Consider the following 56,514-nt stretch of genomic DNA (forward strand, 5'->3'; position numbering starts at 1 on the left):
CGGCAGTTGAATCACATCGGTCTGGCCTGCCTGCAAAGTAGCCATTGCGGCTTCTGGTGTGGCATGTCCGGCTACGGGTTGTGGGCGCAGGCCCAGCATATCCAGCGCCAGAACGGTGGTGAGTTCCGGCCCGGTGAGTTTGGAAACAGCAACACGCGTAAGCTGCCCGCTCAGCCGTGCGCGGAAAGACTGATGCAGGCTGATGCGCCCCACGGCAACGCTAGGTTGTGCCACCAGAAACACAGGGGCCCAGCGCCGGTAATCAAAATGAATACGCGGCCCACCCAGCATGGCGGAAAGAATAGCCGTGCCGGGTACTATCAAACCAACAGGGCCGGGGGCAGATTGCTGTTGGGTATCAAACAGATTGGCCCCGGTTATGCCATCCCACCCGGTTGTAGGGGTAAGTTGCAAAGGGGGGCTAAGGTGCAGTTCTTCTTCAAGTGCTGGTGCCAGCAGGCTGGCCCAGCGCCCACATTCGGAAGAAGACGTGCCCCCAATAATAAGTGCAGATCCGCCATCTGCACTGGTGGCAAGAGAATCCTCCGCACGTGCTGTATGCGCACCTGCCATAATGGCAGCAGCACCACCAAGCAGAGTGTTCAGGAACACACGACGCGAAAGCTGCCGTTCAGGCATCACAAAAAGCCGGGGCTTATCAGCATGGGGCAAGCGCGGGAGATCCTCTTTCTGTTTCCGCCCCATATTAAGCGCATATGAGGCAAGAATCACGCGTGTTTTATTACGGCCATTTTACTTCGGGTGGCATGCTCATCAGAATGGCTTCGGTATGGCCACCGGTTTTTAGGCCAAACAATGTGCCTCTGTCGTGCAGCAGATTAAATTCCACATAACGGCCACGGCGGATAAGCTGGGCTTCGCGCTGTTCTGGCGTCCACGGTTCCATCATGCGGCTGCGGATAATTTCGGGGTAGGATTTTAGAAAAGCCAGCCCGACATCTTTTGTAAAGGCAAAGTCTTCCTGCACATCACCACTGTTCAGCCGGTCGTAAAAAATACCGCCCAGACCACGGGGTTCGTTACGGTGGGGCAGATAGAAATACTTGTCACACCATGCTTTGAAGCGTGGATAATATTCTGGATCATGCGCATTGCAGGCCTGCGCAAAGGCGGCATGAAAGCGTGCGGCATCATCCTGCGCTTCTGCACTTTCGGGGAACATGGGGGTAATATCCCCACCACCGCCAAACCAGCCTTTGGTGGTGATAATCATACGGGTGTTAAAATGCGCGGCAGGTACTAACGGGCTGCACATATGCGCCACCAAGCTAATACCCGTGGCAAAAAAATGCGGGTCTTCTGCCGCACCGGGAATGGTGGCGGCAAATTCCGGTGTAAAAGTGCCCTGCACGGTGGAAACGTTTACGCCCACTTTTTCAAAAACACGGCCATGCATCACGCTCATCACACCGCCGCCGCCGGGGCTGCCATCTTCGTTCAGGCGGTTCCAGTTTTTGCGCTCAAAACGGCCTGCGGCTTCATGGCCGGGCAGAACAGGGCTGTTCTGTTTTACGGCGTCATCCTCAATGGCTTCAAAAGCAGCGCAAATTTTGTCACGCAGGCTTTCAAACCATTGGCGGGCTGGTTCTCTAAGGGCTTGGTGGGCAGAAACATCAGCGGTGTCGGTGGGCGTCATTGAACTGTCTTTTCCTCATCGTCCTTGCCTGAAGCTGCCATCTGCTTACAGGCTTTCAAGGGGTGCGCTTTTAGGCGCGTCATTGCAAGATGAACCCGAACATCGTTAAACCAACAGCAGCTCTGCGCAGGGCAGAAGCATGTACCCTATAAGTGGCGTAAGGGGAGAAAAGGGCAAGATGGCAGCAACACCGGCCCGCCATACGGAGCAGGCAGAAAAGGAAGCACATTCCTTTTTACAGCAGGCGGGTGCGTATGCACGGCATTATGGCCGCCTGCCTTTGCCCGCAGATCTGAACTGGTGGTGGACCATTGGCGCCATGCTGGTGGCTGTTCTGGTGCTCATGCTGTTATCGGGGCTAACCCTTACACTGGCTTACACACCAGATGCCTCGCTTGCGTTCGGGTCAGTCGAGGCCATTGAGCGGCGTATGCCCTCTGGCTGGCTGCTACGCGCCATGCATATGACAGGGGCCTCGTTTTTTATGGCGGCCCTGTATGCGCATTTATTGCGTGGGCTGTATTACCGCACCTATCTGCCACCTCGGCGCAGCGTGTGGTTAAGCGGTTGTGGCTTGCTGGTGTTGGTGATGGTTACAGCCTTTGCAGGCTATGTGCTGCCTTGGGGGCAGATGTCTTACTGGGGCGCAGATGTGGCCGCCAAGGCTGTAGGGGCTGTGCCATTTGTGGGGCAGGGGCTGGAACAGGTTTTTCTGGGCGGTGAAAGCCCGGGCACACCTACATTGCACCGTATGCTCACTCTGCATTTTCTGCTGGCGTTTGTGATTATCGGGCTGGTTTTGGTGCATGTTGCTGTTGTGCATGCAAAGGGCAGTTCCAGCCCTTCTGTGCAACCCGAAATACGCCGGAAATATCTGCCCTTTTACCCGTATTTTACCACGCGGGATATTCTGGCCGTATTGGTTATGTCCTTGGGTTTTGTGGCCGTGATGTGCTTTTGGCCGGGGCTGATAACAGAGCCAGCCAATTATCGCCCAGCCAACCCATTGCACACACCTGCGGATATTGAACCTGAATGGTATTTTCTGCCGTTTTACGGAATGTTGCAGGTTGTGCCTTCCAAATTCTGGGGGCTGCTTGTTTCCGGCGGTGCAGTGGCTGTGCTGTTTGCTGTGCCGTGGCTGGATAAAGGTAGGCGCATAGCAAATAGTGGCTTGGCACGGCTGGCAGATGCCGGGGCGCTGTTGGCCTGCGTAGGGGCTGCGGTTACTGCCGCCGCAGCAGGCGTGCATCATGCTCAAGGTGGGTGGCTTTTGGCCGGGCAGGCTGCCTGTTTAGTTTATTACCTGTATTTTCTGGTTTTTCTGCCCTTACGTACCCGTTTTGAGGGGAAAGAGGCATGATAGTGCAGAAAATACGCCCCACATTTTGGCTACGCGGCGGAGGGATGCTGCTTTTGGGCGCTATGATGCTGGGGGCAGATATTGCGCAGCCCGCACAAGCACAACCCGTTAAAGCGCCAGAGCAGAACTGGTCTTTCAAAGGGCCGTTGGGGCATTTTGACCTGCCATCTGTTCAGCGTGGATACGCTGTGTTTGCGGGAATATGTGCCTCCTGTCATAGTTTGTCGGAGGTGCGTTTTTCCGATCTCACAGATATGGGGCTGACGCTGGAAGAAGTGGGCGCCGTGGCCGCCACATGGCAGGTGGCAGACGGGCTGGATGCAGAAGGGCGGCTGAAGCACCGTAATGCTCGGCCAGATGATGCACTTTCTTCCTCCTATTCCGGGCCGGAGGCTGCGCGTGCGGCCAATGGGGGTGTGGTGCCGCCTGATCTTTCGCGCATAGTGCAGGTTTACCCCGGTGGAGCAGACAGGCTGTTTGCACTGCTCACCGGCTATAAGCCCGATGCAGTGCGTGTGCCGGGTAAAGGGTTTGCCAATTCCTTCGCTATTGGCCATTACACCGCCATGCCGCCGCCTTTGCGTGAGGGCGCGGTAAAATATGCAGATAACATCCCCGCAACCGTTACGCAGCAAGCGCGGGATGTTACCACTTTTCTTGCGTGGGTTTCTGCACCGCATCAGGATACCCGCCGCCGTGTTGGCATAGGTGCAGGTTTGTATCTGTGCTTTCTTGCCGTGTTGTTTGTGATTTTAAACCGGAGACTCTGGTCGCATGTCAGAAAATGAAACTGTGGAACCCGTTATTGGCCTGATAGGCGGGTCTGGCCTGTATGATATTGACGGGTTGGAAGAAAAGGAATGGCGCACGGTAGAAACGCCTTGGGGCCTGCCTTCTGACCAGCTTCTTTTCGGGCGGCTGGATGGCGTGCGCTGCGTGTTTCTGCCGCGCCACGGCCGTGGGCATCCCATTCCGCCTTCACGCCTGAACTATCGGGCCAATATTGCCGCCATGAAAATTTCTGGCGTAACAGACATTGTCTCGCTTTCTGCTGTTGGGTCTTTGAAAGAAGAACTGCCACCGGGGCATTTTGTGGTGATCGATCAATTTATTGATCGTACCATTGCACGCACCAAAAGCTTTTTTGATACAGGCTGTGTTGCGCATATTTCTATGGCAGATCCGCTGTGCAACCGCGTGGGCGATGTGCTGAAGGCGCAGGCAGACAAGCTGGGTATTACCGCTGTGCGTGGCGGCACCTATCTGGTTATGGAAGGCCCGCAGTTTTCAACTCGTGCAGAAAGCGAGCTGTACCGGAGCTGGGGTTGCTCCGTTATTGGTATGACCAACATGCCAGAAGCCAGCTTGGCGCGTGAAGCTGAAATCTGTTACGCCACGGTGGCTATGGTGACAGATTATGACTGCTGGCACACGGAGCATGACAACGTGACAGTAGATAGCGTTGTAAAAACCATGCAGGCGAACTCAGCCAATGCCAAGGCGCTGATTAAAGCTGTTATTCCTGCTTTGGGTGGCAAGCGCCATAGCTGTAGCGCAGGCTGTGACCATGCACTGGAACACGCTATTATGACGGCACCTTCTGTGCGTGACCCGGAACTGGTAGCAAAGCTGAAAAGCATTGCCGGCCGCGTTCTGTAAAAATATAAAAACAGGGCATGGAGTATTTGTTTTTGATGCTTCATGCCTTGGGTTTTTAAGGTGTTAGCAAAACCGGCCTTAAAAACAGAAAGAATACGATACATGGTAAAATCAGCCCGCACGTCTGCCCCTTTGCTTATCATGTGCCTGCTTGTGGGTGGTGTGCATGCAGCGCAGGCACATCGGGCTGTAAGGTCTTGCAAACCGGCTGATTTATCTGTGCATTTTGAGGACGGGCAGGGGGCGTTTGATGGCATGTCCCATAGCGGGGCGTGGGTTGTTCTTGCCAACCGCAGTGCCACGCGCTGTGCTGTTCCTGCATTGCCGGATGTGCAGCTTGAAGATGCACAGGATCATGTTCTGGCAATAGGCAAGCCAGTGCCCCTTTCCCCCCACCAACAGCCAAGCCAGAAAATACTCAAGCCCCATGTACTGTGGCGGGCCAGCATGTATTGGGTTTCTGGCAATGTGTATGATGGGGGGCAATGTGTTTCCCCCAATCGTGCTGTATTGACGTTTCCTTTGGGGGATGTGCGCGTTGATTTTCCTGCACGCACTTTATGCGGGCCAGCCCAAACACCGCTTACGTTTGAGCAGGGGCTATTACAGCCGGTACCGCGTTAACAGCGCAAAGCGTATTTAAAACCAAATGCTATGAGTAATGCAGTGGCATCAGGGGTGTACTGTTTTTTATTACAGCCTGTTCACCTTTTCCGTTTTCTCCTTTAGGACGCTTCCAAACCTTTAACCGGAGAGCCGGATCGTTATGCCGCATGTTTTCCTTCCTGTGCTGGCGTTTGCTGCTGCATGGGGTGTTCTTGTTTTAACACCGGGCACAGAAACGGCCCTTATTATCCGGCTGAGCATCAGTGTAGGGCGCACAACCGCCATTGGTGCGGTATTGGGCATTGCTGCGGGCCTGACCCTGTGGGGCATTGGCACGGCATTTGGGTTAAGCGCGCTTATTGCGGCATCTCACACATTGTATCTGGTGCTGGAATGGGCCTGCGCTGGCTATCTGCTCTCTCTAGCGTTTCGGTTGGCGGTCAATGTCCTGCGCTCCACACCAGAGACGGAAACAGATTCCGAAAATCAGGCCCCCAAGGCATTTTGGTCGGGCTTTCAGCGTGGGATGTTCACCACAATTCTAAACCCGCTTGTTGGGGTGTTTGATCTTACAGCCTTTCCACAATTTATTCCCCCAGAAGTAAATGCCGTAACATATGCGCTGCTGTTAACCGTAGTGCAGGCTGCATTAACTCTGACATGGTATTTTACACTGGCTTTTACAGCACTTTTCTTCAGCCGCTTTCTTGCCAACCCGGTTGTTATTCGTGTTCTGGATGGGTTAACAGCTTTGGTTTTTGTTATCTTTGCCATTCGGCTTGTTATAAGCGGCTGAAGAGGTGCAGTTAGGAAAACTTGCGGAGCTTCTGCATGTTTTTCTGAAAGCGGGATTCCTTATTTTTCTGTTGCATGGCAATGAAATGCCGGAACGCAAAAGACATAAGGGCACACCCAATAACAAACCCCACAAGGGTAAACATAACCAAGGCAGATGTGCTGTACACAGCCCATGATCGGGTATCGGGCAGGGCATCCCATACCGGTTTCAGCCAGCTTATACTGTGCGGATCATGCACCGGTATGTTGGCACGCAGCATGGCATCTTTAATAATCACCATTAAGGTTACGGGTAATGAAAGTGCCATTAAAAATGCACCAGATGCCCATATCAAAATGTATCTTCGTTCCTCTGTGCACATTTCTTGTTTTCCCCTTACATGTTCTTGAGATCATGCAATTGTGCATAAGTAACGCCGCAGCTCTGCTTGAAGTTGCGTGCTACGGAGGGGAAGGGAGGTTTCGGGTTTCTGTTAGAAAGGCGTATTTTCTGAGTATCTACTGGAAAATACTTGAAAAATTTCTGTTTGCAGTGCGGCTAACTTAGAAAACTAAAATAAAAATGGCGGATGGCCTGCATGCAGCAGACCGTCCGCCGTGGTTTTTAGAGCTGCGTGAACAGGCTTTTTTCTGGCAGACGAGACTTGGGTAGTTTGGCGTTGAAATCTGCATCGGAATGATAGCCGAGCGAGACAATAACAGCCGGGGCAAGCCCTTTTTCTTTCAGGCCCAGTTCCTTATCCAGAATGGCAGCATCAAACCCTTCCATGGGGGTTGCATCCACTCCAAGAAGTGCGGCTGAAAGCAGCAGAAAACCTTGTGCAATATATGTCTGCTTTTGTGCCCAGGTTGCTACATCGCCCATTTGTTCATGCAGCCCCACAAAACCATTGCGTCCCTTGGTAATGGAAACTTTGGTGGCTTCATCCGCAAAGCGGCCGTCTTTCTGTTCCTGCTCGGTAATGCTTTCCAGATATGCGGGCGGCAGGCTTGTGCGAGAGCTCAGCACAATAACATGCGATGCATCCATAACGCGGGGCGCGTTAAACGCAAACATGCCGCTGGTGGCCTTGGCAATGCGGGCTTTGCCTTCATCATTGTCAGCAACAAAAAAGTGCCACGGCTGAGAGTTTACGGAAGATGGGCTGTAGCGCAGTGCTTCTTGTAACTGAGCAAAAATATCTGCCGGAATTTTACGGGTTTTATCGTAAGCTTTGGTGGTGTGCCGGTGGGTAAGAGTTTCAAGAAGCGTCACGGCTGTTCTCCTCAGCTTTATACAATGAGTGATGGCAAGCGTAACTTCGTACCCTCAAAAGGTCACGGTGCATTACGTTAATGGATGCTATGCCAAGATATATGAGACACAGGCAGTTATGGCAGCATGGTGCGTGCAACGCGGCAGGCGGCCAGATCCCACACTGCGCACCCAACGGATTTAAAGAACACCGGGCGCGTTGAGTCTGCGGGTGTCTCCAGCGCTTCTGCCAGAGCGTGCACAGTGCTCCAGTTTACACCTGCTTGCAGAATATCACCGGCTTCGGTTGGGGCGCCAATCGGGTCATCTACATAAAGCTGGCTGGCCTGTACAATCTGTGGTGCAATTTCTGCCATATCGGGGCGGTAAGCGCCTACACCAATAACAAGGCAGTGCGGGTCGGCTTTGCCATCATAAATGGGCGTAGTGCTGGCTGTGGTGGTGATAACAACGTTAAACGGTATTTCTTTGAGGGCTTCTGGGCGCAGTGTCAGAAGGTTTGTTGCATGCTGCTTACAAAAATGTTCCGCCCGTTCTGGGCTACGGCCACGGATTGCAACCTCAATGCCCGGATATAGGGCTGAGAGCGCCTCTACATGGGCAATGGCTTGGGTGCCTGTGCCAACAATCAACACCCTTTTTACAGCGCCACGGGCAAATGTGCGCATACCCAGCATGCTCATGGCGGATGTGCGGCGCATTGTTACGGTGGGACCATCAAGATTGAAAAGGAAGCGCCCATTATGCGCATCGGCGCATGTAATCATGCCCTGTATGGTGGGAAGATGCTGCACGGCATTTTTGCCAAAAATTGTGAGTATCTTTGTGGCAATCAAATCTTCCGCCACGGTTGGCATGCACATCAGCGTGCCATTGCCATCCTGCGTGGGAACAACCGTGCGCGGCGGGCATGTAATGCCACCATTTGCGTAATCACGCACCGTGCGGGCCAGCATGTTCACCAATGCAGGAAATGGTAAAAGTGCCTGCGTTTCTGGCGCACCGTAATATTGCATGTAAGGCGTGTTCCATGGTTCAGTTTAGTGGGCGTGGCGCTTATTGCACTGCGAAGTACAATAAGCGTCAAGGGCTGGAACCGCCGATTTTTATTGTGGTGTAAGGCAAACACTTTAGAAAATTGCTGAATAATGCCCGGTCTTGTTGTGCGTGGCATTCTTATCGCAAAAGCAGATTGGTGATGGTATCAGTCAGTTTGTTGAATGGAGGCTGAAGCAGCGTTGCGGCATTAAAGCGCCCCTGTTTGTAAATGCCGCGGGCATGTGTAAGGGCCATAAAGCCTTCTTTTCCGTGATAGGCTCCAATGCCACTTTCTCCCACACCGCCAAATGGCAGGGCATCTTGCACGTAATGCAGCAATGTGCCGTTTATGGTCACATTTCCTGAAACCGTGCGTTGCAGAAGCCTGTTTTGTTCAGCGTGTTTTTCTCCGAAGTAATACAAAGCCAAAGGTCTGGGGCGTGCATTGATAAAAGCAATGGCTTCATCAAGATTTTTGTAGGTCAGCACAGGTAACACGGGTCCGAAAATTTCTTCCTGCATGACCGCCATTTCAGGTTTAGCGTTGAGTATCAGAACAGGCGCAAGCACATGGTCGGTTGCGGAATCGCTTCCCATTCGGATAACCCGCGCGCCTTGTTCTTCCGCATCACGGATCAGACCGCTGAGCCGTGTATAATGATGCTGGTTAAGGATGGCTGTATAATCGGGAGATCCCACATAACTGCCGGGATGCAGCTTTTTCACGGCTGCCTGATAGGCTTCGGCAAAAGCCTGCTGTTGGCTTTCATGCACCAGCACATAATCTGGAGCGATGCAGGTTTGCCCAGCATTGGTGAGTTTGCCAAATGCCACGCGGCCTGCCACCCGCTGCATGGAAAAACCGGGCTCGATCACGACGGGAGATTTGCCGCCGAGTTCAAGGGTGACGGGAGTGAGATTACGCGCTGCGGCTTCAGCCACTTTTTTTCCAACTGCCGTGCTGCCGGTGAACAGGATATGATCAAAGGGCAGGGCCGAGAACGCGGCACCCACTTCGCCATCTCCCGTCACAACAGATACCTGATCAGGCGGAAAGACAGCCTGCACGATCTCGCCAATCACTGCCGATGTAGCCGGTGTGAATTCCGATGGTTTCAGCATGGCGCGGTTGCCCGCCGCAATGGCTGTAGCCAGTGGCGTAAGAGCGAGGGAAACCGGGTAGTTCCACGGTGCGATAATGCCTACAACCCCGATAGGTTGGCGCATCACCCATGCCTTTCCGCACTGGAAATAGGCCGCTATATGCCGACATTCCGGCTTCATCCAGTGCCCGACATGCCGGATCATATAATTGATCGACTGCACAAGCGGGATGAGTTCCACAATGGCGCTTTCCCGTTCCGAGCGCTGGCCAAAATCGGTTTTCAGAGCACGCACGATGTCAATGCGTCGCTTGAGGATTTCAGCTTTAAGGCGGCGCAGATCAGCACGCCGCTGTTTTAAACTGGGCGGCCCGGCGCGTAGGAACGTGGCGCGTTGGTGATCGAGAATGTCACGCAGATTGGCAGAAGTAACATCAGGCATTGTGCGCTCCATGTTTACAGGAGAAACTTATACAGGCAGGGTATGAGCCATAATACTTTGGTGTCAATGAAAGTTTCTTCTGTAAACATGAGCCTCACGAATGAGTGAAACTACAAACCGCCCTTATCATCATGGTGATTTACGCCATGCCCTGATCGACACAGCACTTGCCATGCTGGCAGCAGACCAGAACTGGACCTTCACTTTGCGGGAAGTGGCACGGCGCACGGGTGTTAGCCACGCGGCCCCTTACAAGCATTTCCGGGATAAGGAGGCGCTTTTGCGTGAACTGGCACGCATCGGCTTTGTTCAGCTTGGGCAGAGCATGGCGCAGGCCATGTCAGCAGATACGTTTTCTGTAAGAGAGAAATTCGTTGCCGCTGCACAGGCTTGTATTGATTTTGCCATCCATAACCCCGGTCTTTACCGCCTGATGTTCAGTTCCGATGCGGATAAAACGATAGATTCCCAATTGCATGATGCCGCTATGAACACCTTCGGGCTTCTTCTGCGGCTTTTGGAAGAGGGACAGCGGGATGGCAGTTTCCGACCCATTGCCATGAGTGCGCAGGCAGCAGCAAGTTGGGCACAGGTGCATGGTCTGGCCATGCTGGCAATCAATCATCAATTACTTGAGGAAAAGGTGGGGGTAGCCCCAATTCCTGCCGCGCTGGAGGTGTTGCTGGATGGTATGTGCTGCGGAGTAAGTAACCAGCAGAAGCCATAGTCCCCTTACGCCGTTTTTATGAGTCCGCATCGTTACATGCTGCAAGTTTCCAAAAATTTGCAGTCTGCATCGTGATATTTGCTTTAGAAACCAGTAGGGTTGTCTTGCCTTGCTCGGAATCTTGCGTGTTGTATTGAAAGAAACTTATGGGCGGATAAGGTGTTTATACAATCACAGGCAAAGGAAGGGTATGGTGCAGCGCATAATTGCCGGAGTGGTGCTTATTGGCCTTCTGTCTTTGAGTGCCAATATTGTGTGTGCTCAGGATACTGGCCAGAATCAGCCAGAAAAACCGCCCACCACCTATTACTGGCACAACTGGGCGGATCATAATGGTGTAAGCCATATGACGAAGTGCCCACTTCATCATTACAGCCTCAAGACAATGAACAAGCCTGCGGCTCCTCAGTGGTCAGACGTGCTTTCCAAAGGAGAGGTGCAAATTATTTCAACAGTGCAGCCGGACCATTGGAACGGCGCATGGCATACCGATCCTAAGGTGCAGTGGATTATTCCACTGAAAGGCACATGGTTTGTTCAGGCAATGGATGGCACACGTGTTGAAATGGGGCCCGGAGATATATCTTTAGGCGAAGATCAAAGAACACTTCCTGATGCGCAGGGGCATAAAGGACACTTGGGCGGGAATGTAACGTCTGGCCCGGTAACGCTGATGGTAATTCAATTGGCAGAAGCGCCTACAGTGGATGAGGCATGTCGCTTCAAATAAAACATCACGGCGTATAGAACACATTTTGGATTTGCGACGTCCGCTGATGGAGGCATGGGCTGCGGAGTGTCGTGAATGATCGTCAGCACCATTCAGTATATCGTTTTTGCGGTGTTACTGGTGTTATCGGTGTTACCGCACATTAAGACCTGCCGAGTGTTATGTTTCCGACTGGATCGCCCGGCGCAAAGATCGTCACTTGCGATGATGCCGTTTCGGTTCGCACGATAGGAGGGTGATACCATCTGTGGCTTCAAAATCGTCCGGATGCGCCGTGAGAGGCATGGACACGACATCGTCGCTCCGATGGTCGGCATAGACGAACGTCAAATAGTAAGACTGAGCCTTGGTCCAGGGATCGCCATTAAACATCTTGTCCTATTCCAGCAGGTCGCGCCGCAGTGCCGATCCGCCGCCACTGCGGGTCCAGACCGCCGACACGCAGGTCGAAACACGCTCGACGCGCACGATCAACCGCCCATTGAGAAACGCTTTTCCATCAAGCTCCTCGTTGAACATCGTGTTGCCGTTGTAAGACTGCTCCTCCAAAGATTCCGGTTTGGCACCCGCGTGTGCGGTGCCGCCGATACAGATGGCACAAATCAGGCTCAGGAGAGCACGGATCATCAATATCGTCCTTCCAGCAGAAGCATGGCCTCTCGTCGTACCGTCTCCGGACCAAGCCACGCAAGACCTTGCCTTTCGAACGCACCTGCTCCTCGATTATTCTGGCGGCCTTGCGTTTGTTGCCGCTGTTGATAGCAGCACGGATACCCTGCCAACATCTTCCCGGATTATAGACGAACGAGACGAGGGCGTTGAACTCATTTTGTGTCAGGTAGACATGGATGCCCCGACGAACGATCGCCTCATAGCTCGGAAGATTGACCTGTAGAAGACGACTTTGCTGATCGTTCGTCAGAGTGACGAGATTTCTGTTATCCTGGACGAACTTCCCAGCCGCTTCACTGCTGCAGCGAGCATGTAATAATCCAAGAAAAAGTACGAGATAAGCGGCATACTTTCTCATGTAAGACTAAATGGAACTGTGTCTTGAACTTCAAGAGTTCAAACGTCCACTATGGTGGCGAACGACCCGCCCCTACATACTCGGGTCAATCTCTCTTCCCATCTGCACCTCAGGATCGTTTTCAAAGGCATGCAGAACGGCTGACCAGAATGCCCGTAGGGTGGGAAAGCTGCCCCAGTTGGGTGGTTCTTCAACATCCGCCGTTGGGTCTATGCCGAGCACAACCCAACTGACGCGCTCAATATCTTCGTCACTATAGGTCAGGAAATTCCTTAATTCGTTGACTGTCTGCTGTTTGAACGGCAGATCACGAGTTTGTGGTGCATCCTGAACAACTTCACGTAACGTATCACCGAAGATATCGGCGTCTTCACCGAATGGGCCGCCACCAAGACTTTTTATACGCGGGAACATGTCAAGAATATCATCATTGGTACAGTTTAACAGTTTGGACATAATATATCATCCCATTGTATTCTTTTTTGACAATTGTAACTTGAATGCGTCGCGCAGCCTTACGTTGCCGATTGGCATTCTCGATTACGACAGCTCCCTTTCCCGAGGAATACCCTTCGACATAGACTGTGCTTCCATTTGCGGCGTTTTTGAGCCAGGTATCAATTTTAGAGGCGTTATCCCTGAGCACTTTGTGAATAGCACGTTCGGCCTCTTCCTTCGAAGTAAAGAATGAAACGACAGGGCGTTTTTCCTTCGTAAACCGGCGTTCGATATATTCCTCGGTTGGATCGACGTGCTTCAGCAAGACATGCCCTTCTGCCTTGCGATTATGTGGGGGTGCCTCATGGCGGTTGAGATTGAGCCGCTTCTGTCGATGGGGTGAGAGAAGGTTCTGGTTGGTGGGTAGTCTTGGCGGTTGAGGAGACGGCGAAGGCCGGTGGAAGTGCTCCGGGGCGATATCGGCATGCCGGAAGGTTAGTCGGCTTACGTCCGCTGAAGCCACGCGAATGGCCCGAGTGGCTGCGAAAGACTCTGCTGCATGCAGTAGGCCGCCCGGGATCAGGGCGTCCGCAGCCGCACCTGCCAGATTGGCAACAGCGGGGGGCGCATGCGCCTTCAGGGCCGCGGCGCGGACCGCACGTTCGGTCCGGGTTTGCGGTGGCGTGGCGGTGTTCCATGCACGCTGTCCGGCGGTCATCATGTCAACGCCGTGGGCTGCGAGCGCAATGCCACCTAATTTGCTAAGCAACGGTTCAGGGGCGGCCAGCAGGCTCGTGGCCCCGGCCATTTCCGCGGCCCCGAAGCCGATCGAGGCCAGACCTTCGGCCCGGTTGATGGTTTGCTGGCTCGGCAGGTAACGTCTGACGATGCTGACGAGCTGATGTTCGCTCATGACAAAAGTCAGGGCGGGATGCTGGTTGGTATTTGGCATGGCGTGTGCTGAAAGGAAGACACAAAAAAAACCCGCCGGTGAGGGCGGGCTTTACGTGTCGCATGGGTTATCCCAACTGTGCTGTAATGGCTATCAAGGAAATCACCGTTACGTGCCAGCAGGAAGATGCTGACAAGGGCAAGATGTTTGTCATTATCCGCAGTGTATTTAATAATTATATTTCTCTCATGCAACAAATAAAATACTGATTTTGTAAGTGTCTATGGTGATTGTTTTAAGAAGGGGAACGCTCAACAAGCGACCGCTATACTTCTTGTTTCTATTGAATATTTTTAAGGAAAATGGTGGAGGGAGTTGGATTCGAACCAACGTAGGCGTACGCCAGCGGATTTACAGTCCGCCCCCTTTAGCCACTCGGGCATCCCTCCGATTTGTTGAGCCGTGATCTAAAGGGTTGGAGAAGTGTTGTCAATGCTTTGAAGGACATTCTTTTTCTTTTTATGGTTTTGCTCTGTTTCAGGCCGTGGCAGGGCTTGACAGCCGAAGGGGATAGAGGAAAGCTGCCCCCACTTTTTGATCCACGATCCTGAACTGAAACAAGGAGAGAATACGCGTGAGCAGACCTCAAACAGTCAAGCGGCACACACCGCGATCTTTGGCGGCGCTGGATGCTCCCATCGTGTCTCTTACCGCTTATACGGCCCCCATGGCCCGCTTGCTGGATGCACACTGTGATCTGCTGCTGGTGGGGGATTCTGTGGGCATGGTGGTGTACGGCATGGAGTCTACCTTGGCCGTTACGCCGGAAATGATGATAGCGCATGGTCAGGCTGTTGTGCGTGGCAGCCAGCGGGCCTGTGTGGCGGTGGACATGCCTTTTGGCAGTTATCAGGAAAGCCCGCAGCAGGCGTTCCGGGTGGCGGCGCAGATTATGGCGCAAACTGGCGCCGGGTGCGTAAAGCTGGAAGGTGGGCAGGAAATGGCCGAGACTATTCAGTTTTTGGTGCAGCGCGGTATTCCGGTTGTGGGGCATATCGGGCTAAAACCGCAGGCCGTGCATGCGCATGGTGGCTTCCGCACCGTTGGCCGTGGGGATGAAGCCGAACAGATTTTGGCGGATGCGCGTGCCGTGCAAAACGCAGGTGCGTGGGCGGTGGTGATTGAAAGCACAATGGAGCCACTTTCCCGCAAGATTAGCGAGATATTGCATATCCCCACCATTGGCATTGGGGCTTCTCCCGCATGTGGCGGGCAGGTGTTGGTAACCGAAGATATGCTGGGGTTGTTCCCGGACTTCACGCCCAGGTTTGTGAGAAAATTTGCTGATCTGGGCAAGGAAGTTGAGCAGGCAGCTGCTGCATATGCGCAGGCCGTGCGCAACCGCAGCTTTCCCGGACCGGCTGAATGTGTGGGAATGCCAGAGAAAAAATAAGTTTCTCACCGTGTTCCGGGCATCTGAGGGAGAGCCCGGAACACGTGAGTAATCTTGCGTTACTGATAACGCGCCAGCCACCACCCGTAAGAAGGTGGCAGAACTTTTCCCGCATCTTTCACGTGCAAAGTGCGTGCGGCTTCATACGGCCAGTGTGGGTTGGCAAGGAAAGGGCGGCCCAGCGTTGCCAGATCCAGCGCACCTGTGCGGATCAGCGCATCAGCCTGTCGACCTTCGCTAATGTACCATGAAGTTGTAACAGGCAGCGCAGCTTCCTGTTTTACGCGCTGGGCATACGGGGCCATAAACCCGGCACCCCATGGAATATTGGCGGTGGGGGTGGAAAACCCGATGCTGACATCCAGAAAATCCAGCCCCACATCTTTCATTTTCTGAACAAGGGCAATGGATTCCGCTAGTGTCTGTTCATCCTGCCCGTCAAATTCAATAACGCCAAAGCGGGCAGAAAGAGGCAGGTTTTCAGGCCATACGGCACGCACGGCTTCCAGCGTTTCCAGCAAAAAGCGGCCACGGTTTTCAGCAGATCCACCATACTGATCCGTGCGTTTGTTGGAATGGGTGGACCAGAAACTTTGTGCCAGATAACCGTGGGCAAAATGCAGCATCAGCCATTTAAAACCGGCATCTCGGGCACGTTCTGCGGCACGCACAAAATCGGCTTTTACACGGGCAATGTCATCCAATGTCATTTCCGTGGGCACGCGGGGCAGGTTAGCCCCAAATGCTACGGGAGAGGGCGCAATGGGTTGCCATCCTGCCGGGTCTGATTCCGGAATATGGTCATCACCTTCCCACGGCACGTGTGCGCTGGCTTTGCGGCCTGCATGGGCAAGCTGGATGCCGGGCACTGCGCCTGCTTTGCTTATAGCCGCTGTAATGGGGGCAAAGGCAGCAGCCTGCTCATCATTCCATAAACCAAGGCAGCCGGGGGTAATGCGCCCTTCGGGGGAAACGGCTGTGGCTTCCACCACAACAAGCGCTGCACCGCCACGGGCCAGTGTGGGGTAATGCACGCTGTGCCAATCATTCGGCACGCCTTCTTGCGCTGTGTATTGGCACATGGGGCCAACCACAATACGGTTGCGTAAGGTAATATCTTTAAGGGTATAAGTATCAAACAGTGTCGGCATGCGTAGTCTCCGTTACGGATCAGGTCTGCACGACCATTAGTTCGACTATAATCGAACTAATCCTGTAGGCAAGAGTTAAGGGCTCAAGCGCAACCCATGAAGCAGTATGATCATCCTGCCCCCGAGGAGTTTCAACTAGCGGGTATTCTGCACGCGCTGGCAGACCCTTTTCGGCTTTCTGTTGTGCAAAAGCTGATGCAGAAGCAGCCTCAGGCCTGTGCGCCATTGCAGGATGGGCGGCCCAAATCTTCCATCTCGCACCATTTTGCGGTGCTGCGTAAATCTGGTGTGTTGCGCACGGAAGTTGTGGGCGTGACACATATGAACAGCCTGCGTTTGCAGGATATGGAAGCGCGCTTTCCCGGCCTGCTGGCAGCTATTCTGGCCGCTGCGGAGCAGGGGGAAATGTCTGCTCCGCAGCCGGCCTGATATATTGATCTGGGCTTAAGGCACCAGCACGGCAGCACCATCAAACCGCCCATGCCGCAAATCATCCAGCGCCTTGTTAGCGTCCTTTAGGGCATATGTGGTTGTGGTGGTGTGGATGCCAATTTTGGGCGCGATGGACAGAAAATCCAATCCATCCTGACGGGTGAGATTGGCAACGGAAACAATTTCACGTTCTTCCCACAAGATATCGTAAGAAAAAGCAGGAATTTCGCTCATATGGATACCTGCGCACACCACGCGCCCGCCTTTACGCAGGGTTTTTAAGGCTGCCGGCACCAAGGCGCCTACAGGTGCAAAAATAATGGTGGCATCCAGTTGTTCTGGCGGCAGTTCGTCAGAACCTCCAGCCCATGTAGCCCCTAACTCACGCGCAAAAGCTTGGGTTTTTGCATCACCGGGGCGGGTAAAAGCGTAAACCTGCTTTTTCTGCCAGACCAGAACCTGCGCAATAATATGGGCCGCAGCACCAAAGCCATATAGCCCCACTTTTTGCGCGTTTCCGGTTTTTACCAAGGAACGCCAGCCAATAAGCCCGGCACACAAGAGCGGCGCTACTTCTACGTCTGATCCTTCTTCCCCTAGAGGGAAGGCAAAGCGGGCATCTGCCACAGCCATTGTGGCGTAGCCGCCATCTCGTGTGTAACCGGTAAATACGGGATGGTCACACAGGTTTTCATGATGATCGCTGCAATAAAAGCAGTGCCCGCATGTGTGCTCAAGCCACGGAATACCTACGCGCTGCCCAACAGACAAGGAGGTAACGCCAGAGCCAATTTGGTCAATCCGCCCGACAATTTCGTGGCCGGGAATAATGGGCAGCTTGGGGTGTGTAAGGTCTCCATCCACCACGTGCAAATCTGTGCGGCATACACCGCAGGCCAGCACTTTTACCCGAATTTCACCGGGGCCGGGCACCGGGTCTGGCACTTCCTCCCATTGCAGGGGTGTTTTGGGCTGGTGCAGACGCATGGCAAACATGGAGGTTTCCTTTCTGCGGTATCAAACCTTGGTATTTCTACCAGAACGAAGCCTACCCTGCGCAGGGGAATATGGGCTGTCTTTGATCTGTCGCAGTTTAAGGGCGTGTTTTTTAGTTCTGGCTTAAAAGGGGCACGGCGCGGCCACCAGGGCCATTGGTGAATGCCTGAACCTGCACACCAATAACATGCCATCCAACCTGATCATGAAACAGTAAAGGCGCGCCGCTGCTGCCATGTGTGCCAGCGCAATTATGCACGAGCATGGGGTTTCCGCCACCATCTTGGGTAATGCTTAAAAAATGGCAGTTCTGATCAGCCGTGATGATATCTGGCTGATTTTGCTCATACCCGCCCAATACAACAGGCATTCCGGGTGTAAGGGCCTGTTGGGGCGTATTAATATGAAAAACCTCATTCGGTTTGGCGATGGCATGGTCCAGAATAAGCGTGGCATGGTCTAACCCGCCGCTATTGCTTTCTTGATCCGTTCTGTAACCGGGGGGAATAATAATTTGCACGGCACGGGCATGGGCCATGTAATGGTCCCCCGTATAGGCGCGTAAAAAATGCACGCTTTCAGGCTGCACAAACCCGCGCACATGGCTCAGCCACAGGCAGTGCCCGGCCGTTTCCACCACGTTGGGCGCAATCAGAAAACCGGTGCACCGGCTACCCAGTTCTGTTTGCACGCGCCCCACTGCAGACCAAGGTGGCTGCGTGGCATCCACTCTTTGGCGTGGGTCATGTAGCCCTACACCAGCCAGATGCGTGCGATAAGCTGGGCCTTCAGCCAAGGCTGCATGACCTGTAAAGGTGGCCTGCATGACAGAGGCAAATGCCACCATGCAGGAAAAAAGAAGGTTACGCGCCATAGCCCTGTGGGTGGTTTTTGCGCCAGTTGAAGGCTGTTTCCACAATCCGATCAATATCCGTAAACTCTGGTGCCCAACCGGTTGCTTCCATCAGGCGGGCAGGGCTGGCAACCAGGCTGGCCGGATCACCCGCACGGCGTGGGCCTGCCTGCCAGGGCACTTCCAGATTGCTTACGCGGCCAACGGCATCAATAATTTCACGGTTAGAATTGCCGCGCCCTGTGCCAACGTTAAACACCACGCTTTTATCATTCAGCAAAGGCAATACGGCCAGATGGGCACGTGCCAGATCTGTAACATGCACATAATCACGGATACAGGTGCCATCTGGCGTGGGGTAATCTTCACCAAACAGGGTAAGGGCAGGGCGGCGTTTCAGGGCGGCATCAATGACCAGCGGGATTAGATGCGTTTCGGGGCGGTGATCTTCCCCCGCACGGCCAGCAGGATCAGCCCCGGCAGCGTTGAAGTAGCGCAGGCACGCACTTTTCAGACCATGAATTTTGTCGGCCCAGTACAGGGCGCGTTCCACCATATATTTGCTCTCACCGTAAGGGGAGCCGGGGTTGATGGGGGCGTCCTCGTTAATCGGGCCTTCTCCGGCGGAACCAAACAGATTGGCGGTGGAGGAAAACACAAAGCGTTTTACACCGTGGCGCACACAGGCATCAATCAGGCCAAAACCGTAACCTGCATTGGCTGTCATGTACATCATGGGGTTCTGCATGCTTTCTCCCACCAAGGAGAGCGCTGCAAAATGCAAAATGCCATCCCACGGGCCGGAGGAAAGAACTTTATCCAGACAGGCAATGTCTGAAATATCACCTTGCATAAAAGTGGCCTGATCCGGCACGGCAGCGCGGTGGCCAGTGCGCAGGTTGTCCAGCACAACAACGTCGTGCCCATCATCTAGCAGGGCAAGAACAACGTGGCTGCCAACATACCCAGCGCCACCGGTTACCAAAAAACGTGCCATACTCTCTTTTTGCTCCGTGCAATGTAATTCAAAGTCTTACCCGGTATTCTTGCAGATAAGTTGGGTAGAATGAGTGTGCCTGATTTATGTTTCAGAATGGTTTGAGCAAACGGTCAAGGTAATCCAGTTCCTGCTGCGGGCGGGTACGGTCTGAATCTCGCCGCCTCAGTTCCTGCTCAATTTCTCTGGCGCGCTGGCGGGCCACGTTATCTGGAATGTGGGTGGAATCATCTTCGGTCTGATCCTTGCCTTCACCCAGCTTGCGGCCCAGCGGATCGCGCTTGCCGCCCTGTTGGTCTTCTTCCTCCTGATTTTCTGAGGAATCAGACGGTGTGCCAGAACCATTCTGTCCATCGGATGCACTGCCAGAACCAGAAGATCCATCAGACGGGCTGCCAAGAGCAGGCAAAAAGCTGGGAATGCTGTTTTTGCCATTGCCCTTAACCGCATCCTGCATTTGCTGGCGGGTTTTGCGCAGGGCTTCCAATGCTTTTTCTTCCGCATTGGCGGCAGCGGCATCATCCCCATCGGCCAGTGCCTTGCGGGCATCCTCCATGCTTTTGCGGGCTTCATCAAAAGCGCTGGGGATTTTGCCTGTAAGATCCTTGAATTCGTCTTTCAGCTCATCCAGCGCGTGTTCCAGTGCATGCTGCGTGGCACGTTCATTGCGGCGGGCCGCTGCCTGTGCCTCTGCTTGGGCAGGGTCGGGCATGGCTGGTGGTGTTTCGGGCTGCGCAGGCGGAGGGGGTGGCGCAGATGGTGCGTTTTCCGAACCCGGCGGCATGGGCAGGCCTAAACGGCGCAACAGTTCGGATGTTGGCATGTTGGCGTAATCGGCCTCATCATCACCATCGTCTGCCAGATCACTCTGCTTTTGGGCCTGCGCTTTCAGGTTTTCATCAAGGCGAGATTGCGCATGATCCAACAGGGCGGTTTGTTTGCTGGCCAGATCATGCAGGGCGGCTGCCTGTTCACGCATTTTCTGCTGCGCCATCATCTGCTGGGCAAGGTTTGCCATATCCTGCGGCGTTGCGTTGCGCATGCGCTCGGTAGCGTTTTCCATATCCTGCAAACGCTTGAGCGCTTCATCCGCATGGCCATTGGAGGCATCGGATTGCAACTGGCGCATCAGGCGGGAAAAAGCCTGATTACCCGCGCTGGTAAAGCCCGGAAGGTCAGGAATAACCGTATGATCTTTCATGGCCTGATTGGCTAACGCCTGCATTTTGCGGCTGATGGCACTTTGCAGGGTTTTTAGCCTGTCTTCCAGTTCCTGCTGGGCCTGTTGCCCTTGCTGTCCATCCTGATGCATGTGCTGGAGCTGCTGTGCCACGGCGGCTTGGGCCGCACGCACATCGATAGATGCCTGAGCACTGGCATCATCTCCGTTGCGGCGGTCTTCTATATCCAGCGCCAGATCCCACAGCAGGTTTGTGGCGCCCGTGCGGGCCGTGGCGGTATCTGTCAGACTGTCATCCAGCATGGCCACCACGCTGCTGAGTGCGAGCAACATGCCGGTATGTTCACGCACAGGGCCGGGGGCATCGGCCAGTGCTTCCAGATCCGATGCCGCATCCTGCCGGCTTTCCTGCCCCAGAGCGAAGCGTTTGCGTACATCCAGCAAAGCACGGGCAATAGGGGAATGAAAGGTGCGTGCGCCCATGCGGAATGTGGCAGAAGCGCTTTTGCCTTCATGCCCACTGACAGAGGTTGCGACCACGCGGCCGATTACGGTTTCACCCGCCCACGGATCTTCCGACAGATCCGGGCTGATAGCGCCTTTTACAGATTTGGGATGCCCAACAAGTGGCAGGGGAATGGTAAGCACACGTTCCGGCCCATGTTTGGCATGTGCCAGATGCAGTTCCACCTTAAGGGACGCCAAACCATAGGCATGGCTGGCCTCATACGGCAGAAGTGTGCGCCATTCTTCCTTGCGGGGAGAACCGGGGTTAGGCCCCCATTTCACGCTAGGGTCTGCATCCGGCAGAACGGTGACGGGCCATTGCGCCAATGTGCGGCCACGGCCTGTAAGACGTACGGTGCCAGAATGCTCCAACACCACATCCAGCTTCCAACTATGGGCATCCAGCTTATGGCGTGTGGCATCATGCAGCACCATGTCACCCTGTTCCCGCAAGGTGGGGTGGGAGGCCATGCCTGTAACAATAGCGGTAAGGTGCGCCCCTTGCGGCGTTTGGGGCGGTGTTTTGAGATTACCCAGAAAAACCGGAGCATCCGGCGCATAAGCTGGTGGGGTTATCCATGCCTCTACGCGTGGGAAGGGCACATCAGGATCATCCCGCCCCGGAATAAATCCGGCAAGAATACGCCCCGGCGCGGAGGAACCCGCAAGCCCGGCTGTGCCAGCAAGGGCTGCAACCAATACCCAAGCGCTCATCTGCCGCACGCGGCCTTGGGGCCAAAGGCGTGGCCAACCTGCCCGCAACGCGCCGAGTGATGCCAGAATGCGCTGTTGATGCGCTTGCCATAAGGTGCTGGAACTTTGCGAGGCTGTGCCTGCAGGGTGGTCCGTGAGCGTAGCAAGGGGGCGATTGTGAAGGCCCGATGCCTGTTCAATCCGCCGGTCAACCTCGCTGGAGGTAGGGAGCGCAAGGTTTTCAATATCCTTGTGCAGCCGCCAGCCACATAAGCTCAGCCAACTTGCCACCAGCAGCAACCGTACACCATCTGGCAGGTGCTGAGGAATGCGCAGCAAAGATGCCGCGCAGTAAATGCCCAGCAGGGCAAGAGCAGGCTGTAGCGCAGGCCACAGCCTTTCTATCCGCAAAACAATGGCGGCGTGGCGGCGTGCGGTGGCAAGGCGCTCCGCCAGCGCTCCATCCTCAGCGGTGGAGGCGGTCAGGGATTGGTGCAGACCGCCTTGGTTCATGTGGCTTTGGCAAGGTGGGAGGGCACAGTTTCATCCTGCCACAGTTCTTCAACACTCTGCCTTTGGCGTATCACCTGCCACTGGCCATCTTCAACCAGAACTTCTGCGGCAAGCGGGCGGCTGTTGTAAGTGGAGCTCATAACCGCACCATACGCGCCTGTATCCAGCAGGGCTATACGTGCATTGCGTGCCAGTGGAGGCAAAAGCCTGTCCCGCGCAAAGGTATCTCCACTTTCGCACACAGGGCCAACCACATGGGCCAGAGAAACAGGCTGGCTAAACGCCTGCGGTGCCAGCGGCAGAATGCCATGCCACGCATCATACATGCTGGGGCGCAAAAGTTCGTTCATGGCGGCATCCAGCACAAGGAAGGGTACATCCATGCCCTGTTCCTTACGCAGGATCACGCTGCTTAGCAGCACACCTGCCGGGCCAATGGGCCAGCGCCCTGGTTCAATAGCTAGTTTTACGCCCAGATCACCCAGTTCTGCCTTAATGGCGCCCGCAAGGGCTTCGGGCTGACCTTCCGTTTCATTGCGGTAGCAAATGCCAAGGCCGCCGCCACAATCCACAACGCTTACGGCATTGCCTGCGGCGCGCACGGTACGCACCAGTTCCGCCACACGGGCATAGGCCGCACGATAAGGGGTTGTGGTTAAAATCTGGCTGCCAATATGGGTGGCAAACCCAACAGGGCGCACACCGGGAAGGGTGAACGCAAGGGCATACAGTGCTGCAGCATCCTGAAACGGAATACCAAATTTGTTGGCGGCCAACCCGGTTGTAATTTTAGCGTGGGTTTTGGCATCCACATCCGGGTTTACGCGCAGCGTAATAGTGGCCTGCTTGCCCAGCTTGGTGGAAAGTGCTGAAATAGCTTCCAGCTCTTCAGCACTTTCCACGTTAATCTGGCCAATGCCGTAGCTGATGGCCTGTTCCAGTTCGGCATCTGTTTTGCCAACGCCGGAAAACACAATGCGATCTGCCGGAATGCCCGCCTTTAAGGCGCGCGCCAGTTCACCACCGCTAACAATATCCGCCCCAAACCCTTCCTGACCGATCAGGGTAAGAATGGCCAGATGGTCATTGGCTTTCACGGCATAGTGGATGGAAACATCCAGCCCGGCATTTCTCATGGCGGTGTGCATGCGCCGCATACGTGCGCGCAGCGTGCCAGCCCCCAATACCCAACAGGGTGTGCCAACAGAATCAGCTATGGCGTTCAGGGCCACGCCTTCCAGCATCAGCCCACAGGTGGGGTCAACCGTAAGCTGTGGGTGCGTTTGTAACAGTTCTGCCAGTGTTGGGTCGGCATCGGTATAAACAGGTGTTTCGGCCATGAGGCGTAAAGGCCCTGATTGCAAAAAAGGAGCAGGAGACCACGCCAAGAAAAACTCGGCATGGCTGGTTACGGAGTGCGGTCTTAAACCAATATGGTGTGCATCTTGGCCTTATTCATTCGGCGGATACATGCGCGGATAGGTAATTTTATTTTGCGGGCCCGGCTGGTGCGGCGTGCCCTTTTTGCCGCAGGCTGCCAGCGGCAGAAACAGGATGGTAGCCAGCGCAAGGCCAAAAATCAGGCGGTAATTCATGGTTTTACTGCCCCGCTGCGGTAGGTTCTGCACCCAGAGCTTTCAGCCAACGCTGGGCCTGCGCACTGACATTGCCCGGTGCGGTGCCGCCTTCGCTGGTGCGTGAGGCAATGGAAGCATCTACGCTGAGAACCGAATAGATATCATCCGTAATGCCGGGTTCTTCTGCCTGCATTTCCTGCAATGTCAGATCTGCCAGACCCACGCCTTTTTCCTCGGCTTTAGCAACCAGACGACCAGTGACGTGGTGCGCGGTGCGGAAGGGCACTTTCAGCACCCGTACCAGCCAGTCCGCAATATCTGTGGCGGTGGAATAACCGGAGCCTGCCAGCGCACGCATCTGGGTGGTGTTGGCTGTCATATCCCGCACCATGCCATCACACGCAGCAAGGGAGAGAGCAGCAGCATCCGTGGCTTCAAACACGGGTTCCTTATCTTCCTGCATATCCTTGGCGTAGGCCAGTGGCAGGCCTTTCATCACCGTTAGCAGGCTAACAAGGCTGCCGGTAATGCGGCCAGTTTTGGCGCGCACCAGTTCTGCCGCATCCGGGTTTCGCTTTTGCGGCATGATGGAAGAGCCGGTGGTGAACGCATCTGAAAGGCGGATGAAGGAGAAAGGTGAGGAGCACCAGATGACTATTTCTTCCGCCATGCGGGAAAGGTGCATGGCCATGATGGACAGCGCAGAAAGATATTCCAGCGCAAAATCACGGTCGGATACAGAATCCAGAGAGTTAGCTGTGGGGCGGTCAAAATGCAGCAGCTCGGCGGTCATCTTCCGGTCAATGGGGAAGGATGTGCCTGCCAGCGCGGCAGAACCCAGCGGGCATTCGTTCAGGCGCTTGCGTGTATCTGCCAGACGGCCCCGATCGCGCGCCAGCATTTCCACATACGCCATCAGGTGGTGGCCGAATGTTACGGGCTGTGCGGTTTGCAGGTGGGTAAAGCCCGGCATGGGGGTGGCAGCGTGTTCCTCTGCCCGGCGGGCGAGGGAGCGCATAAGGGCAGCAACCTGCTGGTCCAGCCCATCAATGGCATCACGCACCCACAGGCGAAAATCTGTTGCAACCTGATCATTGCGGGAGCGGGCGGTGTGCAGGCGCTTTCCGGCTTCACCAATCCGGTCAGACAGCCGGGCTTCGATATTCATGTGAATATCTTCCAGCGCTTCGGAAAAGGGGAAGTTGCCAGCCGCAATTTCCTGCCCGATTTCTGTCAGCCCCTTACGGATGGTGGCTTCATCATTCTTGGAGATAATGCCCACATGCGCCAGCATGGCGGCATGGGCGAGGGAGCCAGCAATATCCTGCTTCCACATCACCTTATCAAAGCCGATGGAGGCATTGATGGCCTGCATGATCTCAGAAGGGCCACCGGCAAACCGCCCGCCCCACTGGACATTGGCGTTTTTCTGGTTTTCCGTTTCCGTGCTGTTCTGGCTGTTCAGAGACATTTTAGGCCCTAATTCCGTCCTGCTGCGTAAGATGTGCTCAGGCGCTGGCTTATACTGCCGCGGCGCGGATGCAAAGATGCCACAGTAATGTTGCACGCCCTAGGGCGCAAATGCCGGTTTTGGCAAAGGGCGTGGCAGGGCCGATCCTGCGGCGGGGCTGTTCTGTGCGCTGCGGTGCGGGAAAGGGCTGTGCCCGGCGGCATTTCTCTGCTTAAAAGCAAGTGAAATTCAGGGAGTTCATGAACATGACAACACCACACAAGCTTACAACCTTTGCCGTGATTGATCCCGGCCCGAATGTGCTTTTGGAAGTTATTCGCGCAGAAAGCCCGGTTGTGGCTGTTGAGCGCCTGGAAGGCAAAATGCGTGGGCCAGAATACGTGGCAGCCCGCAGCTACGATGTTGGCGGCGAAGAATCGCTGGATGGCGCAGATCCGGCCTATCTGGTGTACGAACTGGATGATAGCGGGCTGGATGCAGAAGGCCTGACAGGGGAAGATGCAGGGCAGGTACGTGCACAGGCCGATCTGGCTGCTGTTGTGGTATCTTCCGCCAAATAAGTTTTCAAACCCGAACAAAAGTGTTCTGCGGCATGGCGGAAAGGTAGGGTGTTGTCCTGCTTTTTTGGCACCATGCCGCGCAATGCAGGAGGTGGAAAGGCATGTCTGTTGATCAGGTGCTGATGGCAGAAAGTTTTGTGGTGCATGGCCGGGATGAAGGTGGCCCCTTTGTGCTGGTAAGTGACCATGCAGGCCGTGCCATTCCGCCTGAACTGGGTGATCTGGGGCTAAGTGCGCAGGAACGTGCGCGCCATATCGGCTGGGATATCGGCATAGATGGCGTAGGCCGCAAACTGGCTGACCAACTGCCTGCTGTGTTGATTGAGCAGGTTTATTCCCGCTTGGTGATAGATTGTAACCGCGCCCCCGGTCACCCAACCTCCATTGTGCAGGTAAGTGATGGCACAACAGTGCCGCGCAACCAGAATATCTCGGCGCAGGATCGGGCATGGCGGGAGCAGACAATTCTGCACCCCTATCACGCCCGTATCCGGCAGGAACTGGATGCCCATGTGGCCGCTGGCCGCCAGACGGTGGTTGTGGCGCTACACAGTTTTACGCCATCCATGCACGGTAAACAGCGCCCGTGGCATGCAGGACTTTTGCATAATCATGATTCCCGGCTGGCCCGTATCATGATTGCTCTTTTGCAAAAGGATGGCTTGGTGGTGGGGGATAACGAACCCTATGCCCTTACAGATACATCAGATTACACCATTCCCGTGCATGGTGAGCAGCGTGAACTGCCGCATATTGAAATTGAAATTCGGCAGGATCTGATAGCCGATGATGCTGGGCAGACCGAATGGGCAAACCGTCTGGCCCGCTTGCTGCCACAGGCATGGCAGCAGTTTTGTGAACAGTATGGAGAAAACGCATGACCGCCACAGATACAGCCAAGCCGCAGATTATTACGGGCAAGGCCAAGCTGGCGGGTGTTCTGGGCTGGCCCGTTGCACATTCGCGCTCTCCCGTGCTGCACAATTACTGGTTACGGCGGCATGGTGTGGATGGCGCTTATGTGCCACTGCCGGTTGAGCCAGATGCGTTTGTGGCGGCCGTTCTGGGCCTACAGGCTGCGGGTTTTCGGGGTGCGAATGTGACCATTCCGCACAAGGAAGCCGCCTTTAAAATTGCCGATGTGCTGGACCACTCCGCCCAGCGTGCAGGTGCCGTGAACACACTTGTGTTTGAAGATGACGGCAAAATTCACGGCTATTCAACCGATGGCGCAGGTTTTGTAGCCAGTATGGAAGCCGCAGGCTTAAACCCGCCCAAACAGGCACAGGCTTTGCTACTGGGTGCTGGTGGCGCTGCGCGATCCGTGGCTGCCGCGTTGCAGGATTGTGGCCTGCGTGTTGCCGTGACCAATCGCACCCAAGGGCGGGCAGAAGAACTGGCAAAAGCTCTGCCGGGGCTGGATGTGGTGCCGTGGAATGTATGGGAAGAACGCCTTGGCGCATTTAGTCTGCTGGTCAACACCACGTCTTTGGGTATGGAAGGTGGCCCTGATGCTGGGTTCCGGCCTTCCTTGGCGCATGCTGCCAAGGAACTGGTGGTGGCAGATATTGTGTATGTGCCCCGCGTAACACCTTTGTTGGCGGAAGCTCAGTCTGCTGGTCTGCGCACTTTGGGTGGGCTTGGCATGCTGTTGCATCAGGCACGGCTGGGTTTTGAGAAATGGTATGGCGTGAACCCGGAAGTGGATGCCGCCACGGAAGCTTTTGTGCAGGAAAGTTTCTAAGGGTTACAGCAAGGGCATGAAAATTCTGGGCCTTACCGGCGGTATGGGCATGGGCAAAAGCACTGTGGCCACATTGTTGCAGCGTGCGGGCTTGCCGGTGTTTGATGCCGATGCTGAAGTGCGCCGCCTGCAGGCAGATCATGGGGCCGCTTTGCCTGCCATAGCGCAACTGGTGCCGCATGCTGTGCAAAACGGGCACTTGGATAGAGCCGTATTGCGGCAAGCTGTGATAAAACAACCGGCGTTGCTGAAAAAACTGGAACACATCATCCACCCCATGGTGCGGGCTGCGCGTGCGCAGTTTTTACGCACGCAACGCTTGCAGGGCGTGCGCTGCGTGGTGCTGGATATTCCGCTGCTGTATGAAACAGGCGCCCAGCGTGAGTGTGATGATGTGCTTGTGGTATCTGCCCCACATTGGGTACAGGCGCGGCGCGTGGCCAAAAGGCGGGGCATGCCACCGGCTGAGGCGTGCAAGCTGATAGCCCGGCAAATGCCAGATGCCCAACGTGTGCGCCAGGCAGGCAAGGTTATCCGCACTGGCGGCAGTATGCGAGAAACAGAACGGCAGGTACGCCAGTTCATCAGGAGCCTGAGGGCATGAAAAGATCCATTCTGTTTGATACGGAAACCACGGGGCTGGATCCGGCCACGGGCGACAGGGTGATTGAAATTGCGGCCCTTGAGCTGGTGGGAGACTTGCCAACCGGGCGGAACTTTCACACGCTGATAGACCCTGAGCGCGATGTGCCGGAGGAGGCTTCCCGCGTGCATGGCTTCACGCGGGCGGATTTGGAAGGCAAACCCAAATTTGCCGAAATTGCGGATGATTTTCTGGCCTTTGTGGGGGATGACCCCCTTATTGCGCACAATGCCCGGTTTGACTTTGGCTTTATGAATGCGGAGCTGAAACGCGCTGGCAAGAAAACGCTGGGGCTGGACCGTATGGTGGATACGCTGGATATGGCGCGCGAGCGCTTTCCCGGCATGCCCAACAGTTTGGATGCCCTGTGCCGCCGCTTTGGCGTAGATCTTTCTGCCCGAACCACCCATAACGCGCTGCTGGACTGCAAACTGCTGGCCGATGTTTATGTGGAACTTATGGGCGGCCGCCAGCATGGGCTGGGGCTGATGGCGGAAGATGGGCAACTGCCTTCTGTCATGTATGAAGGCCCCGTGAACCGCAAGGCTGTGCGTGTGCAGCCAACGGCAGAAGAACTGGCAGCGCATGCGGCATTTGTTGCGGGTTTGAAAGAGCCTATCTGGGAGCTCTGACCGCACATTCAAACCGTGTCGTCAATTCTTGCGAAAAGGGCTTTGCAGGGGCGGGTGGGTATGCCATCCTTGATTCTACAAAACGTGACGAAATGTACAAAAATGTTTTGTCAGCCGTTTCCACCGCTTTTCACGCAACGGAAAAGGTAAGTTGTTTCAATGAATTCGGGGAGCCCTTTGATGCGTTCTGCATCCCGCCATTTTGCTGCTGCCTTGGCGCTGTGCGGAGCATGGTTCATGCCTGCGGGCGCAGAAACCATGCTCGGCCCGGTTACGGCAACAGTTACATTTAATACGCGTTCGGCGGATCTGGGCGTAGGATATACATGGGGCCGCGGTGTGCTGACATATGGCGGCCGCCCGGATCCGTTCGAAATCAAGGGGGCTTCCGCTATTGCTGTTGGGTATTCCTCTGGCCACAGTGTGGGCAAGGTATACAACCTCCAGCGTATCGAAGATTTTGAAGGTACGTTCTGGGCACTTTCGGGTGAGGCTACAGTTGGCCGAGGCGTTGGTGGCCTGCTGATGGAAAATAATGATGGCGTGCGCATCCGGCTGGATGAATGCCGCTCAGGTGGGCGTATTGCGGCATCGCCTTCCCGCCTGACAATTCATTTGCTGAATAAGGTCGGCACCCCTGTTGCAACCGCACCAGTTGATCAGAAATCCACTCACTAAATACACGCCCCTCGCGCCTGCTGGCTTAATGTGTCAGCAGGCGCGTGGTGGTTTGTAGAATTGTTTTTTCATCAAATAGGCGCAAGGCGCGTTTAAGCCCGGCATCGCCCATACGCTGGCGTAAGGCCGGGTTTTGCACCAGTGTTGTAAGGGCTTTTGCCAGTTCTGCCGTGGTGCCGGGCGGCACAAGCAGCCCTGTTTCATGCGGCACAACCTGCTCGCGCGAGCCCCGAATATTGGTGGCCACAACCGGCAGGCCGCACAGCATGGCTTCAATAATAGACATGGGCAGGCCTTCAAAATGGCTCGGCAGCACAAAAATGTCCGCTGCCGCCAGTAAGGCCGGAATATCTGCCCGATAACCAAGGCATTTTAGCTGTGGGCCAAGTACAGCACGTGCTTTGGTAAGGTATTCATCCATATTGGCACCATGGTCCGATGCCAGTCTTTCCCCCACAATCCATAATTCTGCATCTGGCACCTGTTCCATGGCGGCCAGAAGTTCTGGATACCCTTTGTGGCGCACAAGGCGAGAGACAACAATAATGACCGGTGTTTGCGCTGGTGTGCCTAGTTCTATGCGGATACGGGTTCTGGCTTGCGCATCTGGGTGAAAGCGGGCTGGGTTTCGCCCATTGCCGATGGCAACCGGGTGGGGGTGAATATGCAGGCGTTTGGCATCCTGCGCTTCCTCACGGCTGACAGTGAGGTACACATCAGTTATGCGCCCGCACAGAACTTCCAGCACCAATGCCAACCCGCGCCGAAGGCGGGAGCCGGGCTGGTTGAACAAAAAGCCGTGGCACGTATAGGCAATGCGCGGCACACCGCACAACTTGGCTGCCGCACGCGCCAGAATGCCGCTAATGGGCATATGTGCGTGTATAAGGTCCGGCTTTTCTTTTTTTATAAGCCGAACAAGCGCCCAAAAAGCCCGTAGCTGCGCGGGTATGGAAAATGAACGCGCAAAGGGCAGTGTTTCAACTCGAAACCCTTCGCTTCTGGGCTGTTGAAGCAAAGGGCCATCTGCACAAACGCCTATGACTTCGTGCCCCTCTGCCCGTAGTTCCCGCATAAGAGGCAGTAAAAAATGGGTAAGTGAAAAATCGACGTTTGTAATTTCCAGAATTTTCACGTCAGCCCATTATGCGTTCTTGAGGGAAAGCGACCAGCGGATAGGTGGTTTGCTTGGGGCCTGCGGCACAGGTGGTGGTGGCAGCAAGGTGTTTTCCAAACCATGAGCCTCAGCGGTGGAAGGATCAGCCAATAGGCCAGAACCAACTTCTGGCACTGCGGGCATCTGTTCTTCCGGCATATCGGGGGGCGTGGCTAATTCGGCTTCTTCTTCCGGCGCAATTTCGGGAGAAGAGTGTACATCTTCATCGCTCTGATCAGGCTGCGCTGGGGTAAGCACGAATTGCCGCGTGGGCTCACATTTTCCCTGCCCCAGATAAACGCTTTCTTCTATTTCGATGTGCGCGTCAGACCAGAAAAACCATGTTTCTTCCGGCGTGTGCAGTAGGTAGCCATCTTCTTCCTGCTCAATGCTCACATCAGGGTGCAGGTGGAAGCGGATGCAAAGTGGCACCGGAATACTCACATCTTCCAGCTTCTCAATGCCCTGCAAAAGCGTGCCGTCTTTATCCAGATAAATCTTGCGAGAATACAGGCCACCACCTTGGGGCTTGTAGCCATCATGCGTCATGCTCAGGCAATGCATGCCATCCTGCACGGATGTCTGGCGTGTGACCTGTGGTTTTTGAGAAATACCGCCATCGGCATCAAACCGCATGGGGGTAAGGTCTGCTAGTTCCAGAACAGAATGTGCAGCCGGGTAACGCAAGGCTTCTGCCCAACCGCGCTGGATGCTACTGCCGCAATTTACAATCAGCCGTTGCCTGCCGGATGAAAACTCAAAGGACAACATGCCCGCATGTGCGCTGCCATCATACCCCGCAGGGGCGGCAGAGGCAGCATCGGCAATCAGCAGGGCGCGCCCGTTGTTCAGGCGTGCAAAGCCAGACTCAGGCAGGCCAGCCGCCACAACGCGGGTGCGGGATGCACGGCTCAGCACGTGTTCAATAAACTGGGGGTTTTGTTCACAACTGCCATTAAACAGGGCCAGCCCGCCATCTCCATGCCGCATGGCGCGCAGGGCCGGGGCGCTGCGGTTGGCGGCATCCAGCACACTGGTGGGCAATGGCACGCGGGCAACCTGCAGAATATACAGCATTTCCGCCAGTTCGCGCACGCACTGCAACAGGTCTTCCGGGCAGCGGGTAATGTGGCCGCCATCGGGCAAAATCTGTTGGCTAATGGCGGTATCAATCAGGCGCAGATAACGGGTTAGAAATTCTGGATAATCGGGCAGGGAAACCGCAACAGCCAGCAACCCCTTAAGGGCCGTAAGGGCACGCCAGCCTTTGGCTTCCTCTGGCATGAGCGCCATGATGGAGCGGGCTTCCATAATTAGCGATGCCATAAGCTGCTGACGGAAGGAATCATCTGCCGATGCAGCAAAAAACTCGTAACAGCCCAGCCAAGCCGCCAAGCGGGCGCCAGTTATGGATGGGTCTGAAATAGGCCGTTCTGCCGGGGTTTGCTCCATCCACTGCGCCACCAGTGTACGGGCCTTAATGCGGGCAGATTCAGCGCCTAGCTCCCGCAGATCCTGCAGCCACGTAAAGCCCTGTAACCAACGGCGATAGGCCTCTGGCCATTGTGGGTTATCCCATTCCCCTTCAATCAGAGGGCGTTGGGTGCCTTCAAAAAGTGTCTGGTTGCGAACAAGCTGTTCACCCCCAGCAGCGTTTCCGGACCACAGATCCCGCAAAGCAACGGCAGGGGCTGCCGGCACGCGGGCAAACCCTCCCAAAGGGTTGCGCATGGCATAGGCAAGGCGGGCTCCGCGGGTCCAGCGACGCAGGGGCATTGGAAGTTCAGAACTCCATCAAGGCAGGTGCAGAAAAAAGTTAAGATCGGTTTATGGCAGAATATTCATGCAAGGAATGACTTATTTGCCGGATGTGGCTTTATTTTGGCTTGGCAACATGTGGGCGCAAGGCAGCAATGGCGGCTGCATAGTCCTTTTTGCCATATACGGCGCTTCCGGCAATCAGCACATCGGCGCCGGCTTCTATGGCCAGTGGGGCGGTTGAGGCGTCTATACCGCCATCCACAGCCAGCCGGATATCGCGCCCGCTTTGGGTAATCATGTCCCGAATGCGACGGATTTTGGGAAGCTGGCTGGACAGGAACTTCTGCCCGCCAAATCCGGGGTTAACCGTCATCACCAAAATAATATCCACCAAGTCCAGAACTTCACTAATGGCTTCTGGCGGTGTGGCGGGGCACAGCACAATGCCCGGCTTAGCCCCTAAATCTCGAATGCGCTGTAAGGAACGGTGGGTATGCGGCCCGGCTTCAATGTGGATTAAAATCTGGTTTGCGCCGGCTTGTGCAAAGGCTTCCAGATACGGGTCCACCGGTGCAATCATCAAGTGCACATCAAATGGCAGATCAGAACAGGGGCGCAGCGCCTTCACCACAGCAGGGCCGAACGAAATGTTGGGTACAAAATGCCCATCCATTACATCCAGATGCACCCAGTCTGCCCCAGCCTGTTTGAGTGCTGAAACTTCTTCTCCCAACCGTGTAAAATCGGCAGCGAGAACACTTGGGGCGATAAGGGGATAAGATACAGGGCGCATACCCTGTTTATCGGCAATCCTACGCCTGTGCGCAACAGTATGTTTAGTCTTTTTTCAAACAGTTTTGCAAATGTTATGAGCGAATAAAGCGCGCGGCAAAAAATCCATCCATGCTGCCTTTGTCTGCCCACATTCCGGGGTGGGTGCGCAGCCAGCCTTCGGGGGTTCTGGCTTCTGGCAGAAAGGCCAGTTCTTCTGGCGTAAATGGGTCTGGCACCAGCCCCATGGCTTCTGCTGCACGGGCGCGGTCTGGCCCTTCTTCCTGCTGCAAGGAGCACACGGCGTAAACCAGCCGGCCACCAGGGCGCAGCATGTTTTTGGCGGCCTCCAGCAAACGGTCTTGCCCGGCGGTGAGTGTTGTTAAATCACGCGGGCGTTTTACCCACAAAACATCCGGATGGCGGCGTGCTGTGCCTGTGGCGGAGCATGGGGCATCCAGCAAAATGGCATCAAGCGGAGCATCGGGTTGCCATGTGCCAGCATCTGCTTGCAGGGTGGTCACATTGCCAAGGCCCAGACGCGCCAGATTTTCCTTGAGCCGCGCCATGCGGTTGGGGTTGTTTTCAATAGCAGCAACCTGCGCACCGGTGACAGCAAGCTGTGCGGTTTTGCCGCCGGGTGCTGCGCATAAATCTGCGACCTTTTCGCCTTCTTTTACATTCAGGAGGCGCGCAGGGAGAGTAGCTGCTGCATCCTGCACCCAAAAAGCGCCTTCTTCATACCCTGCCAGATCAGCAACCCGCGTGCCTGCCGGATAACGCACAGACCCGTTGGGCAACACAATGCCTCCCTCTGGGGCCGTGGCGCCGGGGCGTAGGGTAATATCCAGCGGGGCTTCATGACTGATACCTTCAGCTATGGCGCGGGGCACACCACGGCCTAGCACGCTCCATGAGCTCCATAGCCATGCGGGAATGTTCAGCCGTGCCTGATCCAGCCCTTCCAGCACATTTTGCCCTTCTGCCGCTACCTTGCGCAGCACGGCATTGGCCAGCCCGGCAAATGGGGCCAGCTTGCGTCGACGCAGGAGGGAAACAGTGGTGCCAACAGCCGCATGTGGAGGTGTTTCTAAAAACAGAAGCTGCGCGCAGCCAATCATCAGCGCCACACGTACGGGTTCAGGTGGTTCCTTGCGCAAAAACGGTTCCAGCACAGTGCGCAGCGTGCCCATGTGGCGCAACGTGGCTGCGGCCAAACGGTGCGCTGCGGCTCTGTCTCGCGGTTCGGCCTTATGTGCCTCGGCAGAGCGGGAAAGGCTGTTTTCCAGCATACGCCGGTGTTCCACCACGCCGCACAGAATATCAAAGGCGATATCGCGCGTAGGATCAGGCTGCGGAGGGGCAGGGCGGCCTTTTCCACGTTTTGGGGAACGGGGGGCGCGTGCTGGTGTGTTCATAAGACTGTCAGAACCGTTCAGGAAAACAGAAAGGGGAAAAACGCCTTACCCAACAAGCAGGGCGCACTCTGCCGGAGCAGAAACAGGGCGTTGAAGCAGAAAGTGGCGGAGCACCTGCGGGTAAAGCTGGTGTTCCTGCCGCAAAACGCGTGCCCCAAGTGTATCTGCGGTATCACCCGGCAGAACAGGCACGGCGGCTTGGCCCAGAATAGGCCCTTCATCCATGCCTTCTGTTACCAGATGCACGGTGCATCCATGCACGCGCACGCCAGCTTGCAGCGCACGTTCATGCGTATGCAGGCCGGGGAACACAGGCAGCAGGCTGGGGTGGATGTTCAACATCCGGCCAGCCCATGCGCCGGTTAAAAATGGCGTAAGCAGGCGCATATAACCCGCAAGGCAGATAGCCTGAGCGCCAGCTTCCGTTAGGGCTGCGTGCACGGCGCGTTCATGCGCCTCACGGTCCTTGCCAAAATCACGATGGTTAATTGCCAGCGTGCGCAGGCCCGCTTTTTTGGCCATTTCCAGCCCCGGTGCATCCGGGTTGTTGCTTAAAACAAGGCAAATACGGGCAGGAAAGGAAGGATCTTCACACGCGCGGATCAAGGCCGTGGCATTGCTGCCCCGGCCACTGATCAAAATGGCAATGGGTGTTTTTTCAACGCTCATGCTGCGCGAAAATCCGGAGTGGCCTGCATTTTTAGGTCAGGCTTGGCTGTGGGAGAGGCTGCTTTGGCAATATGGCCAATGCGCACGGCCTGTTCACCCATATCATGCAGGCGGGCCAGAACGGCATCGGGTTCTGGGGTAATCAGGATCATGCCGATACCGCAGTTGAACACACGCAGCATTTCTTCTGTATCCACATTGCCGGTGCGGGCCAGCCATTTGAACACAGGTGCCACAGGCCATTCCTGATCAATTACCGCATCCAGGCCATCAGGCAGCACGCGGGGCAGATTGCCGGGCAAACCGCCGCCGGTAATATGGGCCGCACCATGCAGTAGGCCCGCTTTATGCAGCGCCAGAACCGGGCGCACATACAGGCGTGTGGGTTCTAAAAATGCTTCACCAAGGGTTTTGCCCGGCGCAAAGGCTGCGGGGTCTGTCCATGCCAGATGGGCGTCTGCAACAATGCGCCGCACCAGAGAGAAGCCGTTGGAATGCACGCCAGAGGATGGCAGCGCAATAAGGGCATCACCTTCTGCAATGCCGGAGGGCAGGAGCGCGCCGCGTTCTGCCGCACCAACGGAAAAACCAGCCAGATCATAGTGTCCATCGGCATACATGCCGGGCATTTCTGCTGTTTCACCGCCTACAAGGGCGCAGCCAGACTGTTCGCACCCGGTGGCAATGCCGCGCACAACCTTGGCTGCGCTGTTTACAGACAGGCGGCCCGTGGCGAAGTAATCCAGAAAGAACAGGGGTTCAGCCCCCTGCACGATCAGATCGTTCACACACATGGCTACCAGATCAATGCCCACGGTTTCGTGCAGGTCATTATCAATGGCCAGTGTCAGCTTGGTGCCTACGCCATCTGTGCAGGAAACAAGCACGGGGTCTTTAAAGCCGGCGGCCTTCAGATCAAACAGTGCGCCAAATCCGCCAAGGCCCCCCATTGTGCCGGGGCGGTCTGTGGCTTTGGCCGCTGGGCGAATGGCATCAACAAGGGCTTCGCCTGCTTCAATGTCCACGCCGGAATCACGGTAAGTGAGGCCGGAGGAAGGGGTGCTAGGTGAAGACGTCATGCGCGTGCTCTTGGTCCGAATGAGAATAAGGGTCGATGTGCGAGGCAGGGTGGGTTAGGATTCCCGCTCGAGGACAGTCTTTACGGCAGGAGAAGCGGCGCGCAAAGCGGCATGACACGGATTGATGAAACAAAAAGCCCCTTAAACGCGCCTTCGGGTGGGCAAAAGCGCCAAAATGAGGCCAACGAGGCAGAACAGATTGCCTTGCCCTTTGCGCATCGCCCCCGATTCGGAAGGTCGGACTTTGTGGCCGCACCCTCCAATGCGGCGGCACGGGCATGGGTGTTGGATGCAGAAGCTGCTGCGCGTTGGCCAGAAGGCCGCATGGCCCTGTGGGGAGAAAGTGGCACGGGCAAAACGCATCTTCTTTCCATTTGGGCGGGCCGTTATGGCGCTCCCATTATGGAAGGCAGCCGCCTGAACACGCATGAAGCCGCAATGCTGTTTGAGGATGGCGGGTTCCGTGCCGCTGCCTTGGATAATGCCGATAAAGTACCCAATGAGCGCGATCTGCTGCACCTTATCAATTTAGCGCGGGAAAGGCGTGTGGCTTTATTAATGGCCGCGCGCAGGCCCCCTGCACGTTGGCCAGTAGTGCTGCCAGATCTGGCAAGCCGCCTGCGGGCCACAGCTTCCGTGCCGTTAGGTCCGGCGGAGGAGGGGCTGTTGCACCGTCTTTTGCTGCGGCTGCTGGCTGAACGCCAGATTGTGGTGGGCGCACAGGTTACGGAATGGCTGTTGCGCCGTCTGCCGCGCAGGGCAAGTGCTGTGCGTGATTGTGTGGCCATGCTGGACCAGGCCGCATTGGAATCGGGAGGGCGCATTACACGCGCCTTGGCGGCCAATGTGCTGGAAAGCCTGCTGGCGCAGGAAGAATAATGAATATATTCGCTTCAAACGTGTTGTGATGTTTCAGTTTTATGACATCATTCATCAGAACGATGAGCTGAACTTTTCGCGCCAGCCGTGTTTGCGTAAAGCTTTGCTTGCCCCAAGGCGGGAAACGGGGCGCATGATGCAGCACAAGGAAAGGAAGAAACGTGACGGCGCAGGATAAAAAAGAGCAGGCCCCTGTAAAAGCTCGTTCACCAGCCCGAAAAGCAGCGCCCAGAAAACCTTCTCCCCGCCAACCTCGGCAGAGCAGAAAAACGGCAGAGCGGAAGATTACTCTGGAAATGCCGGAACGGTTTATCAACCGCGAACTGTCTTGGTTGGATTTCAACCAGCGTGTGGTGGAAGAGGCCGATAACGCCCGCAACCCTCTGCTGGAACGCCTGCGCTTTTTATCTATCAGCGCCAGTAATCTGGATGAGTTCTATTCCGTCCGTGTGGCTGGGCTTGTCGGGCAGGTGCGGGAAGGGCTGACCAAACTTTCCCCCGATGGCCGTACTCCAGCCCAGCAGCTTGAGGCCGTGCGTGAACGCTGCGCCCGCCTGCTGCGTGAACAGCAGCGAATCTGGACAGAACTGCGCGGCCTGCTGGCAGAAGCTGGCGTAGAGCTGTGTGAGCCAGATGCGCTGACGGATGCTGATAAGGAACATCTGGCCAAGATATTTATGGACAGGGTGTTCCCGGTTCTCACACCTCTGGCGGTGGACCCGGCACATCCTCTGCCGTTTATCCCCAATATGGGTTTGGCACTGGGCTTACGCCTGCTTTATGCAGATACGGGCCTGTTCGCCATGAACGCCCTTATTCTGCTGCCTGCGCAGATAGAGCGTTTTATTCGTCTGCCATCTCCCACCCCGGCAACGGATGCCGCAACCCCGCCAAAGGTGCGCTTCTTTCGTCTGGAAGACCTGATTACCCTGTTTATTGACCGTCTGTTTGATGGTCTGGAGGTAGGTGAAAGCGGCGTGCTGCGCGTGGTGCGTGACACCGACGTGGAATTTGAGGACGAGGCGGAAGACCTTGTCCGCTCCTACGAAACGGCTCTGAAACGCCGCCGCCGTGGTGTAGTGATCCATCTGGATATGGAAAAGCGGGTGCCGACGGAACTGGCAGAAGCCATTGCCTCGGACCTTGATTTGCCGCCTGATGAAATTGCCGTGCATTCCGGCATGATCGGCGTGGTGGATCTGAAGCAGATGATTGTGGATGATCGGCCAGATCTGCTGTTCCCGCCCTACACTCCGCGCTTTCCTGAACGGATCCGGGATTTTAACGGCGATTGTTTTGCGGCCATTCGCGCCAAAGACCTGCTGGTGCATCACCCGTTTGAAAGCTTTGATGTGGTGGTGCAGTTCCTGCGGCAGGCTGCGCTGGACCCCAACGTAATTGCCATTAAGCAGACGCTGTATCGCACCTCGCGCGATTCACCTATTGTGAAGGCGCTGATTGAGGCGGCAGAGGCCGGTAAATCCGTCACAGCTATGGTGGAATTGCGCGCCCGGTTTGATGAGGAAGCCAATATCCGCCTTTCCCGCGCGCTGGAAGCTGCGGGCGTGCAGGTGGTGTTTGGTTTTGCGGATTTAAAAACCCACGCCAAACTCAGCCTTGTGGTGCGGCGTGAAGGTGGGCTTGTGCGCTCTTACGCACATTTTGGCACGGGCAATTATCACCCCATTACCGCCCGTATTTATACAGATCTTTCCTTCTTTACATGTGATCCGGCATTGGCGCGGGATTCCGCACGCCTGTTCAATTACGTAACAGGCTACGCCATGCCTGCGCAGATGGAGAAAATTGCTTTCTCCCCCATCACAATTCGCAGCACGTTGAAGGAACTGATTCAGGAAGAAATTGATCACGTTAAGGCAGGCAAGCCGGGCAGCATCTGGTTGAAGATGAATGCGTTGGTGGACCCGGAACTGATTGATTGCCTGTATAAAGCTTCCTGCGCAGGGGTGAAGATTGTGGGTGTTATCCGCGGCATCTGCTGCCTGCGGCCCGGTGTGCCGGGGCTTTCAGAAAACATCCGCATTAAATCCATTGTCGGGCGCTTTTTGGAACATTCGCGCATTTTTGTGTTTGGTAATGAACATCGCCTACCATCGCGTTATGCCAAGGTCTTTATTTCCTCGGCAGACTGGATGACGCGCAACATGGATTGGCGTGTGGAAAGCATGGTGCCCATTACCAACCCCACCGTGCACGCGCAGGTTTTGGGCCAGATCATGGTGTCCAACATTCGCGATACCCTACAATCTTGGATGCTGGAACAGAATGGAGAATGGCGGCGCGTAAACCCTGGAAACCGACCTTTTTCCGCGCATGAATGGTTTATGACACATCCTTCACTTTCCGGACGCGGCTCCGCCGCGCATGACACACCCATCCGGGCCCCGGCGTCTTTGACTTCTTCACAGGACTTGCTGATAGATTGATGTCTGAAATCATGAGCTTTTTTCTTGCGTCGGGATTATCTCATCCCCGTTGTTCCAAGCTGCGCAGCCAGTTTTTGCAAACGGGGAGGGGCTTCTGATGGAGGCTGATCAACCGTGCCGTTCCGCAGTGGTGGATCTTGGCTCCAATTCTGTAAGGCTTGTGGTTTTTGAAGGGCGTTCGCGCAACCCGCTTCCCATTTTCAATGAAAAAGCCGTGCTGCGTTTGGGGCGCGGGCTGACAGAAACCGGGAAGCTGAATGAAGAAGGTGTGGAAATGGCCAAGGAAGTGCTCAGCCGCTTCCACGCCATTGCCCGCGCCATGAAGGCCGATCCGTTTGAAATTCTGGCAACCGCCGCCGTGCGGGATGCCAGCAATGGGCCTGCTTTTGTGCAAACCCTGCGTGAAAGCATGCCGGGTGTGCCCATCCGCATTCTTTCCGGCAAGGAAGAGGCCGATCATTCCGCTATTGGCGTAATGTGCGGTATTCCCGGTGCATCCGGGTTGGTGGCCGATGTCGGTGGAGGTTCTCTGGAGCTTATCCACCTTACGCCACAGGGGCGGCATGATGCCACAACCCTGCCACTGGGCATGATCCGGCTGGCAGACCGTTCTGGCCGGGATCTGGATAAAGCCAAAAATCTGGCGGATAAGGATATTGGCGGCGTAGAATGGTTGCCAAAAGTAAAAGGCAGCACGCTTTATCTGGTAGGCGGAGCTTTTCGTGCACTGGCACGGCTCCAGATTGCGCGCACGCAATATCCGCTTAACATCGTACACTATTATACAATGGATGTGCAGGAAGCGCGGGAGATGACGGGCTGGCTGCAAAACAGCTCACGCCGCAGTCTGGAGCGTCTGCCCGGTGCCCCCCGCAAGCGGTTGGATGATACACCTTTTGCCGCCATGGTGTTGCGGCGGCTGATGAAAAAGGTGCAGCCGGATAAAATTGTCTTTTGCGTGGATGGCCTGCGCGAGGGCTGGTACATGCTTAAGGTTGCGCCGGATATTCTGGCCCAAAACCCGATGGATGTGGTGGCGCGTGAAATGTGTGCCCGTTTTGGGCGCAGCAATTCACTTCCCTATGCCTTGATGCAGTGGACAGATTTCTTGCGGCCGGAGGAAACGGCAGAAGAAAAATATCTGCGGCATCTGGCGTGTTATCTGTCTGATATCGGCAGCCACGATCACCCGGAATATCGGGCGGAGCAAACGTACTGGCGTATCCTGCGCGTGCAGAGCGGCGGGTTTGATCACCCTTCCCGTGCATGGTTGGCGTTGGCGTTGGCTATCCGCTACGCTGCAGATCAGCAGGCACCTTTCCTGGTAACATCTCGTGCATTGTTGAGTGAACAGGACTGGAAAAGTGCTGTGGTGCTGGGGCTGGCCCTGCGTCTGGCGTATTCTCTCTCGGGCGGTGCAGGGCGGTTGCTGGAAGGCACATCCCTTGAATGGGAAGAAGATGCGCTAGTGCTTATTCTGACATCCGCCCGCGTGGCTGTAAAAGGAGAAAGCGTGCGCCGTGGGCTGGAACGTCTGGGGCAGGCCTTGGGTGTTGCAACACGTTTCGAGATTGAACTGGTCGGCTGATATGCCCTAGACAGGATACAGGTGCGGGGTGGACAACCCCCATCTATCGGGGCACATTACGGTTTATACATCCTGATATGGTGCGGTGGCGCGGTTGCTTGGCCGGTTTGCTGTAACTGTCTGCCAGAATCAGGTTTTGAATAACCGGTAAAGCAGCGGAACCTTATCTCGTGGCTTCTGAAGAGATCATAGATCCCACAGTCCAGCACGATGCTTCTGTCCGAAGGGTTCTGCTGCACCTTGTTCTGCCATTTGTTGTTACGGTTATGGCCGTGCTGGCCATTGCGCTGGTAGGTATCAATTCATACCGTACCACCAAGGAGGGTGTTTCTACCCTTACGCACCAGCTTATGGGTGCTGTGCAGCAATATATTGTGCAGCAGGTTACAGATTATATTCTACCGGCTGCTACGGGTAACCTGATTGCCTCTGGCATGATCGAACATGCCCCCGCGCAGGTGGAAGACAAGGTTTTCTATTCCTACGGCAGCACCATGCTGCGCAAGATCCCGCAGCTTCAGTCCTTTTATCTGGCGGATGATGAAGGGCATTTCATGCTCATCGCCCGTGCAGCACAAAAGGGCGTGCAGGAACATGTGCGTCTGATTGAAAAAGACGGCCACACCTATTTCCATCACGCGTTCTGGGATGATAACGGGCAGAAAATTTCCGAAACGGAAGAAGATGCCAAGGGGTATGACCCACGCACGCGTGATTGGTACAAGAATACGGCCGGAACAGATAAGGTAACCTGGACCAAGCCGCATCTGTTCCCCACCACCAGCCAGTTTGTCATGACCAGTTCTCTGCGGTTCAAGACAGATGCTGGCCATACAATGGTGTTTGCCACCAATATTTCGCTCAACGAACTCAGTTCGTATCTGGATCAGATCAAGGTTGGTAAAACCGGCTCCGCCATGATTGTGGATAGCCGGGGCCTGTTTATTGCCGGTAAAAACCTTACGCAGCAGGCCAAGGCCGCTGGGTGGGACCCGGATAAAATGGTGCTGGACCGCAATGCCTATCCGGTTTTTGCATTGGGGTATGATCACTACCGTGTGCGTGGTGTTGGGCCACGGCATGTTACGTGGGATGGCACGGATTACATCACCATTGCTGCAGCTTTGCCGCACTATTCCGATAGCTGGATTTTGCTGATGGCTGCGCCCGAAAGTGATTTCGGGTCTTTCGCGCGCCAAAGCAGCCACCAGAGCTTGCAGTTTTTGGCCATTATCACGGTTTTCTCGCTTGTGCTTGCAGGTCTGCTTGTGCGGCAGGTGCGGCGCACAGAGTCCAGCACGCGCCTGTTGGTGAAGCAGAAAGAGCAGATTCAGCGTGAAAGTTCTGCGGTGCAGCAGGTGGCCGTTGCGCCGCGCCTGTTTGACCCCACGGTAGAACCCCTGAGTCTGACAGAGCAGCTAACGCTTGTAACGGGTGCCCGGCGCGCCACGCTTTGGCGCTTCCTGCACGATGGCGCTGCCATGGTGTGTGAAGATGCGTATGATCAAACGCAAAACACACATTCCGGCGGGTTTGAAATGGCTCGTACAGAACTGGGGCCATTCTTTTCTGCCATTGAAGAAGGCAATGCGTTCTCGGTTGAAAATGCAGCGGTAGACCCACGCACCACGCGGTTTGAGCGTTTGACCATGCGTGAACTGGGCACAAAGGCATTGGCCATTTGCCCCGTGCATGGCCCGCATGGGGTGGAAGGTGCGATTATGCTGGAAGATCCGCATCTTCAGCCGCACCTGTTGTACTTCCTTGATCTTATGGCCGGGGTGGTCGCCCTGCGCTTTGCCGCACAGGCGCAACTGCTGAATACGCAAACCGGCAAGATTGTAGATGCCGGGGAGCAGGTTGCCACGCTGGATGTGCCCGCGCCCAAATCTGATAATATGCTGATGAAGGCACCAGAAGCCTCTGCCGTTAATTCTGCCAGCATTTATCCGTCTGTTGCTGTGTTGGTTATCACGTTCTCTGACCCCGTGGTGGAAGGAGAAAAAGAAACTGAGGCCCTGATTGAACTCATCAATCAGCTGGCGGCAGACGTGCAGTCCGTCGCGCAGGAAGAAAAACTGTTTGCCGTGGAAGTGGCCGGTCACCGTATGATCTGCATGGCAGGTTGCCTGCCCACGCCAGATGTTACGGCCATTGTGCGCGTTGCAGATGCAGCGCTTAAAATGCGTGAAATCTTTATGGCATCATTGGCTGCTGCAGATCTGGAACCGGTGTTTACCATGGGTATTGATTACGGCCCGGCATTTGGTGGCGCGGTAGGGAACGAACCCAAGGTGTTCAACCTGTGGGGGCAAACGGTCTCTCTGGCCGAGCTGATGGCACAGGGCGCGGCAGATCCCGGCACCATTCAGGTAACAGAGCGTGTTTATGGCGTGCTGCGTGACAGATATCTGTTCCGCAGCCGTGGGTCCTTCTTTGCGCCGCATCTGGGGCTGGGGCGTGCCTATACATTGGCGGCAAGGCGATGAGTGTGAGCCAGCAGACAGGCGGCCCCAACACCACGCCGTCGGATGATGAACCAGATCTGATTCTGCAAACAGATGCGCATAAGCCTGCCAAGCGTATTCCGGTGCATGAATGGATACGCAGGAAGCTGGCATGGATCGGCCGACTTGTGCGCAGGCAAGCCCGGTTTTTCCTGGTTGTTTTGGGGGCAGGCTGGGGCGTTATTTTTGAGAGCTTCCGCTCTCACGCATGGCGTCGCACCGTGCGGTACGAATTTGTAACCACCATGAACAACATTATCGGCGGTGGTGTCAGTGCCTCACTGTTTGCCGGTATGCTTACAGGTGTGGCGGCTGTTTCTCAGGTTATTTACTGGTTGGGTCTTACCGGCCTTGCCAAAATGACAGGCTCCATTTTGGTGAATGTGGTTATCCGTGAAATTGCGCCCATTCTGGTTGGCATTCTGCTGCTGGGGCGTAATGGCATGCTGTCCGCCACAGAGCTGGGCTTGCTGACTATTGGCGGGCAGGTGCGCTCCATGCAGTCTGTGGGGATGGACCCATTTTTGATGCTGGTTCTGCCACGCACGCTGGCGTTTACCGTGGCCGGGTTTACGCTGGGTATTCTGTTCTCCATGTCATCGCTGATCACCGGGTATGTGATGAGCCGTATTTCCGGCGTGATTACCAACCCGATCTGGACATTTCTGGATGATGTGGCTGCGGCCATGTCTGTCACGGATTATGCCGTTATTCCGCTTAAATTCATCATGGTTGGTTTTGTGGTGGGGCTTGGCGGCTGCCTGACGGGCCTGACTGCCACCAATGAAGATTCACTGCGCACCTTGCTGCCACGCGGCTTTTCCCGCGGAATGCTGATTGTGATGATGGTGAGCGTTCTGTTCAGTCTGGATCTGTAAGATGGAGACATATTCAGCCGGCCCACTTCTGGAACTGAACAAGGCAGTGCCCTCATTTGAGGATAGCGGCCTGCCGCCGGTACCCTTCAACATGAAGCTGATGCCCGGCGAATGTATGATTGTGGAAGCGCGAGACCCAAGCCGCGCCACCATGTTTGCAGATCTGTGCAGCGGTATGGTGGAGCTGGAAAGCGGGCAGGTCAGCTTTATGGGGCTGGATTGGGCAAACCTGCAGGATCGGGAACTCAACGCTTTGCGCGGGCGTATCGGGCGTATTACCCGTCGCGCCAGTTGGGCGGAGTTCATGCCCACGCATCTGGGTATTATTTTGCAGCAGTTGCACCACACCACCCGCACTTTGGATGATCTGGTGGCAGAGGCTGTAAGGCGTTCAGAAAGTTTTGGTCTGCCGGGTGTGCCTACAGTAAGCCCATCCCTGCTTTCAGATACGGATCTTACGCGCGTTTCATGCGTGCGGGCTTTTATGGGGCAGCCGCATTTGCTGCTTTTGGAAGACCCGCTGGAGGGTGGCCCGCCCGAACTGTACACCTCTTTCCTGTCTTCAATTACAGAGGCGCGGGATAGAGGGGCAGGCGTAATCTGGCTGGTGCGCAGCAATGCCGTTTGGCAAAGTTACCGGCAGGGTATTACCTCCACATGGCGTCTTGCTGATGATGGCCTAGTAGCAGTACGGATGGCATAATGTTCCAGCTCCGCTTAAGACAGAAAGTGAAACCTCTTATTTCTCTGCGTTACGCAGATGAATGGGTTGGATTTCTTGTTCTTCTCAGCCTTGTTATTTTTGCAGGCGCGGTGATTGAAGCCGGTGTGCTGCGAGACTGGCTTACCCCGCCTGCGCGCTTGCGCGTGGTGCTGCCAGCTTCTGGCGTGGGTGGCCTTACGGTTGGGGGGGATGTGCAGCTTATGGGGGCGCATGCTGGTACCATCCGTTCCATCAAGCTCAATCCGTCAGGCAGTATGTATGCGCTGGTGGATCTGGACCCGCAGGCCAAACCGTTCATCCGGCGCGATAGTTCAGCCATTATCCGCAAACAGCTTATTGTAACCGGTGCTGCTTATCTGGACCTCAGCCGTGGGCATGGGGAACCTATGGATTGGAGCTACGCTGTTGTAAGTGCAACGCCTGCTCCCAACCCGGCAGACCAGATTACCGCCACACTTAACAGTATTCAGGCGGAAATCATGCCCGCACTGGCAAGTGCCCGGCACATGATGGCGCAGCTTGATGGCACCATTAGCGATATGCACGCAGGCAAAGGCACCGTTGGGCAGTTGATGACGAATGATCAGCTGATCAAGCAGGCCGAAGCCACCATTGTTTCGCTTAATGGAGTGATTGACCGCCTGAAACCGATTGAAAACCAGATTTCCGGCATTATGAACAAAACCGATGCCACGGTGGCAAACCTGAAAGGGGCCTCGCGCGATCTGAAGGGCGCCACACCGCATCTGCCGGGAATTGCGGCTAATCTGGATGCCAGCACCGCAGATCTGCCAGCATTGCTGGCGCAGGCGCAAACCACGCTTTACGGGCTGGAAAAACTAACAGACCAACTGCGCGGCATGTGGCTGCTGGGGGGACAAAAAGTGGTACGGCATAACCGTCTGTCACCAAAGCAGGTGCGGCCATGAGGTATTTTTCTCCCGCTGCGGCTGTTTTGTGCCTGCCTTTGCTGCTGGCTGGGTGCGGTGGTGCTGCACAGGATAAACCCACCGCGCAGGATGATGCCGCGTGGGATCAGGCCATGACAGCCGGGCGAGATTCCTTTGAGCTCGGGCGTTATACCGTAGCCGTTACGCAGTATCGCAAAGCAGCAGATCTGGCTTTGCTGCGAGATGATGCAAGCGCGATAACCGAGGCCGGGTATGATCTGGCAGTTGCCCAATTAGCCGCAAATACGCCGGATAAAGCGTTGCAAACAGCGCAAGCTACACGGCAGGCCGCTGGTGTGCGTGGGCAAACGCAGCTTTATTCGCTTGATCTGGTAGAGGCCGCTGCACATTACAGGCTGGGCCATTACAGTTCGGCCATATCATCTGCCACGCAGGCCATGCAGTCATCCGATAGTGCATTGGCAGGCAGGGCGGCTTTGGTGCTGGGGCTTGCGGCCGATGCGCAATCCGATAGCGCAAATCAGCAAAAAGCTGCGGCTTATCTTGGCAGCCTTAAAAAGCCGCTTTCGACCACGCAGCAGGCAGATCAGGCAGAAATTCAGGCCCGTGTGCTGCGCCAATCCGCACCACAGCAGGCGGAAGCTTTGGCCGTGCAGGCAGCAGATCTACGGCGTAACGATGGCTCCTACCGTGATATGGCGCGCGCACTGGCACTTGCTGCGCGCATTGCTTCTGCTCAGGGTGACCAGCAAAAGGCCCGTGCGCTGTGGGAGCGTGCAGCACAAAGTGCAGCGGCGCAGTCTAGCGGCTTGAACCGGATGGATGCGCAAACTCTGGCGCATGGTTCCATCAACAAAGGCAACTACGTACCGCCCGAAGATGATGCTGCAGCATGGGCGCGGGATGCCGGGGGTGTTTCCCTCCGTCCGTTTGAAGATAAAGACGCACAGTAAAACGTGTAAGGTGTAAGTGGCTGGGGCAATGCAGCGGAACCTGATTATTGCGCGCTGTGGTGCCCACTCCCTGCACCCGGAATGGCTGAAAGGGAGCGTGCCAGAATGGGATCTGGTTTTATGTCCATTTCAACCTGTAGATATGCAGGGCCTACCCGGCCAGATGGTGCCGGGCCATAAATGGGATGGCCTGTATCGTTTTCTAACAGAATGGGATGGCTGGAAGCAGTACGACTATATCTGCTTTCCGGATGATGATTTGCGCGCCACGGCAGAAACGTGGAACCACTTTTTTGCAGCGTGCAGGCAGTATAACGCCAAACTGGCAGCGCCGGCTCTTACGCCGGGTTCTTTCTGTAGTCATCTTTCCACATTGCAGAATAAAAACTTTGTGGCGCGTGCCTCTACATTTGCAGAAATCATGGCCCCCTGCATGCAGCGGGTTTTTTTGCATCAGGCACTGCCAACCTTCCGCTTTTCACGCGCAGGCACAGGGTTTGGGCTGGATCTGCTGTGGCCCATGATGCTTGGTTGGCGCGATATATGGATAATGGATGCCACCCCGGTAGAACATACACGCCCGGTAGGGCAGCAGCGCTCTTCCGCATTGGGGGAAATCAGTCAGTATGATTTTCGTTTCATTGCGGGTTTGGGCGTGGTTGGGGCTACGTGGTCTTACGGTGGATATACCCAGCAAGGCACGTATCTGGATTATCATGATAGTCGTTTTGCTGAACTTTATCGGCAAGGCTATGCCTATGTACAGCAGCACTATCCGCAATATTGGGCGGAGGTTTGTGCGTTTCAGCCAAGTGCACCTCCGCAACTGAGTACGCAGGCGCTTGATAAGCTGGAACAGGCCTTGTTTCATTTAAACAAGGATGCCGGGAATATTCTTTCTCGCCACCGGCCCGCCATGTTGTCCACCGTATCTCAATGGTCATGGTCTCATGATGCCGCGCGTGAAGCCTCTGGTGGCAACGATGGGCTGATAAACGGCGGCTACGGTTTTCATACAGATTTTGAAGATGATCCGTGGTGGCAGGTTGATCTGGAGCAGATGTGCAAGGTGCAAGAAGTTGTGCTGTACAATCGGCTGGATCAAAAAGAATGCTGTGTGCAGCTTGATATTCTTGTTTCGCATAACGGCACGGATTGGCACACGGTTTTTACCAAACGGGATGATACGCATTTTGGCGGAGCGGATTCCCAGCCTTTGCATGTGGTTTTGTCCAAACCTGTTATGGCGCGTTTTGTGCGTGTGCAGGCGCTTGGGCACACGGTGCTGCATCTGGATCAGGTAGAAGTGATAGGCACGCCCGGCAGCATGAGGGCGCAAAATGGCTTTTTTGAAAAACTTATCTACAAAACCGCACGTTTTCTAAAAGCAGGGCGTTCTGAATAAAAACTAAGCGTTTTATTATGTTTTTTATGGGAACTTGCAGGGGTTCCATGCAGAAATGTTGAGGCACACGCACGCTGTGCCGTGTATCACCGCACTATAGGGCGCATCCCCATACCGGGCCGGTGCGTGGAGCGGTGATTATGAAAAGACTATTGCGAAGGTACAGAAAGAAAAGCCAGCTAGATAAGGAAATTCGTCACACGCCGCTGGAGGATGTGGGCGGATCTTCCACGGCGCAGAAGAAGAAGGAAGGCGGACGTTTTTCTTTAAGCACGCGTGAAGCCGCCAAGCGTTTTAGAGCCCACGCGCTGGTGGAAGAAAAAGGCCACCACGATGTTGTGCGTGTGGGGCTGAAGGACAGCGTATGGACAGATCTGTACCATCACGCCCTTACAGCAAGCTGGCCCGCATTTACGGCTGTGGCTGTGTTTTCTTACCTGCTTATCAATTTTATATTTGCGCTGCTGTATATGGTGGCACCTGACCAGATTACGAGTGATGGTCAGCATACTCTGCTTTCACTGTTCTTTTTTAGTGTGCAAACGCTTTCCACCGTGGGTTACGGGGGCATGACACCCGTTGGCATTTATGCCAATGCCATTGTCTCGTTGGAAGTGTTTATCGGCATGATGCTGACAGCCGTGGCAACGGGTTTGCTTTTTGCCCGTTTTGCACGCCCACGTGCGCGTATCATGTTCAGTAATACCGCTGTTGTCAGCAGTGAAAGTGGTATTCCCGCACTGTGTATTCGCATTGCCAACTTGCGTGTTAGCGTCATTCTTTCAGTGGATGTAGAAGTAGCGCTTTCCCGCTTGGTTATGGGGGAAAATGGGCATCTGGTGCGCAAGTTTGACCAGCTCCTGCTTGTGCAGTCTCATGTGCCAGTGCTGCGGTTTGCTTTTGTTATGGCGCATGTAATCGGCCCAGATAGCCCCTTACACGGCAAGACAATGGCGGAACTGGAAGCCGAAGAAGCCGAAATTATTGTAACAGTTACCGGCACGGATGAAGCCTTGGGCCAAACCGTATTTGCCAGAACGGCGTACAGGTTTGACCGCGTGCGCAATAACCATCGGTTTGTAGATATTGTGGTTTCCCGCCCAGATGGCCGTATTGCAGTGGATTATACGCGCTTCCATGATGTGGAGCAGCACTAGGGTTTAGGCCGCTAACTGATCTGGGGCGTTGGTAAGATGAAAGCGCCGGGTCACATCCATAAATGTGGCATGGGCTGTAAACTCATGCCGCAATACTTCCAGCGCCCCAATAGCCCGCACAAGGTCTATTTGCCGAGAGAGATTTCGTTCTGCCATGGCAGCCGGTAAAAGGGCTTGCATAGCTTGGGCAGAAGCAAGGGCAGGGGCCTGTGTGTAGCCTTTTATGTGGCTGATTGTTTCCAACACATGTGTAATCTGCTGGTGTTGATTGGCAGATAAAAGCTTGTGAGACAGCACATTGTGCAGGCGTAAAATCAGCAGGCCGGTTGTCATCGCGCTCATGGCGCCTGTCAGATAGGCTTCCACCAAAGCGTTTGGGTGCGTGCCAGCATGGCGAATAATCTGCGCAAGCCTGTCTCCCGAACGGGCAATCCACTGGGCAGATGTAAATGTTAGGCGGCCTTTGGCCATCAGGCGCAGATCATGCACCATTCTGCGGCGGAGCCTCCAGCGTTCTCCGGCAGGGTCAAACGGCAACACAAGGCGGAAAGCCCATATTCCCAGACCAATACCCAGAACAACCGCGGGGGTGGTATTAAACCACGTTATTTCATCCATGCGGGTGTGGTTGGCTGGCCCAACCATAAAGGGCAGGAAGTTGTTATAGGCTGCCGCTGTGCCCGCAATACTGCCGGGCGCGCGCAAAGCCAGCCCACCTACCAGCATGGGAAAAAAGAGTGAGGCCAGCAATGTTTCCACCCCAGATTGCTGAGGTAGCACCACAAAGCTGAGAATGAACGAAATAACAGCCGCCCATACCGCACCGCGGAAAAAGCCGCTGGCTGCATGCACAGGGTCTTCAAATGAAGAAAAGCGCGTGGTGGTTACAGCCACAAACATGGCAAGTGTAGAGCCATCGGGCCATGCCGTTACTTCCCATAACAAACCACCTGCGCAAATGGCGGCTGCGGAGCGGATGCCGTTATTGGTGGCCAGCAGAACATCTTTTTCAGGTGAGCGGTCAAACCGGAAGTGGTCCGTCCTCTTGGGCATCTGGGTGGCAATAAAGTGCTCCAGAACAAGGTCCAGTTCCATCAGGAGCTTGGCCAAAGCAGATTCCAGAATACGCCCTTCAAGCAGATCACGCCGTTGCTGTTGGGTGGAAGGGAGATCTTGTTGTTGCAAAATCTGGAACCGTACAAGCCGCTCTATGCCACGTTGTTGGCTGCGGGTGCGGTAAAGCCGAATTTGAGCGCGCGCCCGTGCTGCCGCAATAAGGGTGGCATCTTGTTCCAGCTCTGTTGGCAATGAGGTAAGAAGCGCGCAGATATCATCAATAGCCTGCTGGAAATCTGCGGGAACAGGGGCTGCCGCCTGCATATGAATGTTGAGTGTGATGCCGCGCGCCAAAAAGGCGGAAACAGCATTCAGGCTGGCGCGTGCGTGGTCTCCCGCATGGTTGTGGGGCCCCATTTCAATTTCACTAAACTCGGTTTGATCTGCCAAAGAGGGAATGCTCCCTAGCAAGGCGCGGGAGCGTAGCAGCCCATCGGGCTGGTTGCGTAACAACCCCTGCACACCTGCACATGCCCCTTGCAGCGCGCCCAGTAGGCGCTCTCGCATTTCCTGTTGGGCCACGTGTTCAAGGCGCGGGGCAAACAGGGCGGCCAATAGGCTTTCACACACAATACCAAGTGTAATGTAGGTGGTGCGGGAAAGCGCAATCATAAACACGTTGTCAGGCTGGTTGGCAGCACTCAGCACAATAATGGTGGTGGTGAAGGAGACCAGCACTAATGCGTAAGACCGAAAATTGCGCAGAAAGGTTGCAATGGCACAGCAACCACCTGCCCATATGGCCAGAAAGGGAAAAACAAGCCCCGGCTCCTGCGGAAAAGCCGCCAGAAACGCCACCCCCGCCACCGCACCAATACAGGTGCCAATCAACCGCCATTTGGCTTTGGAGAGGCTTTGCCCGCGAGAGTTCTGTGCCACAATCCATGTGGTCATGGCGGCCCATTGGGGGCTGTCCATTTCCATCCACAGGGCCAGGCTTAAAGCAATAAAGGCCGCTACGGTGGTGCGCAGAGCAAAACCCAGATCAGCCGGGGCGGGCGCAATCAGCCATGCCAGCGGAAAGGAAGACCCGCTGTGTATTTTGGCATGCAGGCCGCGATACCATTGTAATGGAAATGAAAATGAAACCACGCAGCCAGACGCCCCAGATTGAAGGGGTTGTTATAACAATTTCTTGAGCATCTGACAAAAAAAGAGCCGGAACAAAAGCCCGGCTCTTTAACAGCTTGATTTGAAGGGTATTTACACGGCCCGATAGGGCTTGGAGGCATCCAAAAACACAGCGTTGGCGTCCAATTCGTGCGAAACCACAATCAGGTAGGCAATGGCGCGTGTCAGCTCAATACGGGTGGAAATATTGGGCTCCATGGCTTCCATACGGCGGAGGGCAGATGTTGCAACCCGCGCAGCATGTGCCGTATGGCCGTATTTGCCGGTAAAGCGGCTCATACGCTTCATAACAATTTCAATGGCGCGTTTGGCTGGCGGTGGAATCTGGTTGCGTTTTAGCAGGGTGCGCAAACGGATAATGTTTAGCCCGATGGTCATTGCTGCCAGCGTGCCCTGCAAACACCCTTCAATAGTGGGGGAAGGCGTGGGGCCAGCGTGGCGGATCAGGCGGGCAAACCTATCAATATTGCGGCCAATCCAGTCTCGCGTTTCGGGCATAGGCTCGGCAGATGCCAGTGTGCGCAGATCATGCAGCATAATGCGGCGCATGCGCCAGCGTTCTGCATTATTGTTGAAGGGGAGCACGGCCCGGAAAATCAGCACGGCAAAAAACACGCCCAGCAGTACGGCTGCGGTGGAATTGAACCATCCGATTTCGTTCTGACGCCCTTGGTTAAGGGGATGCACAAAGTTGGGCAGCAGCAGCGTATAGGCCGCAGAATGCAGGGCTGTGCCAGCATTACGGGCAGCAAGGCCACCAGCAATCATGGGTATGGCGAGTGAGCCCACCAGCATTTCGTAATCTGCCTGCGTGGGCAGTACAAGAAACACCAGAAAGAACGAAACAACAGCCGCCCATATGCCACCCACCATGAATTGTGATGAGGCGACAACGGGGTTTTCTCGGGTTGCAAACAGCCCGCAAACAATGGCCACAAAGGTAATAAAGCCCAAACCTGCGGGCCACGCTGTACATTCCCACACCAGCCCGGCAGCCGTAATGGCCACCATGGCGCGCACACCGTTATAAACGGCCTCGCGCTTATCTACGTGGGCTTGCAGGCGGAAGTGGAAGTGATCCCCACGGATAAAGTGCTGGCTGGCATCATATTCCCGGATAGCCTGTTCCAGCTCACCCAGCAGTTCATCCAGCGCGTTGTGCAGAATGCGCCCATCCAGCAGAGCGGGAATATCTGTATCGTTTGCGGGGTTGTCATCAAACGCCGTGTCAATTTCCTGCGAAAGCGCATCCACCACCCGTTGGTGGCATTCAGCCCGCAGTAATTGCAGATCGTGCAGCAATTCCTGCACGCTTTCATCGGAATCCAGCCGGTTGGGAACGGTTGTCAGAAACTCGCTCACATGGGCTGCGGTCTCACGGAAAGCGGGCTGGTCTGTCTGCACATATTGCAGGCGCACCGCCATACCCAAACCGCGTGAAAGCAGCACGGAAACGGCAGCCAGCGCAGCGCGTGCGTGGTCCCCTTCATGCCCGTGGGGGCCCATTTCCACTTCGGAAAATTCGATCTGATCGTTAATCGAAATCAGCGGGCCAAACATGGCGCGGGAACGCACCAGCGCTTCCTCATCTCCCGCCAGCAGGCTGGAAACAGAGGTGGACACGTTGGAAAGTGCGGTGCGCAGTTTATCGCGCATGTTGCGGCGGGCTGTTTCGGCCAGATTATGGGCAAACAGGCCTGCCAGTGTGCCCTCGCACACAATGCCCAGCACAATGTAAGATGCACGGGACATGGCCGTCATAAACACGTTTTCTGGGTGCGGAATGGCGCCAATGGCAATAATTGCCGTGGTATAACCGGCCAGCACAAGCGCATAGGAACGGAAGTTGCGCACCAATGTGGCCATGGTGCAGCATGTTCCCACCCAAATGGACAGAATGGGGAAGAACAGCCACGCATTCTGGTTAAAGGCTGAAATCAGGGTGATGGACATCACCACCCCTATGGCGGTGCCCACCAGACGCCATCGGGCTTTGGAAAGACTTTCCCCGCGGGAGCCCTGGGCCACAATCCATACGGTCATGGCGGCCCATTGTGGGTCATCCAGTTCCATCCACAGGGCAATCACCAATGCCAGCAGGGCAGCGGCAGTGGTGCGCACGGCAAAACCGATGGCAGCAGGTGTGGGAGAGATCAGCCAAGCAAAAGGCAGCTTCCCGCGTTCACCCGGCCGGTGCAGGGGGCGGAAATTGCGCAGGGGGCCGATCCGGTCAAGGATAAACATAGGGAGACTGGGCACGGCGACTATTTTATCCTGACAACGAAAAACAGGGAGGAACGCCGCACAGGGTAGCCTGATTCCCTGCTTTTTCCTTGTGGGTTCAGACGCATATCAGCTATCAGTCTTCCGGCGATGAACGCGCGTGGGATCAGAAATTATTTATAAATCTTGCGCATATAAGCTATCATGTTCCCAGATAGAAAAATACTGTGAATATACTATGCTCACAGTTGAGGTAAGATAAACGAAAGTAGGCGCGATGTCTGATTTCCTTCAAAACATTCTTGGTAAAGTAGAAAGCGCTCTGGGCGTGGATGTGCAGGGGGCATTGCAGCAGCAGTTGCAGTCTTTGTTGCAGCCGCAGAATCTGGAAGCACTGCTTACGCGGGCAGATCAGGCCGGGCTGGGTGATAAAGTGCGTTCATGGGTAAGCCAGGGCGGCAACGTGCCCGCCACTCCAGATGAAATTCGCACCATTCTGGGCAGCGATATGGTGCATAATCTGATTGAAAAAACCGGCCTGCCAGCAGATACCGTGCTGACAGCTCTGGCACATTTTCTGCCAGCCGCCGTAGATAAGCAGACCCCACAGGGCGTGCTTCCAGAAACAGGCGCAGAAACCAAACAGGCGTAACATTTCCTGCACGCCTGCAATGCGCATGTGTTGAAGGCGTGCATCCTGCGTATGAATCCGGTAGAATTACGCCATGGATTTGGGCGAACGCATTAAACGCATGGATAGCTGGCTGCTGGATGAAGTCTGCCAGCCTTTGGCAGATAAGCTGCCAGAACGTCTGACCGCTTTTGAAGTGGGCATGAGCTGCCAGCTCGGCTCTTTGCTGTTATCTGCCGTTTCCATCATTGCCGTGTTTGTTGTGACGGGCATGAACGATTTTGGAAACATGATCTTCAATGTGCTGGTCTGGGCATTGTGCGTGACGTTTTTTATTGGGTTGGGCCGCCTGCGCGTGCTGGTGCAGCCGGGCAAAGCCAACCCCTTGCGCTACATGCTGATTAGTGTGCGCATTATTTCTATTCCGTTTACATTTTACGTGATTTATCAAGCCATTACATCGCCGGTCACGTTTAGTTCGGCAATGTGGTTTAACGCGTTTTCCAATATTGTTTTTGTAGTGGGGCTGTATTTTATTTCCTGTCAGCCCCGTCCGCCCCAGCGCCGGGCGAAGGAAGAAATCTGGGGCCGTGTTATGGCCCCAGAAGGCAGCGGTCTTTAACGATTAAAATGTAATGGGGAACAGCGATCAGGGGTTATCCTGATCGTGCTCTCCCTGTGCAATGCGTGCCTGCACGGCACTGCGCCATGTTGCATCCTGCGGGGCGGCATCTAGCGCCTTGCGGAAAAGTGCTAGCGCTTGCGGCGTAACCTGATGATTGGTGCGCGTAATGGCTTCTGCTGTGCGGGCAGCCAGTTCGGCATCAAAACCCATATCTAAAGCGTGGTTCCACGCATCTGCGGCTTCAGCGTAATGCTCGCGGGAGGCCTCAACCTGCCCAAGTAGCAGATACCCTTGGCGCAAAGCAGGATCACCCGGCGGCAGTGTGGCCAATGTCTGCTTTAGGCGTGCCACCAGCATATCATTTTTTGTGTCCTGCATATGCTCAGCAGCAAGGCGTGGGCCAAGTGGCTGCGCAGGCAGAGAAGGCACGCCGTTTGTCAGATACAGCCCCACTGCCAGCACAGGGGCAAGCCCAAGGCCAATCCAGCCCACTGTGGCCGCGCGGGAAGTATCGGCGGAGGATGGTGCCTTATCAGCCGCCAGAATACGGCGCTGAATTTCCAGCCGTGCAATTTCATGCTCCGCCGGGGCTATCAGCCCGATTGTGAGGTCACGATCCACCTCAGCCAACTGAGCTTCGTGCAAGGCAAGGGCGGCGCTGCGTTCA

Annotated in this window: 53 protein-coding genes, 1 tRNA gene and 1 pseudogene (2 of these 55 only partly in view); 27 read left to right on the top strand and 28 right to left on the bottom strand. The window is 55.4% G+C overall.

From position 1 onward, the window contains the following. Both APA10_RS12450 and hemF read right to left on the bottom strand, forming a co-directional pair. On the bottom strand, positions 1-732 hold the 5' portion of the coding sequence (locus tag APA10_RS12450) for a hypothetical protein (protein ID WP_003628306.1). It extends 483 nt beyond the left edge of the window; only the first 732 of its 1,215 coding nucleotides appear in the window; it begins with the start codon at positions 730-732; the stop codon falls past the left edge of the window. Between the two features lie 10 nt (positions 733-742). After that, positions 743-1,657 carry an oxygen-dependent coproporphyrinogen oxidase gene (gene hemF, locus APA10_RS12455; RefSeq protein ID WP_003628304.1) on the bottom strand — a complete coding sequence of 305 codons (915 nt, stop codon included), beginning with the start codon at positions 1,655-1,657 and terminating at the stop codon, positions 743-745. Between the two features lie 139 nt (positions 1,658-1,796). On the opposite strand from hemF, the gene APA10_RS12460 reads away from it, so the two are divergent. From APA10_RS12460 to APA10_RS12480, 5 genes are all read left to right on the top strand, one after another. Beyond that, entirely contained in the window at positions 1,797-3,020 is a 1,224-nt protein-coding gene (locus APA10_RS12460) for a cytochrome b (RefSeq protein WP_003628303.1), read from the top strand. Then, the gene (locus tag APA10_RS12465) at positions 3,017-3,808 is read left to right on the top strand and encodes a cytochrome c1 (protein WP_050923429.1); all 792 of its coding nucleotides are present in this window, start codon (positions 3,017-3,019) and stop codon (positions 3,806-3,808) included. Before APA10_RS12460 ends, APA10_RS12465 begins: the two co-directional genes overlap by 4 nt. Next, positions 3,795-4,679 carry an S-methyl-5'-thioadenosine phosphorylase gene (locus APA10_RS12470; protein ID WP_003628301.1) on the top strand — a complete coding sequence of 295 codons (885 nt, stop codon included), beginning with the start codon at positions 3,795-3,797 and terminating at the stop codon, positions 4,677-4,679. Before APA10_RS12465 ends, APA10_RS12470 begins: the two co-directional genes overlap by 14 nt. A 42-nt stretch (positions 4,680-4,721) precedes the next feature. Continuing rightward, on the top strand, positions 4,722-5,303 hold the full coding sequence (locus APA10_RS12475; protein WP_035365461.1) for a DUF4232 domain-containing protein: 582 nt from the start codon (positions 4,722-4,724) through the stop codon (positions 5,301-5,303). Between the two features lie 142 nt (positions 5,304-5,445). Beyond that, positions 5,446-6,081 carry a LysE family translocator gene (locus tag APA10_RS12480; RefSeq protein WP_003628299.1) on the top strand — a complete coding sequence of 212 codons (636 nt, stop codon included), beginning with the start codon at positions 5,446-5,448 and terminating at the stop codon, positions 6,079-6,081. Positions 6,082-6,091: 10 nt separating this feature from the next. Here the strand turns inward: APA10_RS12480 and APA10_RS12485 are convergent, their stop codons facing one another. The 4 genes from APA10_RS12485 to APA10_RS12500 form a co-directional block, all read right to left on the bottom strand. Then, positions 6,092-6,445 carry a hypothetical protein gene (locus APA10_RS12485; RefSeq protein ID WP_035365459.1) on the bottom strand — a complete coding sequence of 118 codons (354 nt, stop codon included), beginning with the start codon at positions 6,443-6,445 and terminating at the stop codon, positions 6,092-6,094. A 242-nt stretch (positions 6,446-6,687) separates the two neighbouring features. Continuing rightward, the gene (locus APA10_RS12490) at positions 6,688-7,338 is read right to left on the bottom strand and encodes an oxygen-insensitive NAD(P)H-dependent nitroreductase NfsB (RefSeq protein ID WP_003628295.1); all 651 of its coding nucleotides are present in this window, start codon (positions 7,336-7,338) and stop codon (positions 6,688-6,690) included. 116 nt (positions 7,339-7,454) lie between these two features. Then, positions 7,455-8,354, bottom strand: coding sequence for a delta(1)-pyrroline-2-carboxylate reductase family protein (locus tag APA10_RS12495; RefSeq protein ID WP_003628294.1), 900 nt, complete (start codon positions 8,352-8,354; stop codon positions 7,455-7,457). Between the two features lie 160 nt (positions 8,355-8,514). Further along, complete coding sequence (locus APA10_RS12500; protein WP_003628293.1) at positions 8,515-9,933, bottom strand: coniferyl aldehyde dehydrogenase; 1,419 nt, start codon at positions 9,931-9,933, stop codon at positions 8,515-8,517. Between the two features lie 88 nt (positions 9,934-10,021). Between APA10_RS12500 and APA10_RS12505 the strand changes: the two genes are divergently transcribed. Together APA10_RS12505 and APA10_RS12510 are read left to right on the top strand one after the other, a co-directional pair. Then, positions 10,022-10,648 carry a TetR/AcrR family transcriptional regulator gene (locus tag APA10_RS12505; RefSeq protein WP_003628292.1) on the top strand — a complete coding sequence of 209 codons (627 nt, stop codon included), beginning with the start codon at positions 10,022-10,024 and terminating at the stop codon, positions 10,646-10,648. 190 nt (positions 10,649-10,838) lie between these two features. Continuing rightward, positions 10,839-11,378 (top strand): cupin domain-containing protein, encoded by a 540-nt coding sequence (locus APA10_RS12510; protein ID WP_003628291.1) that lies wholly within the window; start codon positions 10,839-10,841, stop codon positions 11,376-11,378. A gap of 378 nt (positions 11,379-11,756) precedes the next feature. On the opposite strand, the gene APA10_RS15470 is transcribed toward APA10_RS12510, so the two are convergent. The 5 genes and pseudogenes from APA10_RS15470 to APA10_RS12530 all read right to left on the bottom strand — a co-directional run bounded on the left by APA10_RS15470 (position 11,757) and on the right by APA10_RS12530 (position 14,187). Beyond that, complete coding sequence (locus APA10_RS15470; RefSeq protein ID WP_231111129.1) at positions 11,757-12,005, bottom strand: hypothetical protein; 249 nt, start codon at positions 12,003-12,005, stop codon at positions 11,757-11,759. Positions 12,006-12,048: 43 nt separating this feature from the next. Then, positions 12,049-12,408, bottom strand: a pseudogene (locus APA10_RS15615) (glycoside hydrolase family protein); the annotation flags it as partial. A gap of 72 nt (positions 12,409-12,480) precedes the next feature. Then, complete coding sequence (locus APA10_RS12520) at positions 12,481-12,822, bottom strand: hypothetical protein (protein ID WP_035365476.1); 342 nt, start codon at positions 12,820-12,822, stop codon at positions 12,481-12,483. A gap of 13 nt (positions 12,823-12,835) precedes the next feature. Continuing rightward, positions 12,836-13,798, bottom strand: a complete 963-nt coding sequence (locus APA10_RS12525; RefSeq protein ID WP_003628288.1) for an RNase A-like domain-containing protein — start codon at positions 13,796-13,798, stop codon at positions 12,836-12,838. A gap of 303 nt (positions 13,799-14,101) precedes the next feature. Then, positions 14,102-14,187 (bottom strand) — tRNA-Tyr (locus APA10_RS12530). A gap of 185 nt (positions 14,188-14,372) precedes the next feature. Between APA10_RS12530 and panB the strand changes: the two genes are divergently transcribed. Continuing rightward, positions 14,373-15,191 carry a 3-methyl-2-oxobutanoate hydroxymethyltransferase gene (gene panB / locus APA10_RS12535; protein WP_035365454.1) on the top strand — a complete coding sequence of 273 codons (819 nt, stop codon included), beginning with the start codon at positions 14,373-14,375 and terminating at the stop codon, positions 15,189-15,191. Between the two features lie 59 nt (positions 15,192-15,250). Here the strand turns inward: panB and APA10_RS12540 are convergent, their stop codons facing one another. Continuing rightward, positions 15,251-16,342 carry an NADH:flavin oxidoreductase/NADH oxidase gene (locus APA10_RS12540; protein WP_003628286.1) on the bottom strand — a complete coding sequence of 364 codons (1,092 nt, stop codon included), beginning with the start codon at positions 16,340-16,342 and terminating at the stop codon, positions 15,251-15,253. 96 nt (positions 16,343-16,438) lie between these two features. On the opposite strand from APA10_RS12540, the gene APA10_RS12545 reads away from it, so the two are divergent. Beyond that, positions 16,439-16,771, top strand: a complete 333-nt coding sequence (locus tag APA10_RS12545) for an ArsR/SmtB family transcription factor (protein ID WP_003628285.1) — start codon at positions 16,439-16,441, stop codon at positions 16,769-16,771. Between the two features lie 15 nt (positions 16,772-16,786). Here APA10_RS12545 and APA10_RS12550 read toward each other — a convergent pair whose 3' ends face one another. The 7 genes from APA10_RS12550 to argH form a co-directional block, all read right to left on the bottom strand. Next, complete coding sequence (locus APA10_RS12550; protein ID WP_003628284.1) at positions 16,787-17,770, bottom strand: zinc-dependent alcohol dehydrogenase family protein; 984 nt, start codon at positions 17,768-17,770, stop codon at positions 16,787-16,789. A 112-nt stretch (positions 17,771-17,882) separates the two neighbouring features. Continuing rightward, a complete protein-coding gene (locus APA10_RS12555) occupies positions 17,883-18,617 on the bottom strand; it encodes a trypsin-like serine peptidase (protein ID WP_174714315.1) in 735 nt (244 codons plus the stop codon). Between the two features lie 16 nt (positions 18,618-18,633). Then, positions 18,634-19,620, bottom strand: coding sequence for a UDP-glucose 4-epimerase GalE (gene galE, locus APA10_RS12560; RefSeq protein ID WP_003628282.1), 987 nt, complete (start codon positions 19,618-19,620; stop codon positions 18,634-18,636). A 91-nt stretch (positions 19,621-19,711) separates the two neighbouring features. Next, a complete protein-coding gene (locus tag APA10_RS12565; protein WP_003628281.1) occupies positions 19,712-22,513 on the bottom strand; it encodes a DUF4175 domain-containing protein in 2,802 nt (933 codons plus the stop codon). Next, entirely contained in the window at positions 22,510-23,853 is a 1,344-nt protein-coding gene (lysA, locus tag APA10_RS12570; RefSeq protein ID WP_003628280.1) for a diaminopimelate decarboxylase, read from the bottom strand. Before lysA ends, APA10_RS12565 begins: the two co-directional genes overlap by 4 nt. A gap of 111 nt (positions 23,854-23,964) precedes the next feature. After that, positions 23,965-24,108 carry a hypothetical protein gene (locus APA10_RS15215; protein ID WP_003628279.1) on the bottom strand — a complete coding sequence of 48 codons (144 nt, stop codon included), beginning with the start codon at positions 24,106-24,108 and terminating at the stop codon, positions 23,965-23,967. 4 nt (positions 24,109-24,112) lie between these two features. Beyond that, complete coding sequence (argH, locus tag APA10_RS12575) at positions 24,113-25,561, bottom strand: argininosuccinate lyase (RefSeq protein WP_003628278.1); 1,449 nt, start codon at positions 25,559-25,561, stop codon at positions 24,113-24,115. Between the two features lie 239 nt (positions 25,562-25,800). Here argH and APA10_RS12585 point away from each other — a divergent pair, with 239 nt between their 5' ends. From APA10_RS12585 to APA10_RS12610, 6 genes are all read left to right on the top strand, one after another. Continuing rightward, entirely contained in the window at positions 25,801-26,121 is a 321-nt protein-coding gene (locus APA10_RS12585; protein ID WP_003625146.1) for a hypothetical protein, read from the top strand. A 101-nt stretch (positions 26,122-26,222) separates the two neighbouring features. Then, the gene (locus APA10_RS12590) at positions 26,223-27,002 is read left to right on the top strand and encodes an N-formylglutamate amidohydrolase (protein WP_003628275.1); all 780 of its coding nucleotides are present in this window, start codon (positions 26,223-26,225) and stop codon (positions 27,000-27,002) included. Next, complete coding sequence (locus tag APA10_RS12595; protein ID WP_003628274.1) at positions 26,999-27,865, top strand: shikimate dehydrogenase; 867 nt, start codon at positions 26,999-27,001, stop codon at positions 27,863-27,865. Before APA10_RS12590 ends, APA10_RS12595 begins: the two co-directional genes overlap by 4 nt. Positions 27,866-27,881: 16 nt before the next feature. Then, complete coding sequence (gene coaE / locus APA10_RS12600) at positions 27,882-28,469, top strand: dephospho-CoA kinase (protein ID WP_003628273.1); 588 nt, start codon at positions 27,882-27,884, stop codon at positions 28,467-28,469. Beyond that, positions 28,466-29,140, top strand: coding sequence for a DNA polymerase III subunit epsilon (gene dnaQ, locus APA10_RS12605; protein ID WP_003625152.1), 675 nt, complete (start codon positions 28,466-28,468; stop codon positions 29,138-29,140). Before coaE ends, dnaQ begins: the two co-directional genes overlap by 4 nt. Positions 29,141-29,299: 159 nt before the next feature. Continuing rightward, on the top strand, positions 29,300-29,818 hold the full coding sequence (locus APA10_RS12610; protein WP_196218996.1) for a hypothetical protein: 519 nt from the start codon (positions 29,300-29,302) through the stop codon (positions 29,816-29,818). A gap of 25 nt (positions 29,819-29,843) precedes the next feature. On the opposite strand, the gene APA10_RS12615 is transcribed toward APA10_RS12610, so the two are convergent. From APA10_RS12615 to purM, 6 genes are all read right to left on the bottom strand, one after another. Further along, a complete protein-coding gene (locus tag APA10_RS12615) occupies positions 29,844-30,953 on the bottom strand; it encodes a glycosyltransferase family 4 protein (protein ID WP_003628271.1) in 1,110 nt (369 codons plus the stop codon). 9 nt (positions 30,954-30,962) lie between these two features. After that, entirely contained in the window at positions 30,963-32,750 is a 1,788-nt protein-coding gene (locus APA10_RS12620; protein WP_035365451.1) for a heparinase II/III family protein, read from the bottom strand. A 100-nt stretch (positions 32,751-32,850) separates the two neighbouring features. Beyond that, on the bottom strand, positions 32,851-33,528 hold the full coding sequence (gene rpe / locus APA10_RS12625) for a ribulose-phosphate 3-epimerase (protein ID WP_003628269.1): 678 nt from the start codon (positions 33,526-33,528) through the stop codon (positions 32,851-32,853). Positions 33,529-33,601: 73 nt separating this feature from the next. Next, positions 33,602-34,924 (bottom strand): RsmB/NOP family class I SAM-dependent RNA methyltransferase, encoded by a 1,323-nt coding sequence (locus APA10_RS12630; RefSeq protein WP_003628268.1) that lies wholly within the window; start codon positions 34,922-34,924, stop codon positions 33,602-33,604. 45 nt (positions 34,925-34,969) lie between these two features. Then, positions 34,970-35,593 carry a phosphoribosylglycinamide formyltransferase gene (purN, locus tag APA10_RS12635; RefSeq protein WP_003628267.1) on the bottom strand — a complete coding sequence of 208 codons (624 nt, stop codon included), beginning with the start codon at positions 35,591-35,593 and terminating at the stop codon, positions 34,970-34,972. Continuing rightward, a complete protein-coding gene (gene purM, locus APA10_RS12640) occupies positions 35,590-36,672 on the bottom strand; it encodes a phosphoribosylformylglycinamidine cyclo-ligase (protein ID WP_003625164.1) in 1,083 nt (360 codons plus the stop codon). Before purM ends, purN begins: the two co-directional genes overlap by 4 nt. A gap of 111 nt (positions 36,673-36,783) precedes the next feature. Between purM and APA10_RS12645 the strand changes: the two genes are divergently transcribed. The 10 genes from APA10_RS12645 (at position 36,784) to APA10_RS12690 (ending at position 50,121) form a co-directional block, all read left to right on the top strand. Then, the gene (locus tag APA10_RS12645; RefSeq protein WP_003628264.1) at positions 36,784-37,551 is read left to right on the top strand and encodes a P-loop NTPase family protein; all 768 of its coding nucleotides are present in this window, start codon (positions 36,784-36,786) and stop codon (positions 37,549-37,551) included. Between the two features lie 161 nt (positions 37,552-37,712). After that, on the top strand, positions 37,713-39,998 hold the full coding sequence (locus tag APA10_RS12650; protein ID WP_003628262.1) for an RNA degradosome polyphosphate kinase: 2,286 nt from the start codon (positions 37,713-37,715) through the stop codon (positions 39,996-39,998). A 97-nt stretch (positions 39,999-40,095) separates the two neighbouring features. Then, on the top strand, positions 40,096-41,586 hold the full coding sequence (locus tag APA10_RS12655) for a Ppx/GppA family phosphatase (RefSeq protein ID WP_035365474.1): 1,491 nt from the start codon (positions 40,096-40,098) through the stop codon (positions 41,584-41,586). 170 nt (positions 41,587-41,756) lie between these two features. After that, positions 41,757-44,075, top strand: a complete 2,319-nt coding sequence (locus APA10_RS12660; protein ID WP_003628259.1) for an adenylate/guanylate cyclase domain-containing protein — start codon at positions 41,757-41,759, stop codon at positions 44,073-44,075. Further along, entirely contained in the window at positions 44,072-44,971 is a 900-nt protein-coding gene (locus tag APA10_RS12665; protein WP_003628258.1) for an MlaE family ABC transporter permease, read from the top strand. Before APA10_RS12660 ends, APA10_RS12665 begins: the two co-directional genes overlap by 4 nt. 1 nt (position 44,972) lies before the next feature. Then, positions 44,973-45,674 (top strand): ABC transporter ATP-binding protein, encoded by a 702-nt coding sequence (locus tag APA10_RS12670; protein WP_003628257.1) that lies wholly within the window; start codon positions 44,973-44,975, stop codon positions 45,672-45,674. Further along, on the top strand, positions 45,674-46,624 hold the full coding sequence (locus APA10_RS12675) for an MlaD family protein (RefSeq protein WP_012812751.1): 951 nt from the start codon (positions 45,674-45,676) through the stop codon (positions 46,622-46,624). Before APA10_RS12670 ends, APA10_RS12675 begins: the two co-directional genes overlap by 1 nt. Then, positions 46,621-47,559 carry a hypothetical protein gene (locus APA10_RS12680; RefSeq protein WP_003628256.1) on the top strand — a complete coding sequence of 313 codons (939 nt, stop codon included), beginning with the start codon at positions 46,621-46,623 and terminating at the stop codon, positions 47,557-47,559. The genes APA10_RS12675 and APA10_RS12680 overlap by 4 nt, the downstream gene beginning before the upstream one ends. Before the next feature lie 28 nt (positions 47,560-47,587). Continuing rightward, on the top strand, positions 47,588-48,964 hold the full coding sequence (locus APA10_RS12685; protein ID WP_035365473.1) for a discoidin domain-containing protein: 1,377 nt from the start codon (positions 47,588-47,590) through the stop codon (positions 48,962-48,964). A gap of 122 nt (positions 48,965-49,086) precedes the next feature. Continuing rightward, complete coding sequence (locus tag APA10_RS12690; protein ID WP_012812753.1) at positions 49,087-50,121, top strand: ion channel; 1,035 nt, start codon at positions 49,087-49,089, stop codon at positions 50,119-50,121. A gap of 3 nt (positions 50,122-50,124) precedes the next feature. On the opposite strand, the gene APA10_RS12695 is transcribed toward APA10_RS12690, so the two are convergent. Both APA10_RS12695 and APA10_RS12700 read right to left on the bottom strand, forming a co-directional pair. Continuing rightward, positions 50,125-52,329: an FUSC family protein gene (locus APA10_RS12695; protein WP_003628254.1), complete on the bottom strand. Its 2,205-nt coding sequence runs from the start codon at positions 52,327-52,329 to the stop codon at positions 50,125-50,127. Between the two features lie 111 nt (positions 52,330-52,440). Further along, positions 52,441-54,627 carry an FUSC family protein gene (locus APA10_RS12700; protein ID WP_174714305.1) on the bottom strand — a complete coding sequence of 729 codons (2,187 nt, stop codon included), beginning with the start codon at positions 54,625-54,627 and terminating at the stop codon, positions 52,441-52,443. Positions 54,628-54,868: 241 nt separating this feature from the next. Here APA10_RS12700 and APA10_RS12705 point away from each other — a divergent pair, with 241 nt between their 5' ends. Both APA10_RS12705 and APA10_RS12710 read left to right on the top strand, forming a co-directional pair. Beyond that, positions 54,869-55,243 (top strand): YidB family protein, encoded by a 375-nt coding sequence (locus tag APA10_RS12705; protein WP_003625190.1) that lies wholly within the window; start codon positions 54,869-54,871, stop codon positions 55,241-55,243. Between the two features lie 73 nt (positions 55,244-55,316). Beyond that, a complete protein-coding gene (locus APA10_RS12710; RefSeq protein WP_003625191.1) occupies positions 55,317-55,844 on the top strand; it encodes a hypothetical protein in 528 nt (175 codons plus the stop codon). A gap of 27 nt (positions 55,845-55,871) precedes the next feature. On the opposite strand, the gene ccmI is transcribed toward APA10_RS12710, so the two are convergent. Continuing rightward, positions 55,872-56,514: the 3' portion of a c-type cytochrome biogenesis protein CcmI gene (gene ccmI / locus APA10_RS12715; RefSeq protein WP_003628251.1), read on the bottom strand. The gene runs 89 nt beyond the window's last position; 643 of the gene's 732 nt are visible here — the last part of the coding sequence; its start codon lies beyond the right edge, outside the window; the stop codon is at positions 55,872-55,874.

It is taken from the genome of Acetobacter pasteurianus subsp. pasteurianus LMG 1262 = NBRC 106471 (assembly GCF_000285275.1).
Taxonomy (GTDB): domain Bacteria; phylum Pseudomonadota; class Alphaproteobacteria; order Acetobacterales; family Acetobacteraceae; genus Acetobacter; species Acetobacter pasteurianus.

What these genes read in the sequence shown, in the direction of transcription:
- hemF (WP_003628304.1), bottom strand. Translation starts at nt 1,657, where the DNA reads ATGACGCCCACCGACACCGCTGATGTTTCTGCCCACCAAGCCCTTAGA.
- APA10_RS12460 (WP_003628303.1), top strand. Translation starts at nt 1,797, where the DNA reads ATGTACCCTATAAGTGGCGTAAGGGGAGAAAAGGGCAAGATGGCAGCA.
- APA10_RS12465 (WP_050923429.1), top strand. Translation starts at nt 3,017, where the DNA reads ATGATAGTGCAGAAAATACGCCCCACATTTTGGCTACGCGGCGGAGGG.
- APA10_RS12470 (WP_003628301.1), top strand. Translation starts at nt 3,795, where the DNA reads ATGTCAGAAAATGAAACTGTGGAACCCGTTATTGGCCTGATAGGCGGG.
- APA10_RS12475 (WP_035365461.1), top strand. Translation starts at nt 4,722, where the DNA reads ATGCCTTGGGTTTTTAAGGTGTTAGCAAAACCGGCCTTAAAAACAGAA.
- APA10_RS12480 (WP_003628299.1), top strand. Translation starts at nt 5,446, where the DNA reads ATGCCGCATGTTTTCCTTCCTGTGCTGGCGTTTGCTGCTGCATGGGGT.
- APA10_RS12485 (WP_035365459.1), bottom strand. Translation starts at nt 6,445, where the DNA reads ATGTGCACAGAGGAACGAAGATACATTTTGATATGGGCATCTGGTGCA.
- APA10_RS12495 (WP_003628294.1), bottom strand. Translation starts at nt 8,354, where the DNA reads ATGCAATATTACGGTGCGCCAGAAACGCAGGCACTTTTACCATTTCCT.
- APA10_RS12500 (WP_003628293.1), bottom strand. Translation starts at nt 9,933, where the DNA reads ATGGAGCGCACAATGCCTGATGTTACTTCTGCCAATCTGCGTGACATT.
- APA10_RS12505 (WP_003628292.1), top strand. Translation starts at nt 10,022, where the DNA reads ATGAGTGAAACTACAAACCGCCCTTATCATCATGGTGATTTACGCCAT.
- APA10_RS12510 (WP_003628291.1), top strand. Translation starts at nt 10,839, where the DNA reads ATGGTGCAGCGCATAATTGCCGGAGTGGTGCTTATTGGCCTTCTGTCT.
- APA10_RS15470 (WP_231111129.1), bottom strand. Translation starts at nt 12,005, where the DNA reads ATGATCCGTGCTCTCCTGAGCCTGATTTGTGCCATCTGTATCGGCGGC.
- APA10_RS12520 (WP_035365476.1), bottom strand. Translation starts at nt 12,822, where the DNA reads ATGTTCCCGCGTATAAAAAGTCTTGGTGGCGGCCCATTCGGTGAAGAC.
- APA10_RS12525 (WP_003628288.1), bottom strand. Translation starts at nt 13,798, where the DNA reads ATGCCAAATACCAACCAGCATCCCGCCCTGACTTTTGTCATGAGCGAA.
- APA10_RS12540 (WP_003628286.1), bottom strand. Translation starts at nt 16,342, where the DNA reads ATGCCGACACTGTTTGATACTTATACCCTTAAAGATATTACCTTACGC.
- APA10_RS12545 (WP_003628285.1), top strand. Translation starts at nt 16,439, where the DNA reads ATGAAGCAGTATGATCATCCTGCCCCCGAGGAGTTTCAACTAGCGGGT.
- APA10_RS12550 (WP_003628284.1), bottom strand. Translation starts at nt 17,770, where the DNA reads ATGTTTGCCATGCGTCTGCACCAGCCCAAAACACCCCTGCAATGGGAG.
- APA10_RS12555 (WP_174714315.1), bottom strand. Translation starts at nt 18,617, where the DNA reads ATGGTGGCATTTGCCTCTGTCATGCAGGCCACCTTTACAGGTCATGCA.
- galE (WP_003628282.1), bottom strand. Translation starts at nt 19,620, where the DNA reads ATGGCACGTTTTTTGGTAACCGGTGGCGCTGGGTATGTTGGCAGCCAC.
- APA10_RS12565 (WP_003628281.1), bottom strand. Translation starts at nt 22,513, where the DNA reads ATGAACCAAGGCGGTCTGCACCAATCCCTGACCGCCTCCACCGCTGAG.
- lysA (WP_003628280.1), bottom strand. Translation starts at nt 23,853, where the DNA reads ATGGCCGAAACACCTGTTTATACCGATGCCGACCCAACACTGGCAGAA.
- APA10_RS15215 (WP_003628279.1), bottom strand. Translation starts at nt 24,108, where the DNA reads ATGAATTACCGCCTGATTTTTGGCCTTGCGCTGGCTACCATCCTGTTT.
- argH (WP_003628278.1), bottom strand. Translation starts at nt 25,561, where the DNA reads ATGTCTCTGAACAGCCAGAACAGCACGGAAACGGAAAACCAGAAAAAC.
- APA10_RS12585 (WP_003625146.1), top strand. Translation starts at nt 25,801, where the DNA reads ATGAACATGACAACACCACACAAGCTTACAACCTTTGCCGTGATTGAT.
- APA10_RS12590 (WP_003628275.1), top strand. Translation starts at nt 26,223, where the DNA reads ATGTCTGTTGATCAGGTGCTGATGGCAGAAAGTTTTGTGGTGCATGGC.
- APA10_RS12595 (WP_003628274.1), top strand. Translation starts at nt 26,999, where the DNA reads ATGACCGCCACAGATACAGCCAAGCCGCAGATTATTACGGGCAAGGCC.
- coaE (WP_003628273.1), top strand. Translation starts at nt 27,882, where the DNA reads ATGAAAATTCTGGGCCTTACCGGCGGTATGGGCATGGGCAAAAGCACT.
- dnaQ (WP_003625152.1), top strand. Translation starts at nt 28,466, where the DNA reads ATGAAAAGATCCATTCTGTTTGATACGGAAACCACGGGGCTGGATCCG.
- APA10_RS12610 (WP_196218996.1), top strand. Translation starts at nt 29,300, where the DNA reads ATGAATTCGGGGAGCCCTTTGATGCGTTCTGCATCCCGCCATTTTGCT.
- APA10_RS12620 (WP_035365451.1), bottom strand. Translation starts at nt 32,750, where the DNA reads ATGCCCCTGCGTCGCTGGACCCGCGGAGCCCGCCTTGCCTATGCCATG.
- rpe (WP_003628269.1), bottom strand. Translation starts at nt 33,528, where the DNA reads ATGCGCCCTGTATCTTATCCCCTTATCGCCCCAAGTGTTCTCGCTGCC.
- APA10_RS12630 (WP_003628268.1), bottom strand. Translation starts at nt 34,924, where the DNA reads ATGAACACACCAGCACGCGCCCCCCGTTCCCCAAAACGTGGAAAAGGC.
- purN (WP_003628267.1), bottom strand. Translation starts at nt 35,593, where the DNA reads ATGAGCGTTGAAAAAACACCCATTGCCATTTTGATCAGTGGCCGGGGC.
- purM (WP_003625164.1), bottom strand. Translation starts at nt 36,672, where the DNA reads ATGACGTCTTCACCTAGCACCCCTTCCTCCGGCCTCACTTACCGTGAT.
- APA10_RS12645 (WP_003628264.1), top strand. Translation starts at nt 36,784, where the DNA reads ATGACACGGATTGATGAAACAAAAAGCCCCTTAAACGCGCCTTCGGGT.
- APA10_RS12655 (WP_035365474.1), top strand. Translation starts at nt 40,096, where the DNA reads ATGGAGGCTGATCAACCGTGCCGTTCCGCAGTGGTGGATCTTGGCTCC.
- APA10_RS12665 (WP_003628258.1), top strand. Translation starts at nt 44,072, where the DNA reads ATGAGTGTGAGCCAGCAGACAGGCGGCCCCAACACCACGCCGTCGGAT.
- APA10_RS12670 (WP_003628257.1), top strand. Translation starts at nt 44,973, where the DNA reads ATGGAGACATATTCAGCCGGCCCACTTCTGGAACTGAACAAGGCAGTG.
- APA10_RS12675 (WP_012812751.1), top strand. Translation starts at nt 45,674, where the DNA reads ATGTTCCAGCTCCGCTTAAGACAGAAAGTGAAACCTCTTATTTCTCTG.
- APA10_RS12680 (WP_003628256.1), top strand. Translation starts at nt 46,621, where the DNA reads ATGAGGTATTTTTCTCCCGCTGCGGCTGTTTTGTGCCTGCCTTTGCTG.
- APA10_RS12685 (WP_035365473.1), top strand. Translation starts at nt 47,588, where the DNA reads ATGCAGCGGAACCTGATTATTGCGCGCTGTGGTGCCCACTCCCTGCAC.
- APA10_RS12705 (WP_003625190.1), top strand. Translation starts at nt 54,869, where the DNA reads ATGTCTGATTTCCTTCAAAACATTCTTGGTAAAGTAGAAAGCGCTCTG.
- APA10_RS12710 (WP_003625191.1), top strand. Translation starts at nt 55,317, where the DNA reads ATGGATTTGGGCGAACGCATTAAACGCATGGATAGCTGGCTGCTGGAT.